At 66.1% G+C, this 53,258-nt stretch carries 51 protein-coding genes; 32 read left to right on the top strand and 19 right to left on the bottom strand.

Annotated elements, in window-relative coordinates; translation table 11 throughout:
- The 3 genes from HMPREF2581_RS14190 to HMPREF2581_RS14180 form a co-directional block, all read left to right on the top strand.
- Nucleotides 1-473 (top strand): cbb3-type cytochrome c oxidase subunit I (locus tag HMPREF2581_RS14190; RefSeq protein WP_177343807.1); only part of this gene is annotated, 473 nt, incomplete at its 5' end.
- A 2-nt stretch (nt 474-475) separates the two neighbouring features.
- A complete protein-coding gene (locus HMPREF2581_RS14185) occupies nt 476-697 on the top strand; it encodes a hypothetical protein (RefSeq protein ID WP_003108719.1) in 222 nt (73 codons plus the stop codon).
- A 91-nt stretch (nt 698-788) separates the two neighbouring features.
- Entirely contained in the window at nt 789-1,946 is a 1,158-nt protein-coding gene (locus tag HMPREF2581_RS14180) for a CBS domain-containing protein (RefSeq protein WP_003139903.1), read from the top strand.
- Here HMPREF2581_RS14180 and HMPREF2581_RS14175 read toward each other — a convergent pair.
- Complete coding sequence (locus HMPREF2581_RS14175; RefSeq protein ID WP_003139905.1) at nt 1,934-2,797, bottom strand: LysR family transcriptional regulator; 864 nt, start codon at nt 2,795-2,797, stop codon at nt 1,934-1,936. The genes HMPREF2581_RS14180 and HMPREF2581_RS14175 overlap by 13 nt on opposite strands.
- 284 nt (nt 2,798-3,081) lie before the next feature.
- On the opposite strand from HMPREF2581_RS14175, the gene HMPREF2581_RS14170 reads away from it, so the two are divergent.
- Complete coding sequence (locus HMPREF2581_RS14170; RefSeq protein WP_003098204.1) at nt 3,082-3,357, top strand: hypothetical protein; 276 nt, start codon at nt 3,082-3,084, stop codon at nt 3,355-3,357.
- 48 nt (nt 3,358-3,405) lie between these two features.
- On the opposite strand, the gene HMPREF2581_RS14165 is transcribed toward HMPREF2581_RS14170, so the two are convergent.
- Nucleotides 3,406-4,611: a GGDEF domain-containing protein gene (locus tag HMPREF2581_RS14165; protein ID WP_003132751.1), complete on the bottom strand. Its 1,206-nt coding sequence runs from the start codon at nt 4,609-4,611 to the stop codon at nt 3,406-3,408.
- A 248-nt stretch (nt 4,612-4,859) separates the two neighbouring features.
- Between HMPREF2581_RS14165 and HMPREF2581_RS14160 the strand changes: the two genes are divergently transcribed.
- The 3 genes from HMPREF2581_RS14160 to HMPREF2581_RS14150 are packed head-to-tail and all read left to right on the top strand — an operon-like array spanning nt 4,860 to nt 7,303.
- Nucleotides 4,860-5,864 (top strand): GlxA family transcriptional regulator, encoded by a 1,005-nt coding sequence (locus HMPREF2581_RS14160; protein WP_003088040.1) that lies wholly within the window; start codon nt 4,860-4,862, stop codon nt 5,862-5,864.
- A 22-nt stretch (nt 5,865-5,886) separates the two neighbouring features.
- Complete coding sequence (locus HMPREF2581_RS14155) at nt 5,887-6,129, top strand: DUF1272 domain-containing protein (RefSeq protein WP_003088038.1); 243 nt, start codon at nt 5,887-5,889, stop codon at nt 6,127-6,129.
- A 4-nt stretch (nt 6,130-6,133) separates the two neighbouring features.
- Nucleotides 6,134-7,303, top strand: coding sequence for an MFS transporter (locus HMPREF2581_RS14150; protein WP_003139908.1), 1,170 nt, complete (start codon nt 6,134-6,136; stop codon nt 7,301-7,303).
- A 58-nt stretch (nt 7,304-7,361) separates the two neighbouring features.
- On the opposite strand, the gene nfuA is transcribed toward HMPREF2581_RS14150, so the two are convergent.
- Both nfuA and HMPREF2581_RS14140 read right to left on the bottom strand, forming a co-directional pair.
- Nucleotides 7,362-7,946, bottom strand: coding sequence for a Fe-S biogenesis protein NfuA (gene nfuA / locus HMPREF2581_RS14145; protein WP_003088034.1), 585 nt, complete (start codon nt 7,944-7,946; stop codon nt 7,362-7,364).
- Nucleotides 7,947-8,068: 122 nt separating this feature from the next.
- Nucleotides 8,069-10,357, bottom strand: a complete 2,289-nt coding sequence (locus HMPREF2581_RS14140) for a fatty acid cis/trans isomerase (RefSeq protein ID WP_003139911.1) — start codon at nt 10,355-10,357, stop codon at nt 8,069-8,071.
- Between the two features lie 361 nt (nt 10,358-10,718).
- On the opposite strand from HMPREF2581_RS14140, the gene tsi1 reads away from it, so the two are divergent.
- From tsi1 to HMPREF2581_RS14120, 4 genes are all read left to right on the top strand, one after another.
- Nucleotides 10,719-11,237 carry a type IV secretion system immunity protein Tsi1 gene (gene tsi1 / locus HMPREF2581_RS14135; protein WP_003139919.1) on the top strand — a complete coding sequence of 173 codons (519 nt, stop codon included), beginning with the start codon at nt 10,719-10,721 and terminating at the stop codon, nt 11,235-11,237.
- 41 nt (nt 11,238-11,278) lie between these two features.
- A complete protein-coding gene (gene tse1, locus HMPREF2581_RS14130; protein WP_003088027.1) occupies nt 11,279-11,743 on the top strand; it encodes a type VI secretion system effector peptidoglycanhydrolase Tse1 in 465 nt (154 codons plus the stop codon).
- Between the two features lie 274 nt (nt 11,744-12,017).
- Nucleotides 12,018-15,722, top strand: coding sequence for a methionine synthase (metH, locus tag HMPREF2581_RS14125; protein WP_003139920.1), 3,705 nt, complete (start codon nt 12,018-12,020; stop codon nt 15,720-15,722).
- 14 nt (nt 15,723-15,736) lie between these two features.
- Entirely contained in the window at nt 15,737-16,099 is a 363-nt protein-coding gene (locus HMPREF2581_RS14120; protein WP_003098191.1) for a YggL 50S ribosome-binding family protein, read from the top strand.
- Between the two features lie 51 nt (nt 16,100-16,150).
- Here HMPREF2581_RS14120 and HMPREF2581_RS14115 read toward each other — a convergent pair whose 3' ends face one another.
- Entirely contained in the window at nt 16,151-16,648 is a 498-nt protein-coding gene (locus tag HMPREF2581_RS14115) for a prolyl-tRNA synthetase associated domain-containing protein (protein ID WP_003122823.1), read from the bottom strand.
- Between the two features lie 13 nt (nt 16,649-16,661).
- Entirely contained in the window at nt 16,662-17,024 is a 363-nt protein-coding gene (locus HMPREF2581_RS14110) for a DUF1883 domain-containing protein (RefSeq protein WP_003122824.1), read from the bottom strand.
- Nucleotides 17,025-17,061: 37 nt separating this feature from the next.
- Between HMPREF2581_RS14110 and HMPREF2581_RS14105 the strand changes: the two genes are divergently transcribed.
- The 4 genes from HMPREF2581_RS14105 to HMPREF2581_RS14085 all read left to right on the top strand — a co-directional run bounded on the left by HMPREF2581_RS14105 (nt 17,062) and on the right by HMPREF2581_RS14085 (nt 20,944).
- The gene (locus HMPREF2581_RS14105; protein ID WP_003139921.1) at nt 17,062-18,102 is read left to right on the top strand and encodes an RNA methyltransferase; all 1,041 of its coding nucleotides are present in this window, start codon (nt 17,062-17,064) and stop codon (nt 18,100-18,102) included.
- 64 nt (nt 18,103-18,166) lie between these two features.
- Complete coding sequence (locus tag HMPREF2581_RS14100; RefSeq protein WP_003088007.1) at nt 18,167-18,394, top strand: DUF2970 domain-containing protein; 228 nt, start codon at nt 18,167-18,169, stop codon at nt 18,392-18,394.
- 410 nt (nt 18,395-18,804) lie between these two features.
- Complete coding sequence (locus tag HMPREF2581_RS14090) at nt 18,805-20,463, top strand: nitrite/sulfite reductase (RefSeq protein ID WP_003098180.1); 1,659 nt, start codon at nt 18,805-18,807, stop codon at nt 20,461-20,463.
- Nucleotides 20,447-20,944, top strand: coding sequence for a DUF934 domain-containing protein (locus tag HMPREF2581_RS14085; protein ID WP_003088003.1), 498 nt, complete (start codon nt 20,447-20,449; stop codon nt 20,942-20,944). The genes HMPREF2581_RS14090 and HMPREF2581_RS14085 overlap by 17 nt, the downstream gene beginning before the upstream one ends.
- 64 nt (nt 20,945-21,008) lie before the next feature.
- Here the strand turns inward: HMPREF2581_RS14085 and HMPREF2581_RS14080 are convergent, their stop codons facing one another.
- The gene (locus HMPREF2581_RS14080; RefSeq protein ID WP_003098179.1) at nt 21,009-21,590 is read right to left on the bottom strand and encodes a TetR/AcrR family transcriptional regulator; all 582 of its coding nucleotides are present in this window, start codon (nt 21,588-21,590) and stop codon (nt 21,009-21,011) included.
- 122 nt (nt 21,591-21,712) lie between these two features.
- Here HMPREF2581_RS14080 and HMPREF2581_RS14075 point away from each other — a divergent pair, with 122 nt between their 5' ends.
- Together HMPREF2581_RS14075 and HMPREF2581_RS14070 are read left to right on the top strand one after the other, a co-directional pair.
- Entirely contained in the window at nt 21,713-22,150 is a 438-nt protein-coding gene (locus tag HMPREF2581_RS14075; protein WP_003098177.1) for a hotdog fold domain-containing protein, read from the top strand.
- 94 nt (nt 22,151-22,244) lie between these two features.
- Nucleotides 22,245-23,120, top strand: coding sequence for an alpha/beta hydrolase family protein (locus tag HMPREF2581_RS14070; protein ID WP_003087999.1), 876 nt, complete (start codon nt 22,245-22,247; stop codon nt 23,118-23,120).
- On the opposite strand, the gene HMPREF2581_RS14065 is transcribed toward HMPREF2581_RS14070, so the two are convergent.
- Together HMPREF2581_RS14065 and sohB are read right to left on the bottom strand one after the other, a co-directional pair.
- On the bottom strand, nt 23,107-24,099 hold the full coding sequence (locus HMPREF2581_RS14065) for a YhdH/YhfP family quinone oxidoreductase (RefSeq protein ID WP_003087998.1): 993 nt from the start codon (nt 24,097-24,099) through the stop codon (nt 23,107-23,109). The genes HMPREF2581_RS14070 and HMPREF2581_RS14065 overlap by 14 nt on opposite strands.
- Nucleotides 24,100-24,157: 58 nt before the next feature.
- Nucleotides 24,158-25,183, bottom strand: coding sequence for a protease SohB (gene sohB / locus HMPREF2581_RS14060; protein WP_003087997.1), 1,026 nt, complete (start codon nt 25,181-25,183; stop codon nt 24,158-24,160).
- A gap of 233 nt (nt 25,184-25,416) precedes the next feature.
- On the opposite strand from sohB, the gene HMPREF2581_RS14055 reads away from it, so the two are divergent.
- The 4 genes from HMPREF2581_RS14055 (at nt 25,417) to HMPREF2581_RS14040 (ending at nt 28,622) form a co-directional block, all read left to right on the top strand.
- Entirely contained in the window at nt 25,417-26,127 is a 711-nt protein-coding gene (locus tag HMPREF2581_RS14055) for a histidine phosphatase family protein (protein WP_003087996.1), read from the top strand.
- Between the two features lie 60 nt (nt 26,128-26,187).
- Nucleotides 26,188-26,502 carry an SCP2 sterol-binding domain-containing protein gene (locus HMPREF2581_RS14050; RefSeq protein WP_003087993.1) on the top strand — a complete coding sequence of 105 codons (315 nt, stop codon included), beginning with the start codon at nt 26,188-26,190 and terminating at the stop codon, nt 26,500-26,502.
- A 257-nt stretch (nt 26,503-26,759) separates the two neighbouring features.
- Entirely contained in the window at nt 26,760-27,830 is a 1,071-nt protein-coding gene (locus HMPREF2581_RS14045) for a phosphotransferase family protein (RefSeq protein ID WP_003087989.1), read from the top strand.
- 24 nt (nt 27,831-27,854) lie between these two features.
- A complete protein-coding gene (locus HMPREF2581_RS14040) occupies nt 27,855-28,622 on the top strand; it encodes an SDR family oxidoreductase (protein ID WP_003087987.1) in 768 nt (255 codons plus the stop codon).
- Between the two features lie 160 nt (nt 28,623-28,782).
- Here HMPREF2581_RS14040 and HMPREF2581_RS14035 read toward each other — a convergent pair whose 3' ends face one another.
- The gene (locus HMPREF2581_RS14035) at nt 28,783-29,544 is read right to left on the bottom strand and encodes an SDR family NAD(P)-dependent oxidoreductase (protein ID WP_003139925.1); all 762 of its coding nucleotides are present in this window, start codon (nt 29,542-29,544) and stop codon (nt 28,783-28,785) included.
- A 131-nt stretch (nt 29,545-29,675) separates the two neighbouring features.
- Here HMPREF2581_RS14035 and HMPREF2581_RS14030 point away from each other — a divergent pair, with 131 nt between their 5' ends.
- Entirely contained in the window at nt 29,676-30,581 is a 906-nt protein-coding gene (locus HMPREF2581_RS14030; protein ID WP_003098166.1) for a LysR family transcriptional regulator, read from the top strand.
- On the opposite strand, the gene HMPREF2581_RS14025 is transcribed toward HMPREF2581_RS14030, so the two are convergent.
- Complete coding sequence (locus HMPREF2581_RS14025; RefSeq protein WP_003139926.1) at nt 30,578-31,222, bottom strand: hypothetical protein; 645 nt, start codon at nt 31,220-31,222, stop codon at nt 30,578-30,580. The two genes, HMPREF2581_RS14030 and HMPREF2581_RS14025, sit on opposite strands and share 4 nt — an antisense overlap.
- A 100-nt stretch (nt 31,223-31,322) precedes the next feature.
- On the opposite strand from HMPREF2581_RS14025, the gene HMPREF2581_RS14020 reads away from it, so the two are divergent.
- On the top strand, nt 31,323-32,102 hold the full coding sequence (locus HMPREF2581_RS14020; RefSeq protein WP_003139927.1) for a TSUP family transporter: 780 nt from the start codon (nt 31,323-31,325) through the stop codon (nt 32,100-32,102).
- Here HMPREF2581_RS14020 and nudC read toward each other — a convergent pair.
- Genes nudC through HMPREF2581_RS14005 form a run of 3 tightly spaced genes read right to left on the bottom strand, consistent with a single transcriptional unit; the run spans nt 32,070 to nt 35,446 of the window.
- The gene (gene nudC, locus HMPREF2581_RS14015) at nt 32,070-32,906 is read right to left on the bottom strand and encodes an NAD(+) diphosphatase (RefSeq protein ID WP_003139928.1); all 837 of its coding nucleotides are present in this window, start codon (nt 32,904-32,906) and stop codon (nt 32,070-32,072) included. The two genes, HMPREF2581_RS14020 and nudC, sit on opposite strands and share 33 nt — an antisense overlap.
- Nucleotides 32,906-34,594, bottom strand: coding sequence for a type IV pilus/biofilm regulator FimL (gene fimL, locus HMPREF2581_RS14010; protein ID WP_003098159.1), 1,689 nt, complete (start codon nt 34,592-34,594; stop codon nt 32,906-32,908). The genes nudC and fimL overlap by 1 nt, the downstream gene beginning before the upstream one ends.
- A 39-nt stretch (nt 34,595-34,633) precedes the next feature.
- On the bottom strand, nt 34,634-35,446 hold the full coding sequence (locus HMPREF2581_RS14005) for a crotonase/enoyl-CoA hydratase family protein (protein ID WP_003087972.1): 813 nt from the start codon (nt 35,444-35,446) through the stop codon (nt 34,634-34,636).
- A 223-nt stretch (nt 35,447-35,669) separates the two neighbouring features.
- Here HMPREF2581_RS14005 and nhaB point away from each other — a divergent pair, with 223 nt between their 5' ends.
- The gene (nhaB, locus tag HMPREF2581_RS14000) at nt 35,670-37,172 is read left to right on the top strand and encodes a sodium/proton antiporter NhaB (protein WP_003087967.1); all 1,503 of its coding nucleotides are present in this window, start codon (nt 35,670-35,672) and stop codon (nt 37,170-37,172) included.
- Here nhaB and HMPREF2581_RS13995 read toward each other — a convergent pair.
- Both HMPREF2581_RS13995 and ldcA read right to left on the bottom strand, forming a co-directional pair.
- Nucleotides 37,156-38,511 carry an amino acid permease gene (locus HMPREF2581_RS13995; protein WP_003087965.1) on the bottom strand — a complete coding sequence of 452 codons (1,356 nt, stop codon included), beginning with the start codon at nt 38,509-38,511 and terminating at the stop codon, nt 37,156-37,158. The genes nhaB and HMPREF2581_RS13995 overlap by 17 nt on opposite strands.
- Nucleotides 38,512-38,534: 23 nt before the next feature.
- The gene (gene ldcA, locus HMPREF2581_RS13990) at nt 38,535-40,790 is read right to left on the bottom strand and encodes a lysine-specific pyridoxal 5'-phosphate-dependent carboxylase LdcA (protein ID WP_003087961.1); all 2,256 of its coding nucleotides are present in this window, start codon (nt 40,788-40,790) and stop codon (nt 38,535-38,537) included.
- 193 nt (nt 40,791-40,983) lie between these two features.
- Between ldcA and HMPREF2581_RS13985 the strand changes: the two genes are divergently transcribed.
- Nucleotides 40,984-41,373, top strand: a complete 390-nt coding sequence (locus HMPREF2581_RS13985; protein WP_003132809.1) for a nuclear transport factor 2 family protein — start codon at nt 40,984-40,986, stop codon at nt 41,371-41,373.
- A 27-nt stretch (nt 41,374-41,400) separates the two neighbouring features.
- Here the strand turns inward: HMPREF2581_RS13985 and dnaQ are convergent, their stop codons facing one another.
- The 3 genes from dnaQ to HMPREF2581_RS13970 form a co-directional block, all read right to left on the bottom strand.
- Nucleotides 41,401-42,141 carry a DNA polymerase III subunit epsilon gene (gene dnaQ, locus HMPREF2581_RS13980; protein WP_003139929.1) on the bottom strand — a complete coding sequence of 247 codons (741 nt, stop codon included), beginning with the start codon at nt 42,139-42,141 and terminating at the stop codon, nt 41,401-41,403.
- Nucleotides 42,142-42,205: 64 nt separating this feature from the next.
- Entirely contained in the window at nt 42,206-42,652 is a 447-nt protein-coding gene (gene rnhA / locus HMPREF2581_RS13975; RefSeq protein WP_003087954.1) for a ribonuclease HI, read from the bottom strand.
- A 2-nt stretch (nt 42,653-42,654) separates the two neighbouring features.
- Nucleotides 42,655-43,416, bottom strand: coding sequence for a methyltransferase domain-containing protein (locus HMPREF2581_RS13970; protein ID WP_003087952.1), 762 nt, complete (start codon nt 43,414-43,416; stop codon nt 42,655-42,657).
- A 101-nt stretch (nt 43,417-43,517) separates the two neighbouring features.
- On the opposite strand from HMPREF2581_RS13970, the gene gloB reads away from it, so the two are divergent.
- The 7 genes from gloB to HMPREF2581_RS13935 form a co-directional block, all read left to right on the top strand.
- A complete protein-coding gene (gloB, locus tag HMPREF2581_RS13965) occupies nt 43,518-44,294 on the top strand; it encodes a hydroxyacylglutathione hydrolase (protein WP_003087949.1) in 777 nt (258 codons plus the stop codon).
- 77 nt (nt 44,295-44,371) lie between these two features.
- Nucleotides 44,372-45,976: a lytic transglycosylase domain-containing protein gene (locus HMPREF2581_RS13960; RefSeq protein ID WP_003120244.1), complete on the top strand. Its 1,605-nt coding sequence runs from the start codon at nt 44,372-44,374 to the stop codon at nt 45,974-45,976.
- 190 nt (nt 45,977-46,166) lie between these two features.
- On the top strand, nt 46,167-47,996 hold the full coding sequence (locus HMPREF2581_RS13955) for an extracellular solute-binding protein (RefSeq protein ID WP_003098137.1): 1,830 nt from the start codon (nt 46,167-46,169) through the stop codon (nt 47,994-47,996).
- A complete protein-coding gene (locus tag HMPREF2581_RS13950) occupies nt 47,993-49,840 on the top strand; it encodes an extracellular solute-binding protein (protein WP_003087944.1) in 1,848 nt (615 codons plus the stop codon). The genes HMPREF2581_RS13955 and HMPREF2581_RS13950 overlap by 4 nt, the downstream gene beginning before the upstream one ends.
- Before the next feature lie 6 nt (nt 49,841-49,846).
- On the top strand, nt 49,847-50,929 hold the full coding sequence (locus HMPREF2581_RS13945; RefSeq protein ID WP_003098134.1) for a microcin C ABC transporter permease YejB: 1,083 nt from the start codon (nt 49,847-49,849) through the stop codon (nt 50,927-50,929).
- Between the two features lie 4 nt (nt 50,930-50,933).
- Nucleotides 50,934-51,953, top strand: a complete 1,020-nt coding sequence (locus HMPREF2581_RS13940; RefSeq protein ID WP_003087942.1) for an ABC transporter permease — start codon at nt 50,934-50,936, stop codon at nt 51,951-51,953.
- Nucleotide 51,954: 1 nt separating this feature from the next.
- The coding region (locus HMPREF2581_RS13935) for an ABC transporter ATP-binding protein (RefSeq protein WP_256565204.1) at nt 51,955-53,258 on the top strand (1,304 nt) is incomplete at its 3' end.

Here is a 53,258-nt window from a genome sequence, read left to right as displayed (position 1 = left end):
CCACCTTCGAAGGCCCGATGATGGCGATCAAGACGGTCAACTCGCTGTCCCACTACACCGACTGGACCATCGGCCATGTCCACGCCGGCGCCCTCGGCTGGGTGGCGATGATCTCCATCGGCACGCTCTACCACATGATCCCGAAGCTCTGGGGCCGCGAGCGGATGCACAGCGTCGGCCTGATCAACGCGCACTTCTGGCTGGCCACCATCGGCACCGTGCTGTACATCGCCTCGATGTGGGTCAATGGCATCACCCAGGGCCTGATGTGGCGGGCGATCAACGAGGACGGCACGCTCACCTACTCGTTCGTCGAGGCGCTGGTGGCCAGCCATCCGGGCTACGTGGTGCGCCTGCTCGGCGGCGCCACCTTCGCCAGCGGCATGCTGCTGATGGCCTACAACACCTGGCGGACCCTGCGCAGCGCGCAGGAGCAGCGGCAGCCGGTCCTGGCGGCCGGCCAGGGGGCCTGAACATGCTGTTGTCCCTGCTGTGCCTCTCCACCCTGGTGCTCGGCCTCGCCCTCAGCCTCGCCGGCAGTACCCGCGAGGAACGCGAGCAGGCCGCCCTGCTGCCGTTCGCCGACGATCCCGAGGCCGCCCGCCGGGTCGCCCGGGATACCGGCAAGATCTGCCGGCAGGTGGTCCGCCCCCTCGAGGAATCCCGCGAGGCCGCCGGCCCGCCGTTCCTCGCCTGAACCGACTCCATCATCCAGGGATGGATGCCTCCAGCACGAAAGTGCCTTGCGGGGCCGGCAACGGCCCCTTTCTTTCGCTTCGAAGAGTTCCATGAACGACTCCCCCAGCACCGCCGTACGCACCTGGCTGAAAGGCTTCCGCCCCCTGACCCTGAACGCTCGACCGCGCGACTGCCTGCGCGCCGGACTCGGTGCCTGCATCGGCGCGCTCGCCGCGGTATTCGCCTGCCAGGCGTTGTTCGGCAGCGAACTGGCGCTGCGCCTGGCAGCGCCGCTCGGCGCATCCGCCGTACTACTGTTCGCCCTCGCCTCCAGCCCCCTGGCGCAACCCTGGTCGATGCTCGGCGGCAACCTGGTCGCCGCCCTGGCCGGCGGCCTCAGCGCCTACTGGTTCGGGCACGAACTGGCCCCGGCCCTGGTCGGCATGGCCCTCGGCATGCTGCTGATGTTCGCCCTGCGCTGCCTGCATCCGCCGAGCTGCGCGCTGGCCCTGAGCGTGGCCCTCAACCCGTCCCTGAGCGAACTCGGCATCGACGTGGTCTGGCCGATCCTGCTCTCCACCCTGGTGCTGATCGGCTGCGCGCTGCTCTACAACAACCTGATGCGCTCTCCCTACCCGCGCCCCTACCAGCCGCCGCGGGCCAATCTCCATGGCACCCGCGACCTGGCGCCGAGCGCGCGAACGGACTTCTCCGCCCGGGACCTGGACCAGGCGCTGCAAGACTTCGGCGAATACGTCGACATCACCCGCGACGACCTCGAGCGACTGATCCACCACACCGAGCGCTACGCCTTGCGCCGGCGCATGGGCGAGCTGACCGCGGCACGGATCATGTCCCGCGACGTGCAGACCGCCAGCACCGAGACCTTCATCGACGACGCCTGGAAGCAGTTGCAGGACCACCGCCTGAAGGCCCTGCCGGTGCTCGACGAGCATCGGCGGCTGGCCGGCATCGTCACCCAGAGCGACCTGCTCAAGCACTTCCGCCCCGACGGCAGCCCGTTCAAGCGCCTGCGCTTCCTGCGCGGGACCAAGCTGAAGACGATCATGACCACCCCGGTGGTCTGCGTACAGGCCGACACCCACGCCGTCGAGCTGGTCTCGCTGCTATCCGACGAAGGCCTGCACTGCCTGCCGGTGCTCAACGAAGCTGGCTACCTGGTCGGCATCGTCAGCCAGACCGACCTGATCGCCGCGCTCTACCGCAACTGGCTGCAGCACCTGGGCCAGGCCGATCAGATCACGTAGTCCCAGCGCTGCGACCAGTCGCTGTCCTCGCGGACCACTTCGCGCAGCAACTGGAACGCATGGCGCAGGGTCGGCGACAGGCGCTCGCGGGAGTACACCAGGTAGGTGGGGTAGGCGAACTCCGGCGCCTGCTCGACCCGTTGCAGGGTGCCGCCATCCAGGTAGCTGCTCACCACCCGGGTACGGAAATAGCCGCTACCGCCGTTCTGCATGATGTACTGCAGGGCCAGCGGCCCGAGGTTGCAGGCCAGCGCGGCCTTGGCCCGGTCCGGCAGCGCGGCATCGTGCTGGCTGCGGAAATCCGGGCCCCAGTCGACATAGAGATAAGGCTCCGCGGATACCACGGAACGCACCATCACCAGCTTCTCCTCCAGCAACTGCTCGACCTGCAGCCCTGGCCAGTATTCCGGCTGGTAGACCAGCGCGGCGTCCAGCGCGCCCTGCTCCAGTTGCTTGAGCAGTTCGGCGCCCTGGCCGATCTCGACCCGCACGGCGTGGCCGGGAATCGCCTCGCGCAGGCGCCGCATCCAGTTCAGCAGCAACGGATTGCACAGGCTGACCTCGCCACCGAGGTTGAGCAGGTTGCGGAAGCCGTCCGGCAGCGGCAGGTCGCGTCGCGCCGCATCCCAGGTCTGCACCAGTTGGCTGGCGTAGCCGAGGAAGTGTTCGCCGTCGGCGGTCAGGCGCGCGCCCGCGCGGTTGCGCACGAACAGCCGGCAGCCGAGTTGCCCTTCGAGGTTCTGGATGCGCGCGGTGACGGCCGTCTGGGTCAGGTGCAGGCGTTCCGCGGCAGCGACGAAACTACCGCTGCGGGCGATCTCCAGGAAGGTACGGGCGAGGTCGATATCCATGCGAAGCGGTCCGCTGCCACAGGTGGGCCGCCATTCTAGGCTGTGCAGGCGCGGGCGGCGAGCGCAAGGCGGCCTGGCCGCGCTCCTGGAAATCTGCGACAAAACACCGCGCCTAACCGCTTCGGCACGCCTAAACCCTTCGAAAAAGCGACAACCTGTTGCACAAACGCGCCACGCCGTGACTTTTTCGCTTTCGAAAGCATCAGTTAGCGTGACCGAACACGGTGGAGCCGGGAAGCGCCACCCATGTTCCACACAGACATGAACGAGAGAGACCGACTCCCATGAACGCTACGCTCCGTTTCAACGAGGCTTTGCTGATCACCGGGCGCGCCTTCCAGCCATACCAGTGCGTTGCCTGGTCCGAGCTAGGCAGTGACGGCGGCCTGAGCCTGTCCGTAGTCGATCGCACCGGCACCCGCCTGCTGGGCCGTGCACGCATTCCGAGCTCCGCCTACTCCGATCCGGAGCAGCTTGCCGGCCTGCTGCAACAGGCACGCGAAGAACTCAGCCACAACGGCTACAACCTGCAGGACTGGAGTATGCCCAGCCAAGGCTGAGCCGCTCCATACGACGAAAGGCGCCCACGGGCGCCTTTTTCGTTTCCTCTATTCGAGGCGGTCGTGCTGACGGAACGCCACGCGCACCGCGTTGCGCCCTGCATCCTTGGCCTCGTAGAGCGCGCGATCGGCCTCGCGATAGAGCGCGTCCAGGCCCATGCCGGAGGTCGAATAGGCCACCCCCAGGCTGATGGTCAGGCAGGGGCCGGCGCTGGAGCCCAGGTGCTCGATGCCCAGCGCCTCCACCGCCTGCCGCAGGCGCTCGGCGATGGCCAGGGTGTTGCCCTCCTCGCTGTCGTAGAGCAACACGGCGAACTCCTCCCCGCCCAGGCGCGCGGCGATATCCAACGGCCGCCGCGCGCCCTGCCGGAGCACGACGCCAAGCTGGCGCAGGGCGGCATCGCCGGCCGGATGCCCGTAGTGGTCGTTGTAGGCCTTGAAGTCGTCGACATCCACCAGGATCAGCGCCACCCCCTTTTCTTCGCGGGCGCCCTGCTCCAGGGCCCGCTGGGCGAGCAGCTCGTAGTAGCGTCGGTTGACCAGGCCGGTGAGGCTGTCCTGTTCGGCCATCATGCCCAGCAGCCGCCGGCCGAGGAACTGCTCGCGCTGGGCGTAGTCCTGCAGGTACAGGGCGAACGAACAGATCAGCACCACCAGGCCGTTGTAGAGCGTATTCAGCAGGTTGGTGCGCAGGTTCTCTTCGCCGCCGAAGAGCAGGAATACCGCCAGGTTCAGGGCCAGGCACAGCAACGCCAGGCGCACGCAGGCCCAGAACGCCAGGCCGAGTGGGAAGAACACCGCGAGGATGCCCAGGGTCGCGCCCAGTTGGGTGAAGCGCGGCACCCCATGCCACTCGAACAGCACGTCGCAGGCCAGCACCGCCAGGTTGATCAGCAGCAGGCAGTAGGGCGCGATGGCATCGCCGACCTTGCGCAGGCTGGGCAGGAAGGCCGCCGGCCAGACCACCAGCAGCAGGCCGATCATTCCCAGGCGCACGCCCAGCAGTTGCTCGAACAGGTTGGGATGCAGGCGGATGTCCACCATCAACCAGTCGGCCACGATGAACAGCGTCCAGATCAGGAACGCTACCCCGATGGCAGCACGCCGCTGCATCAGCGAGTTCCAACTGAGAAACTCGCGAAACTCGTTTTCCAGCTCCTTTTCGAACCGCAACCAACGAAAACCGTTGCGCAACTGGCGCGCATACGGATTATCCGGCAGACCAGCCTGTACCAGGCCGTCGCGTGCAAGCATGCTGACTCCCCTACCTCGGACCGAACGCTGGAACAGGCCTGGACGACAATACCCTGGCGCCTCTACAGCGATGAGTCAAAAAGCCATCACCCGTTACCAGACAATAGGGCATGCGGCGTGCCGAGGCGATACCAGCCATCGGCGCAGCGGGACGCCCCGGCGAGCGAATGGCAAGATCCGTGGGCCAACTGGCATTGCGGCCAGGTCCGAAGGACGCCAGACTGCCGCCATCGCCATGAGGTCATGCCATGCCCGAACCACGCCTGATTGCCTGCCTGATCTATCCCGACGTGATGAGCCTGGACGTGACCGGACCGCTGCAGGTATTCGCCTCGGCCAACGTCGAACGCCAGCGCCAGGGTCTGCCGCCTTTCTACCGGATACAGGTGCTCGGCGAGCGTAGCGAAGCGGTGCCCAGTTCCGCGGGCATCCGCATCTGCGCCGACCTCGCCTGGCGCGACTGTCCGCCGGAAAGCCTGGACACCCTGTTGGTGCCCGGCGGCCTCGGTGTCGAGGCGCAGACCCGCAACGCCGACCTGCTCGCCTGGCTGAAAGCCGCCGAACCGCGCATACGGCGGCTCGGCTCGGTGTGTTCGGGAGCGCTGATCCTGGCCGCCGCCGGGGTTCTCGACGGGCACCCAGCGACCACCCACTGGGCCGACGTGGCGACGCTGCGCCAGGGGTTTCCCGGCGTCCATGTGCAAGGCGACCGCCTGCACACCTACGACCCGCAGTGCCGCGACGGCGACGCCCACATCTTCACCTCGGCCGGCGTCACGGCGGGAATCGACCTGGCCCTGGCGCTGGTCGAGGCCGACCTCGGCCGCAGCCTGGCGCTCAGCGTCGCGCGACGCCTGGTGATGTTCCTCAAGCGTCCTGGCGGCCAGGCCCAGTTCAGCGCCTGGCTGACCCCGGAACCGAGCCGCACCCCGCGCCTGGCCGCGCTGCTGGAGTGGATTCCCGCCAACCTCGCCGGCGACCTGTCCCTGGAAGCCCTCGCCGACCGGGCCTGCATGAGCCCGCGTACGTTGTCCCGGGTATTTCTCCAGGAACTGGGCGTGGCGCCCGGTCGCTACGTCGAGCGGGTTCGCCTGGAGGCCGCGCGCGCCCTGCTGCAGGACGCCCAGGCATCGATCGCTACGGTGTCCCGGCTGTGCGGCTTCGGCCATCCGGAAAACCTCCGGCGGACGTTCCACAAGCATCTTTCGGTCAGCCCCCAGGAATACGCCGAACGCTTCGGCATGCTGGCCTGACGCTCCTACCGAGGACCTTCCCATGCTGGAACTGCGCCCCAACTGCGAGTGCTGCGACCGCGACCTGCCCGGCGACAGCGGCGACGCGCTGATCTGCACCTTCGAGTGCACCTTCTGCCGCGATTGCGCGACGACCCGCCTGGGCGGCCAATGCCCGAACTGCGGCGGCGAACTGCTGGCCCGGCCAAGGCGTCCGCGGGATGCGCTGGTCCGTCAGCCCGCCTCCAGCCGGCGCGTCGTCAGGCCCGGCGGTTGTCCGGAGTGACGCCATGCTGCTACGCAACCCGACCCTGCTCCTGCTGTTCTGCGGCCAGGCCCTGTACTGGTCCTGTTCGCTGATCGGCATAACACTGACCTCGCTGGTCGGCGTCCAGCTGGCGCCGTTGAACAGCCTGGCCACCCTGCCCCTGGCCCTGCTGGTGCTGGGCAACCTGCTGGCGGTGCAGCCGTTGTCGCACTTCATGCAGCGCCACGGCCGACGTCCCGGGCTGATGCTCGGCGCCGGCGGCGGCGTGCTCGGCGGTCTGGTCTGCGCCGCCGGTGTCTGGACTGGCGATTTCCTCTGGTTCTGTCTCGGCGCGCTGGGCATCGGGGTCTACCAGGCCTCGGCCATGTACTACCGGTTCGCCGCGCTGGAGGCGGTGGATGCCGGGCGGAAAGGCCGCGCCAGCGCCTACGTGCTCGCCGGCGGGGTACTCGCCGCGCTGCTGGCGCCGAGCCTGGCGCTGTGGTCGCGCAACGCGCTGGCCCAGCCCTTCGTCGGCGCCTATCTGCTGATCGCCGTGCTGGCCCTCGCCGGCCTGCTGCTGATGGCCCTGCTCCGCGAAGGCCAGGCGCCGCGCCCGGCACGACTCGCCTGGCGCGACATAGGCGGCCTGTTGCGGCGGCCGGTGGTCCGCGCGGCCATCGCCTGCACCGCGGCGGGACACGGGTTGATGATCCTGATCATGAACGCCACGCCGCTGGCCATGAGCTTCTGCGGCCTGCCGCTGGAACAGTCGAGTCGGGTCATCCAGTGGCACGTGCTGGGAATGTTCCTTCCGGCGTTCTTCGCCGGAGCGCTGGTCGACCGCATCGGCAACCGTCGCGTCGCCCTGCTCGGCGCGTTCCTGCTCGCCGCAAGTGCCGGCATCGCCCTGGGTGGACAGTCGGTCATGCATTTTCTGCTCAGTTCGCTGGCCCTGGGCAGCGGCTGGAACCTGATGCTCATCGCCGGCACCACCCTGCTCGGCGAGGGCCACGCCGAAAGCGAGCGCGGCGCCGCGCAAGGATTGATGGAGCAAGGCAACAGCCTGGTGGCGGCGCTGATGTCGTTCGGCTCCGGCGCCCTGATCACCAGCCTTGGCTGGAACGCGGTTAACCTGCTGGTCTGGCCGGCGCTGCTGGTGGCGCTGGCACTGCTCTGGCCGGTACGGCGAACGCGGACGCTGTCGCGCTGAAACGCCGGCAACGAAAAAGGCGACCTTGCGGTCGCCTCTTCTGCTTTACGGAAACGCCTCAGTAGTAGGCGTTCTCCTTGTTGCTGTGGTCGGTCACGTCGCGCACGCCCTTCAGTTCGGGAATACGCTCGATCAGGGTCTTCTCGACGCCATCCTTGAGGGTCATGTCGACCATCCCGCAGCCCTGGCAACCACCGCCGAAACGCAACACGGCGATGTTGTCCTCGACCACGTCGACCAGGCTCACCTGTCCGCCGTGGCTGGCCAGGCCGGGATTGATCTCGGTCTGCAGGTAGTAGTTGATGCGTTCGGTGATCGGGCTGTCCTCGTTGACCATCGGCACCTTGGCGTTCGGCGCCTTGATGGTCAGCTGGCCGCCCATGCGGTCGGTGGCGTAGTCCACCACCGCGTCTTCGAGGAAGGGCTCGCTGACCGCATCGATCCAGGCAGTGAAGTCCTTCAGGGCGATGGCGGTGTCCTCGACCTTTTCCTCGCCCGGCTTGCAGTAGGCGATGCAGGTTTCCGCGTACTGGGTACCCGGCTGGGTGATGAAGATACGAATGCCGATACCCGGGGTGCTCTGCTTCTCCAGCAACTCGGCCAGATACGCTTGGGCAGCTTCGGTAATGGTGATGGCGCTCATGGCAACTCCTCGCAAATATGACGACAGTTTACGCCAATCGGTACTTGCGGATAAAGCCCTAGTAAATTAGTAGGAATAATTCGCGATAACCGACCCACCCCTTGCGGAGCGGGTCGCGACACTCAGAGGTTCTCGTAGCGATTCATGTCCAGCGCGCCCGCCTCGACCGGTTCGGTTTCGCGGATGTACGCCTCCAGATCGTGGAAGTAGCTCCAGAACTGCGGATTGCTGCGGCGCACGCCCCAGCGTTCGACCACCTTGTCGAAGTCCTCGCTACTCTTCGCCGCCTCCAGGGCGCCGACGAAGGCCTCGGCATCCGTCGCCGGCAGATCGAACATGAAGTTCGGATAGCTGGACAGCACGCCGGGGTAGATCGTCAGGGTGTCCAGGCCCGGCTGGTAGCGCAGCGACTCGCCGAGCATGAAGGCGACATTGCTGTGCGCGCGGTTGCGCAGCACGGTATAGATCTCGCGCTTGCCGCTGGACGTACGTATCCGCAGCATGGTCGCCTCGGGGAAGCGCTCTATGACCTTGAGGCCGGCCGCCGGCCGGCTGACCAGGCGACTGAAGGCCTGCTCGGCGTCCTGCAGTTCGCGGTCGATGCCCGGTCGATAGCAGTTGCCGTCCAGGCAGCGGTTGATCGGGTCGGGGCGCGCATTGAGGTCGCCGTAGCGACGCAGCAGTTCTTCGGCGAAGGCCTTCTTCGGCTGCTTCTCCGGCAATCCCAGCGCGCTCGGCGTGTCATCGTCGAAGGCCTGGTAGTCCATCCACATCTTCAGCTTGCCGCTGTTCTGGTACCAGTCGTCAAGCAACGGCTGGCGCGCGTCGACCGGCATCAAGCGGAGGAAGTTCTGCTCGGCGCCGTTGCGGATCAGGTCGAAGTACAGGCGCGTCTGCGCCTGGTGCGAGACGTTGCCGAAGACATCGAAGTTCACCACCAGCCCGTAGTAGGTTCGCTCGAACAGCGGGTAGTCCATCAGCCACAGGGTCTGCGGTACCTCGCCAAGCAGGCCCTTGCGCACCGAGGCGCTGTCGAACTGGCGGAAGATGCTCAGCAGGGCGTTGTCGTTGCCGTGCCAGATCGTGTTCCAGGTCGGCGGCGGCGCGTCGGCGTAGACGTCCTGGCGCAGGTCTTCGTACTCGTTGCGCTTGTCCCGGTAGGCGCTCCACAGGCCGAGCAGGTTCTTCAGCTCGTCGATCTGCCCCGGCAAGGCCAGCAGCGGCTCGCTCTGCGCGCGGAAGTTGGCGTCGGTGACGAACAGGTCCTGCTCGGGGTCCTGGAATACCACCCAGAAGTTGTCGCGGATCACGTCGGTGGCGATCTGTCCACGGCACACCGGCCCGCGGATGAAGGTACGGGTGAAGTACTCGGCGTTGTCCAGCATGAACTGGTAGCGCGCCCGTGGCGGGATCGCGGCGAAGGTGACGAACGGGTTGGCGCGGCTCTGCACGCCGTAGCCGGGAACCTTGTCGGTGTTCCACTGGGTGCCGAAGAACAGCTCCTGGACGCGTTCCAGCTTCTTCGCCGTCAGCGGATAGGTGATGTGCGTCTTGTGGACGATCACGCCCTGGATCGGCCAGAGGCGGTAATAGAAGCTGTTGCCCGGATCGTCGTTGGGACGCCGGGTCGGGATCGGGTCGATCGGCTGGCCGCTGGGCGTGCGTGAACGCACCAGCTGGAAGAAGTGGCCGGGCGCGCCCTGTTCCGGGAAATACAGGTGCGCCAGGAACAGGTGCTCGTAGAGCCAGCGCGAGACCAGGCTCTGCTTGGCCCCAGGCTGGTTGAGGAAACGCTCCCAGCTGGCCACCTGGCGCGCCTCGGCGGCGGTCGGCCGCAACGGCTGCTGGTCGACCGGGGCGCCCGCGGCCAGCCACTTCTGCAAGGTGGCGTATTCGTCGTCGCTCAGCCCGGCCACCGCGAAAGGCATGCCGGAACCCGGGTTCTTGCGGATGAACGCATCGATGCTGGCCGGCGTCGGGCACTGGTTGGCGCGGTTGATCGAAATGTCCAGGCCTTCGGGGATCTTCGCATTCGGCTGCAACGGCTGGCTGTGGCCAAGCTCGAGCATCCGCGCCATCAGTGCGGCCTGGCCATCCTGCGATTCGAGCACCGACCAGAAGTCCTTGCGCCGCCAGGCGTCGGCACCGTGCGCATCGAGGTACAGGCGGGTGGTTTCCTGCGCCTTGGTCCGCGTGCCGTCGTAGACCGGCAGTTGGTTGGCGCCGCGCTGCGCGCCCTCGGCGCTGCTCAGGTTGAGCTGGCAGGGCGAATCGTAGCAGGCGTGGCAGGCGACGCATTTGGCGGTAAAGATCGGCTGGACGTCACGGCTATAGGAAATTTCAGCAGCGGAAACAGACTGGATAAAAGACGACAAAACGAAGGCCAACCCAACCAACGGTCTTGGCAACATGAACCACTCCTCACTCGGGGACGGGCGATTCTAGCAAACCCGCCTCTCTACGCCGCACTTTCACAACGGCGGGCGAACGCGCCCCGGACATGAGCCGCCATTTCGCCAGCATTCCACCGGCTTCGGCCGCCACGTATGCTAGCCGGGCTCCCAGGCCCGCCCTGGCGATCAAGGACGATGACTTCGAGGAAACAGGGATATGTTTCGACTCGCCGCGCCCCATCCGCGCCGGTTCGCGTGCGCCCCACGTCCCCTCTTCGCCGCTTTCCGCCTGCTGTCGTCAGGCGGCGCTTCCGTTCGCGCCCGGCGCGGCCTGGTCCATCCTTTCGCCGCCCTGGCGGCCCAACGGAGAACCCGCCCCATGAAACTGCTCGCCGGCAGCTTCGCCGCTCTCTTCCTGAGCCTTTCGGCCCAGGCGTCGGACTGTACTTTCACCCAGCTGGAAATCGTGCCCCAGTTCGGCTCGCCGAACATGTTCGGCGGCGAGGACGAGCACGTCCGCGTGATGTTCAGCAACGAGGATCCCAACGACGACAACCCCGATGCCTTTCCCGAACCGCCGGTCTACCTGGCTGACCGCGACAGCGGCAACGATTGCCGCATAGAGGACGGCGGCATCTGGTCGCGCGGCGGCGTGTTCCTGAGCCAGGACGGCCGGCGCGTGCTGATGCATGAATTCAGCGGCTCCAGCGCCGAGCTGGTGTCCTACGACAGCGCTACCTGCAAGGTGGTGCACCGCGAGGACATCTCCGGCCAGCGCTGGGCGGTGGACAAGGACGGGCTGCGCCTGGGTCAGAAATGCTCGGGCGAATCCGTCGACAGCTGCGCGAAGGTCGTGACGCGTTCCCTCGCGCCGTTCTGCCAGACCGCAAAGAAATGATCCGGGCCGGAGCGCCCCTTATCGACACGCATAGGTGACACATGGACAGTCTCGATCAATGCATCGTCAACGCCTGCAAGAACAGCTGGGACAAGAGCTACCTGGCCGGCACCCCGAACAAGGACAACTGTTCCGGCTTCGTCCAGTCGGTGGCCGCCGAGCTGGGCGTACCGATGCCCCGCGGCAACGCCAACGCCATGGTCGACGGCCTGGAGCAGAGCTGGACCAAGCTCGCCTCCGGCGCCGAGGCCGCGCAGAAGGCGGCCCAGGGCTTCCTGGTGATCGCCGGCCTGAAGGGCCGCACCTACGGGCACGTCGCGGTGGTCATCAGCGGTCCGCTGTATCGGCAGAAGTACCCGATGTGCTGGTGCGGCAGCATCGCCGGCGCGGTCGGCCAGAGCCAGGGCCTGAAGTCGGTCGGCCAGGTGTGGAATCGCACCGACCGCGACCGCCTCAACTACTACGTCTACTCCCTGGCCAGTTGCAGCCTGCCCAGGGCCAGTTGATTCAGGCCGTGCTGCGAATGAGCCAGACTCATTCGCAGCACGATTCCCCACGAGCATCCCGACTCCACTCGCCCGTCCCTTCTCCGCCCGCCTGCGCACTCCGACCTCCGCATTCCGCCCGTATGCTGCGACAAAACGGCGCCAGGGGCTTTTCCGGCCCGCGGATGAACATCTTTCAACTTGAATGAAATTCATGGTCCAGCCACCCCCGGTCGGAAAGCCCCTGCCTTTGTTATGCTTTTCACCTTTCCGCCCACTGACGCCAGGTCCATCCATGTCCAGCCCGCTCACCGATCGCAGCGCCCGCCTGCAAGCCCTCCAGCACGCCCTCAGGGAACGTATCCTGATCCTCGATGGCGGCATGGGCACCATGATCCAGAGCTACAAGCTGGAAGAAGCCGACTACCGCGGCGAGCGCTTCGCCGACTGGCCGAGCGACGTGAAAGGCAACAACGACCTCTTGCTGCTCAGCCGCCCGGACGTGATCCAGGCCATCGAGAATGCCTACCTCGACGCCGGCGCCGACATCCTCGAGACCAATACCTTCAACGCCACCCAGGTGTCCCAGGCCGACTACGGCATGCAGTCGCTGGCCTACGAACTCAACGTCGAAGGGGCGCGCCTGGCTCGCCAGGTGGCGGACGCGAAGACCGCCGAGACCCCGGACAAGCCGCGCTTCGTCGCCGGCGTGCTCGGCCCGACCAGCCGCACCTGCTCGATTTCCCCGGACGTGAACAACCCCGGCTACCGCAACGTCACCTTCGACGAGCTGGTGGAGAACTACGTCGAGGCGACCCGCGGCCTGATCGAGGGCGGCGCCGACCTGATCCTGATCGAGACCATCTTCGACACCCTCAATGCCAAGGCGGCGATATTCGCCGTCCAGGGCGTGTTCGAGGAACTCGGCGTGGAGCTGCCGATCATGATCTCCGGGACCATCACCGACGCCTCCGGCCGCACCCTGTCGGGCCAGACCACCGAGGCCTTCTGGAACTCGGTGCGGCATGCCCGGCCGATCTCGGTAGGCCTGAACTGCGCCCTCGGCGCCAAGGAATTGCGGCCGTACATCGAGGAACTGTCGACCAAGGCCGACACTCATGTCTCGGCCCACCCCAACGCCGGCCTGCCGAACGCCTTCGGCGAATACGACGAATCGCCGGCGGAAATGGCCGTGGTGGTCGAGGAATTCGCCGCCGCCGGCTTCCTCAATATCGTCGGCGGCTGCTGCGGCACCACCCCGGCGCACATCGAGGCGATCGCCAAGGCAGTGGCCAAGTACCCGCCGCGGGCCATCCCGGAGATTCCCCGGGCCTGTCGCCTGTCCGGCCTGGAGCCGTTCACCATCGACCGCAGCTCGCTGTTCGTCAACGTCGGCGAGCGCACCAACATCACCGGTTCGGCCAAGTTCGCCCGGCTGATCCGCGAGGAAAACTACGCGGAAGCTCTCGAGGTCGCCCAGCAGCAGGTGGAAGCCGGCGCCCAGGTGATCGACATCAACATGGACGAAGGCATGCTGGACTCGAAGGCGGCCATGGTCACCTTCCTCAACCTGATCGCCTCCGAGCCCGACATCTCGCGCGTGCCGATCATGATCGACTCCTCCAAGTGGGAAGTGATCGAGGCCGGCCTGAAGTGCATCCAGGGCAAGGGCATCGTCAACTCGATCTCGATGAAGGAAGGCGTCGAGGCCTTCAAGCACCATGCCCGCCTGTGCAAGCGCTACGGCGCCGCGGTGGTGGTGATGGCCTTCGACGAGGACGGCCAGGCCGACACCCAGGCGCGCAAGGAAGAAATCTGCAAGCGCTCCTACGACATCCTGGTCGACGAAGTCGGCTTCCCACCGGAAGACATCATCTTCGATGCGAACATCTTCGCCATCGCCACCGGCATCGAGGAACACAACAACTACGCGGTCGATTTCATCAACGCCTGCGCCTACATCCGCGACAACCTCCCCTACGCCCTGAGTTCGGGCGGGGTGTCCAACGTGTCCTTCTCGTTCCGCGGCAACAACCCGGTACGCGAGGCGATCCACTCGGTGTTCCTCTACTACGCGATCCGCAACGGCCTGACCATGGGCATCGTCAACGCCGGCCAGCTGGAAATCTACGACGAGATTCCGAAAGCGCTGCGCGACCGGGTCGAGGACGTGGTGCTCAACCGCACGCCCGAGGCCACCGAGGCCCTGCTGGCGATCGCCGACGACTACAAGGGCGGCGGCGCGGTCAAGGAGGCCGAGGACGAGGAATGGCGCAGCTACAGTGTCGAGAAGCGCCTCGAGCATGCGCTGGTCAAGGGCATCACCACCTGGATCGTCGAGGACACCGAGGAATGCCGCCAGCAGTGTGCGCGTCCCATCGAGGTCATCGAAGGTCCGCTGATGTCCGGGATGAACGTGGTCGGCGACCTGTTCGGCGCCGGCAAGATGTTCCTCCCGCAGGTGGTCAAGTCCGCGCGAGTGATGAAGCAGGCGGTGGCCCACCTGATTCCCTTCATCGAGGCGGAGAAAGGCGACAAGCCGGAAGCCAAGGGCAAGATCCTGATGGCCACGGTGAAGGGCGACGTGCACGACATCGGCAAGAACATCGTCGGCGTGGTGCTCGGCTGCAACGGCTATGACGTGGTCGACCTCGGCGTGATGGTGCCGGCGGAGAAGATCCTGCAGACCGCCATCGCCGAGAAATGCGACATCATCGGCCTGTCTGGCCTGATCACGCCGTCGCTGGACGAGATGGTCCACGTCGCCAAGGAAATGCAGCGGCAGAATTTCCAGTTGCCGCTGATGATCGGCGGCGCCACTACCTCGAAGGCGCATACCGCGGTGAAGATCGATCCGCAGTACAGCAACGACGCGGTGGTCTACGTCACCGACGCCTCGCGCGCGGTAGGCGTGGCCACCAGCCTGCTGTCCAAGGAGCTGAAGGCCGACTACGTGGCCCGCACCCGCGCCGACTACGCGGTGGTCCGCGAACGCACGGCCAACCGCAGCGCCCGCACCGAGCGGCTGAGCTACGAACAGGCGATCGCCAACAAGCCGGCGTTCGACTGGGCCGGCTACCAGGCGCCGACGCCTTCCTTCACCGGCGTCAGGGTGCTCGACGAGATCGACCTCGCGGTGCTCGCCGAGTACATCGACTGGACGCCGTTCTTCATTTCCTGGGACCTGGCCGGCAAGTACCCGCGCATCCTCACCGACGAGGTGGTCGGCGAGGCCGCCACCTCGTTGTTCAATGACGCCCAGGCGATGCTGAAGAAGCTGATCGACGAGAAGCTGATCAAGGCCCGTGCGGTGTTCGGCTTCTGGCCGGCCAACCAGGTCGAGCACGACGACCTGGAGGTCTACGGCGCCGATGGCGAGACCCTCGCCACCCTGCACCACCTGCGGCAGCAGACGATCAAGCCGGACGGCAAGCCGAACCTGTCGCTGGCCGATTTCGTCGCGCCGAAGGAAAGCGGCGTGCGCGACTACATCGGCGGCTTCATCACCACCGCCGGGATCGGCGCCGAGGAAGTGGCCAAGGCGTACGAAGCCAAGGGCGACGACTACAACAGCATCATGGTCAAGGCGCTCGCCGACCGCCTCGCCGAAGCCTGCGCCGAGTGGCTGCACGAGCGGGTGCGCAAGGAGTACTGGGGCTACGCCCGCGACGAACACCTCGACAACGAGGCCTTGATCAAGGAGCAATACGTCGGCATCCGCCCGGCACCGGGCTACCCGGCCTGCCCCGACCATACCGAGAAAGGCACTCTGTTCGAACTGCTCGATCCGCAGGGCCTGTCCGGCGTCAGCCTGACCGAGCACTACGCGATGTTCCCGGCCGCGGCGGTCAGCGGTTGGTATTTCGCCCACCCGCAGGCGCAGTACTTCGCGGTCGGCAAGATCGACAAGGACCAGGTGGAACGCTACAGCCAGCGCAAGGGCCAGGAAGCCAGCGTCAGCGAGCGCTGGCTGGCGCCGAACCTTGGCTACGATGACTGACCAGGAAGGCGACGATGAAATTCCTCACTCCCGAGCAGATGGAAAAGCCGCGCAAGCGCCGCCTGCGCAAGAAACTGCGCCTGGGCGAGTTCCAGGAGTTCGGCTTCAGCTTCGAACTGACCTACGACCGCAACGCTCTCTCCCACGACGATGCGCTGGACCATCTGATCGACTTCGTCGAGGCCCAGGGCTGGGTGTTCGGCGGTGGCGGCTCGCCGGAACAGGCGGAGATCAGCGGCTACCTGTGCCTGGCGCGGGTCGGCAGCCTAGACGAGGCGGACCGGGAAAGCGCCCGCCTGTGGCTGGAAGCCCAACCCTGGTGCAAGACCTTCGAGGTCGGCCCGTTGAGCGACTGCTGGCACAACTTCTTCGAGTGAAACCGGCGCCGGCATGACCTGGCCTGGCGCCGGCAGGCGCGAAGCTGCGACCTACACCCGGATCAGGCGCGGTTCATGCCCCGTGTGGGCGAGGAAAGCCAGCAGGTCTGCGTAGCGGATGCACTCGGTGGCGGTATTCACCAACGGGTGGAAACCGAGCAACTGGTCCTGGCGAATGGCATCGTCGAGCAGCACCTCGACCCTGTGCTGCGGATCGTTGACCAGCGCGAAAGGCGTCACGCAGCCCAGTTCGACGCCGAGGTATTCGCGCAGGCGCTCGACCGAGGCGAACGACAGGCGGCTTTCGCCGATCTGTTCGGCGATGCCCGGCAGGTCGGCCTCCTTGCGCTCGTCGAGCAGCACCAGGTAGTGGCGAGTACCCTTGCGGTTGCGCAGGAACAGGTTCTTGATGCCCTGGTCGGGCAATTCGATGCCCTGCGCGTAATATTCCTCGATGGAGGCGATGGCCGGATGCTCGACCCGCTGGCTGTCGATGGCCAGCTCGCGGAGCAACGCCAGAAGCGCCTGCTCGTCCATTTTCGCACTCATGGGACGCGCGCCCTCAGGTGAACTGCGAACCGGAACGGCGCACGAACTTGATCGACCACTTGAAGTTCGGCTTGCGCGTCACGCTGATCGGGCGCCGGGTCACGGTATCGATGGTGATGTTCCAGAACCCGGTGCTGGGCACCTTGATCTTCGCCGGGAAGCGGTCGAAGGCGCCGCCATGGTAGCTATGCCGCCCGCCATTCTTGAAACTGCGGAAATTGGCGTCGTTCATCAGGCGGATATTGCATTGCTGCGAACACTCGATGACCACGATGTCGTCTTCGTTGAGGTGTTCGCGCTGGTGGACGAATTTCATGGAACGGTTCCGTTGCTGCGGTGGAGCGGAGCGCAACGATAGCACGTCGGCGCCGGCCATACCGCCTCATGACGGGCAATGGTAGGATGCGCGCCCCATGCGTAGCCAAGACCTCCACCAGCGCCTCGCCGATCTCGGCGCCAAGCCCCTGCATTGCGGGAGGATCGTCCGCGCCTGGCTGCAGGGCCGCGCCCTCGATGCCTGCACCGCCCGCCAGCCGGCCGAGGACTTCCTGCCGCTGGGCGTACGCCACGGTCTGCCCCAGGTAGCCGCGGAACTGGAAGGCATCGCCCGCCTGCACAGCGAGCATCCGGCGAGCGACGGCTCGTCGCGCCTGCTGGTGGAACTGGCCGACCGGCAGATGGTGGAAAGCGTGCTGCTGCCGCGCGGTGGGCTGTGCGTCTCGACCCAGGTCGGCTGCGCGGTCGGCTGCGTGTTCTGCATGACCGGCCGCAGCGGCCTGCTGCGCCAGGTCGGCAGCCTGGAGATGGTCGCCCAGGTGGTCCTGGCGCGGCGTCGGCGAGCGGTGAAGAAAGTGGTGTTCATGGGCATGGGCGAGCCGGCGCACAACCTCGACAACGTCCTCGAAGCCATCGACCTGCTCGGCACCGATGGCGGCATCGGCCACAAGAACCTGGTGTTCTCCACCGTCGGCGATCCCCGCGTGTTCGAGCGCCTGCCCCTGCAACGGGTGAAGCCCGCCCTCGCCCTGTCCCTGCACAGCACCCGCGCCGAACTGCGCCGGCAACTGTTGCCCAAGGCGCCGCCGCTGAGCCCGGAAGAACTGGTGGAAGCCGGCGAGGCCTACGCCCGCCGGGTCGACTATCCGATCCAGTACCAATGGACCCTGCTCGAAGGGATCAACGACAGCCTGGAGGAAATGGACGGCATCCTGCGCCTGCTCAAGGGCCGCTTCGCGGTGATGAACCTGATCCCCTACAACAGCATGGACGGCGACGCCTACCGGCGCCCGAGCGGGGAGCGGATCGTCGAGCTGGTGCGCTACCTGCACAGCCGCGGCGTGCTGACCAAGGTGCGCAACTCGGCCGGCCAGGACATCGACGGCGGCTGCGGGCAACTGCGCGCCAGGGCCACGCAGGGCACGGCGGAACGGCGCATCCCCGCCCGCCAGGCCTGAAGCCACCCTCCTCCCGCCAAGGGTGTAGACTCTCAGGGCAGGTATGGAAAAGGGAGGACCACCGATGGGTATCGAGACGGAAGAACCGAACCAGAAGCCGCCGACCTTCTGGCAGATGCTGCACAGCGTGATGGCTGCCGCCTTCGGCGTACAGAGCGGGCGAAACCGCGCCCGCGACTTCAGCCACGGCAAGCCCGTGCACTTCATCATGCTGGGCCTGCTCTTCACCCTGGTGTTCGTGCTGTTGCTGGCCGGGATCGTGAAACTGGTGCTGAGCCTCAGCGGCCTGTGACCTCTGCGCCGCCGAGGCGGGCTTTCACTGGTGGCTGACCCAGAACACCGCGGTAGCCACCACCAGCAGGATCAGGACGAAGGCCGCGCGGGCGTCGACCACGCTGTCGCGGTTTTCCTGGGTTTTGCTCGGCTCGCTCATGACTCCCCCTGTTTCTTGTGGGTATCGGGACGAAGACATCGAAAGGCACTCTCCAGTTAAGACCAGCGCCGCCCATCGCTCAAGAAAGGCGCCGTTGCGAAGCGGTTATGCTTGCCTGGCGACTTAGTCTTTTTGGTTCTTACCATATACTCAAACATCACTTTTACGCATAAATATGAACTGGTATCGTGCGCCCACTCCGCGTGGAGCGCGTAGCCGTGCGCGCTGGTTAACGCAGTAAGCCGCATAGCCTGACAGCAGGAATATTCATGTACGTATACGACGAGTACGACCAACGGATCGTCGAGGACCGCGTCAAGCAGTTCCGCGACCAGACCCGCCGTTACCTGGCGGGTGAATTGACCGGTGAGGAGTTCCGCCCGCTGCGCCTGCAGAACGGTCTCTATATCCAGCGCTATGCCCCGATGCTGCGCATCGCCGTTCCCTATGGCCTGCTCTCCTCGCGCCAACTGCGCAAGCTGGCGCAGATCGCCCGCGACTACGACAAGGGCTACGCCCACATCAGCACCCGGCAGAACGTGCAGTTCAACTGGCCGGAGCTGGAAGACGTGCCGGAAATCCTCGCCGAGCTGGCCACCGTGCAGATGCACGCGATTCAGACCAGCGGCAACTGCATCCGCAACACCACCACCGACCAGTTCGCCGGCGTCGCCCGCGACGAGCTGGTGGACCCGCGCCCCTGGTGCGAGATCATCCGCCAATGGTCGACCTTCCACCCCGAGTTCGCCCACCTGCCGCGCAAGTTCAAGATCGCGGTAAACGGCGCGGTGAGCGACCGTGCCGCCATCGAAGTGCACGACATCGGCCTGGAGGCGGTGAAGAACGAGGCCGGCGAGCTCGGCTTCCGCGTCTCGGTCGGCGGCGGCCTGGGCCGAACCCCCATCGTCGGCAGCTTCATCAATGAATTCCTGCCCTGGCAGCACCTGCTCGGCTACCTGGATGCCATCCTGCGCGTCTACAACCGCTATGGCCGGCGCGACAACAAGTACAAGGCGCGGATCAAGATCCTGGTCAAGGCGCTGACCCCGGAAGTCTTCGCCGAGCGCGTCGAGGCCGAATGGGCCAACCTCAAGGACGGACCGAGCACCCTCACCGAGGCGGAAGTCCAGCGCGTCGCCGCGCATTTCGTCGATCCGGCCTACAAGGCCCTCGACGACCTCGATGAATCCCTCGCCCGGCTCGACGCGGAGCACCCCGGCTTCGCCCGCTGGCGCGCACGCAACACCTTCGCCCACAAGAAGCCCGGCTACGTCGCCGTGACGCTCTCGCTGAAGCCCACCGGCACCGCGCCGGGAGACGTCACCGACAAACAGCTGGAGGCCATCGCCGATCTCGCCGACCGCTACAGCTTCGGCGAGGTGCGCAACAGCCATAACCAGAACATCATTCTCGCCGACGTCGAGCAGGGCGAACTCTTCGCCCTCTGGGGCGAACTGCGCGAACTGGGCTTCGCCACCCCCAACGTCGGCCTGCTGACCGACATCATCTGCTGCCCGGGCGGTGACTTCTGCTCCCTGGCCAACGCCAAGTCGATCCCGATCGCCGAGGCCATCCAGCGCCGCTTCGACAACCTCGACTACCTGTTCGACATCGGCGACATCGACCTGAACATCTCCGGCTGCATGAACGCCTGCGGCCATCATCATGTCGGCCACATCGGCATCCTCGGGGTCGACAAGAAAGGCGCGGAGTTCTACCAGGTCTCCCTCGGCGGCAGCTCGGCGCGCGACGCCAGCCTCGGGCAGATCCTCGGCCCGTCCTTCGCCCAGGAGCAGATGGCCGACGTGATCGACAAGATCATCCAGGTCTACGTGGAACGCCGGACCGAGGAAGAACCCTTCATCGACACCTTCCGCCGTATCGGTATCGACCCGTTCAAGGAGCGCGTATATGCAGCGAATCATTAAGGACCGCCAGGTGGTCGACGACCGCTGGCACTTGCTGCCCAAGGACGCGACCCTGGAAAGCGTGCCCAACAGCGACGACGTGATCATCCCGCTGGCCCTGTGGCTCGAGCACGGCCCGGCCCTGCGCGGCCGCGACGGTGGCCTGGGGGTCTGGCTGGACGCGGACGAGGAGCCGGAAAGCATCGCCGGTGACCTCGACAGGTTCCAGGTGATCGCGGTGAACTTCCCCGCCTTTACCGATGGCCGCGGCTTCAGCAGCGCGCGCCTGCTGCGCGAGCGCTACGGCTACAAGGGCGAGATCCGCGCGATCGGCGACGTGCTGCGCGACCAGCTGTTCTTCATGCGCCGCTGCGGCTTCGACGCCTACGCCATCCGTGCCGACCGCAGCCCGGAAGACGCCCTGGCCAGCCTGGACGACTTCAGCGAGGTCTACCAGACCTCGGTGGAGCAGCCGCTGCCGCTGTTCCGCCGCCGCGGCTGAACCCGGCCCTGACGAAAAAGCCCCGCAGCCGCGGGGCTTTTTCGTTCCCGAGGCCACGGACGCCTCAGGCCGCGCGCACGCTGTCCCAGGCCACCTGCGCCAGCAGTTCGCGACAGTCGGCCAACGCCACCCGGGTTCGCCCGGCCAGCCACTGGCGGGCAAGGTCGTGGGCCGGGCCGATCACCACCGAAGCAAAGCAGTCGTCCGGCATCTCGCGGAACAGGCCCTCGGCCCGATATCCCGCCAGCGCCGCATGGATCCGCGCGAAGTGGGCCTGGTTGTCGGCCCGCAGGCGCTCGCCCAACTCCCCCGCCTCTACCCGCCCGCGGCTGTGCAGGATGAAGCGTGCCCAGTCAGGATTCGCCACGACCCAGTCGATATAGCTGGTGACCAGCAACCTGACCGTTTCCTCGGCGCTGCGCGCCCTGGCGAAGCCGGCTTCGAGCAACGCCGCGTACTGGCCGATCCCGGCCAGGTACAGTTCGCCATGGATGCGTTCCTTGTTGCCGAAATGGTGGTAGAGGCTACCGATGCTCGCTCCGGAACGGTCGCGGATCATCTCGATGGTGGTGGCGTCTACGCCATGCTCGCTGAAGCAGGCCAGGGCGGCCTGGAGAATCTCGTCTTTGCGGGAAGAACGGCCCATGTCGGTCCTTGTCGTTAATCGTCGAAACGCTGACTAGAATATTTTTCTAGAATAAATTTCTAACCTTCGTATACTGCCCCGGTGCGCACACATCTTCAATCCTGAAACGCCCGGAGTTTTCCATGAGTCAGATGATGCAGATGTACCAGCAGGTCGGCCCGGCCCAGTTCAGCGCCATGATCGGCCAGTTCGCACCCTATTTCGCCAGCATCGCCCCGCAGTTCGTCGAACTGCGTCCCGGCTATGCCGAAGTCACCTTCCCCAAGCGCCGCGAGGTGCTGAACCATATCGGCACGGTGCATGCCATCGCCCTGTGCAATGCCGCCGAACTGGCCGCCGGGACCATGACCGACGCCTCGATTCCCGCCGGCCATCGCTGGATTCCGCGCGGCATGACCGTCGAGTACCTGGCCAAGGCCACTGGCGACGTGCGCGCGGTGGCCGACGGCAGCCAGATCGACTGGCAAGCCACCGGCAACCTGGTGGTGCCGGTGGTCGCCTATGTCGACGACAAGCCGGTATTCCGCGCCGAGATCACCATGTACGTCAGCCAGGCCTGACCGCCAGGGCGCCCCGGCCGTGCTTTCGGCCGGCTGGAGGCGCCCTGGCGGCCAGCCCTATTCTCGAAGCCGCGAACAGACCACGGAGACCGGCATGAACCCTCCGCAACCACGCCTCATCGATAACGGCAACGGCCATCCGCTGGCCAGCCATTGGTACCGGCCTGCCGGGGAGCCGCGCGGCTATCTCCTGATCGTCCCGGCGATGGGAGTGGAACAGCGGTTCTACGCGCCCTTCGCCGCCTGGCTGGCAGAGCGCGGCTACCTGGCCATCACCTTCGACTACCTGGGCATGGGGCAATCGCGCAACGGCTCGCTGCGCGGTCTCGAGGTCGATGTGCTGGGTTGGGCCCGTCATGACTGCAGCGCCATGCTCGCCGCCGCGCTCGCCGAGAGCGGGAGCAAGCCCCTGTACTGGATCGGCCATAGCCTGGGCGGCCAGATCCTGCCCTTCGTCGAAGGGCGCGAGCGTATCGAGAGGGTCTTCAGCATCGCCAGCGGCAGTGGCTACTGGAAGGAAAACAGCCCGCGGTTGCGCAACAAGGTCTGGTTGTTCTGGTACCTCGTCGCGCCCCTGCTGACGCCGCTGCTCGGCTATTTTCCCGGGCGCCGCCTGGGCATGGTCGGCGACCTGCCGCGCGGGGTGATCGAACAATGGCGACGCTGGTGCCTGCATCCGCAGTACGCCCTCGCGGATGGCGAGGCTATCCGCCGCGCCTTCTCCGCCGTACGCACGCCCATCGTGTCGCTGTCGTTCACCGACGATGAAATGATGTCCCGACGCAGCATCGAGTCGCTGCTGGGCTTCTACCGCGAAGCGCCGAAAACCGCCTGGCGCATCGCTCCCGAGGAAATCGGCGCCCGCCACATCGGCCATTTCGGCTTCTTCCGGCCGCAGTTCGCCGAATCGCTCTGGGCGGGCTACCTGTTGCCGGAGCTGGGCTCCGGCAACGCCCTCAGCCGAGGTTGACCAGCACCCGGCCGACCAGCTTGCCGGCGAGGATCTGGTTGATCGCCCCCGGCAGCTCTTCGAGGGCGATCTCGCGCGCCACCTCTTCGAGGTTGTCGAGCTTCCATTGCAGCGACAGCTTGTCCCACATGGATGCCTTGACCACCAGCGGCAGCTCCACCGAGTCCACCCCGAGCAGGTTGACCCCGCGCAGGATGAACGGCAGCACCGAGGCCTTGAAGCCGGCGCCGGCGGTCAGGCCGCAGCAGGCGACGCTGCCGCCGTACTGCAACGACTTGACCACGTTGAAGAGGATGTCGCCGCCGACGGTGTCCACCGCGCCGGCCCACTGTTCCTTGAGCAACGGCTTGTCGACGCCATCGGCCACGGTGGCGCGATCGAGGATCTGCTTGGCCCCCAGGCGGTTGAGGAACTCGGCCTGCTCCAGCTTGCCGGTGGCGGCCGCCACGGTGTAGCCGAGCTTGGCCAGCAGTTCCACGGCGATACTGCCGACCCCGCCGCTGGCGCCGGTGACCAGCACCGAGCCATGGTCGGGGCGCAGGCCGCTGCGCTCCAGCTTTTCGACGCAGAGCGCCGCGGTCAGGCCGGCGGTGCCGAGGATCATCGCCTCGCGCAGGCTCAGGCCTTGCGGGCGCTTGATCACCCAGGCCGCGGGCACGCGGATGTACTGGCCGAAACCGCCGGCGGTGTTCATGCCCAGGTCGTAGCCGGTGACGATCACCTCGTCACCGGCCGCGAACTCGGCCACCGAGGACTCGGCGACCACACCGGCGGCATCGATGCCGGGGGTATGCGGGTACTTGCGGGTCACCCCGCGGTTGCCGCTGGCGGACAGCGCATCCTTGTAGTTCAGCGAGGAATACTGCACGCGGATCAGTACGTCGCCCGCCGGCAGGTCGCCGGTATCGCGCTCGACCACCTGCGTTTCGTAAACGCCGTGGGGCGCTTCCGTCACCCACAACGCCTTGAATACAGCCATTTCGACCTCCTCTCGTGAAAACCCTGAAGACAGCGTGTTCGTCCCTGTCGGCGCCGGCCTATTGCCAGAACTTCTGCTGGTTGAGCCGCCCCCACCAGGTCACCAGCACGCGGTCGATAACCACGCTGGCGGCCAGGCCGACGCGTTCCTGCAGGCTCTTGCGCTCGACGAATTGCACCTGGTAGACATCGCGCTCCCTGGCCTGCTCGGCCAGGTACTCGTCGCTGGTCTTGAGTTCGTCCACCAGCAGCTTGCCCAGTGCGGCCTGGCCCAGCCAGACCTCGCCGGTGGCGATCTCGTCCATGTTCAGTTGCGGCCGGTAGTGGGCCACGAAGTTCTTGAACAGTTCGTGGGTCACCTCCAGGTCCTCCTGGAACTTTTCCCGGCCCTTCTCGGTGTTCTCGCCGAATACCGTCAGCGTACGCTTGTATTCGCCAGCGGTAAGCACCTCGAAGTCAATATCGTGCTTCTTCAACAGCCGGTGGACGTTGGGCAACTGCGCCACCACGCCGATCGAGCCGAGGATGGCGAAGGGCGCGGAAAGGATCCGATCGCCGATGCAGGCCATCATGTAGCCGCCGCTGGCCGCCACCTTGTCGACGCACACGGTCAGCGGCACGCCGGCCTGGCGGATGCGCGCCAGTTGCGAGGCCGCCAGGCCGTAGCCATGGACCATGCCACCGCCGCTTTCCAGGCGCAGCACCACCTCGTCGTCCTTGCCCGCCATGCTCAGCACCGCAGTCACTTCGTGGCGCAGTTGCTCGGTAGCCGAGGCCTTGATGTCGCCGTCGAAATCGAGCACGTAGACCCGCGACTTCTGTTCAGGATGTTTCTTCGCCTGCTTCGCCGCCTTGCTCTCCTCCTTGCGCAAGGCCTTGAGGCTGGCCTTGTCGAGGACGCTGTGACGGACCCGCTCGCGCAGGTCCTTGTAGAAATCGTTGAGTTTCTGCACGTCGAGGTGCCCGCCTGCGCCGCGCCGGCCGCGGCCGCGCAGGGCGACGATCACCACCAGCACCACGATGATCGCCGCCAGCACGGTCACGGTCCTGGCCAGAAAGCCCGCATATTCGGCAATGAACTCCACACAACCCCCTCTCTACTGTTGACGCACCCGTCTACGGGCGACACGATTGCGCAAGCATACCCAGGCCACCGACGGGCGGCCAGCGATGCCACTGCCTGGAGAGCCTTTGCAGGGCACGCCCGGAGCAGCCGATAAAGGCAGCGAATGACATTCAAACAAGCGTATGTTTTTTCGTTGACAGCCCTGGGTGATCCTCATACCCTCGCGGAACTTTCACCCGCCGAGGTCCGCCCGTGGGCAGCATCTACCTGATTCGACATGGCCAGGCGTCGTTCGGTGCCGACGACTACGACGTGCTGTCGCCGACCGGCATCCGCCAGGCGGAAATCCTCGGCGACCACCTGCTAAACCTCGGCGTCCGTTTCGACCGCGTCCTCAGCGGCGGCTTGCGCCGCCAGCAGCACACCGCCCGCGCCGCCCTCGAACGCCTGGAGTCCTCCGGGCTGGCCACGCCGGAGCTGGAAGTCGATCCGGCGTTCAACGAATTCGAAGCCGACGCGGTGATCCGCGCGCACCTGCCGGACCTGCTCGAGGAGCAGCCGGAAGCCTTGCACATCCTTCGCCATGCGGCCGAGCATCGGGCCGAGTTCCAGCGCCTGTTCTCCACCATCATCGCGCGCTGGGTTTCCGGCAACCATGAGAAAGATGGGCTGGAAAGCTGGCAGGAATTCCTCGATAAGGTCCATGACGGTCTTCGTCGTCTGCTGGCGCAGGCCAGCGGCAAGGACAGGGTCGCCGTGTTCACCTCCGGCGGTACCATCACCGCCCTGCTCCAGCTGATCGTCGGCGTTCCGCCGCTCAAGGCCTTCGAGCTGAACTGGCAGATCGTCAATACCTCGCTGACTCGCCTGAAATTCCGCGGCGAGGAAGTGTCCCTGGCTTCCTTCAACAGTCACGTGCACCTGGAACTGTTGAAGGCGCCGGAACTCATCACCTATCGATGAGCCGGCCTACCGCGACCGTTCCGGTCGCCGAAAAAACCCTAGAAGAAAGGAATAGAACCCATGACCACCGTTGCTGACATCGTCTCCACCATGAAAAGCAAGTTCAACGCCAGCGCGGCCGCCGGCCTGGATCTGGTGTTCCAGTTCAACATCGAAGACGGCGACAACCACTACCTGGTCGTCAAGGACGGTACCTGCGAAGTGGTACAGGGCGACGCCGAGAACCCCAACGTCACCCTGATCATGGACAGCGAAACCCTGAAGGGCATCACCAGCGGCGAGACCGACGGCATGCAGGCCTTCATGGCCGGCAAGCTGCGCGCCGAAGGCGACATGATGCTGGCGATGAAGCTGGGCGAACTGTTCCCGGTCTGACCGTTTCCGGCGCCATGCCAGAAGGAAAACCGGAGTCCCTCGCGGCTCCGGTTTTTTTTTGTCCGGCATTCCTCCAGGCCGACGATCAGGGACCGTGATGGAGCGGCAACACGCTTGCCCATAACGCCCGGCGGCGGCTTGTGAGGGCCGGGACAGGGCATTAGATTAGCCAATTATCGCCGGCCACCATCATTGCGCAGCCTGATGCGCGCACCGGCTCCCGCGGCTCCGCCGTGGCACCACGAGAAGGGAACCCCATGTCGCTGACCGACCAATCCACTCGCATCCGCGCCGGCGAAGAACTTGACGCCGCCGTCATCGACCCGTACCTGAAAGCCCATATCCCCGGCCTCGAAGGCACCCCGAAGATCAGCCAGTTCCCCGGTGGCGCGTCCAACCTGACCTACCTGATCGAGTATCCGCGCCAGGAGTTCGTCCTGCGTCGCCCGCCATTCGGCCACAAGGCCAAGTCGGCCCACGACATGGGCCGCGAATACCGCATCCTGAACCAGTTGAACGCAGGCTTCCCCTACTGCCCGAAAGCCTACCTCTACTGCACCGACGAGTCGGTGATCGGCGCCGAGTTCTACGTCATGGAACGGGTCAAGGGCATCATCCTGCGCGCCGAACTGCCGCCTGAGCTGAATCTCGACGAACAACAGACCCGCAGCCTGTGCAAGAGCTTCATCGACAAGTTCGTCGAACTGCACAACGTCGACTACGCCGCCTGCGGACTGGCCGACCTGGGCCGCCCGGACGGCTACGTGCAGCGCCAGATCGCCGGCTGGACCGACCGCTACGAGAAGGCCCTGACCCCCGACGCGCCGCTCTGGGAACCGGTCAAGGCCTGGCTCAAGGACAAGCAGCCGGCCGATCACCACAAGCCGGGCATCGTGCACAACGACTACCGCTTCGACAACGTGATCCTCGACCCGGACAACCCGATGCAGATCATCGGCGTGCTGGACTGGGAACTGGCCACCCTCGGCGATCCGCTGATGGACCTCGGCAACACCCTCGCCTACTGGGTGGAAGCCGGCGACCCGGCTCCGGTGCAACTGACCCGCCGCCAGCCCAGCCACCTGCCGGGCATGCTGACCCGCCGGGAGTTCGCCGACTACTACGCCGAGCGGGCCGGGATCCCGCCGATCGACAACCTGGACTTCTACTACACCTATGGCCTGTTCCGTCTTGCCGGCATCGTCCAGCAGATCTACTACCGCTACTACCACGGGCAGACCCAGGACAAGCGTTTCGCCCAGTTCGTGCAGATGAACAAGCTGCTGGAGCAGATGAGCCTGCAGGCCATCGAGCGCTCCCGCCTGTAACCGACCACTACAAGGGGATAGCCCATGTCCAAGACCCACCTGTTCGACCTCGACGGCAAGATCGCCTTCGTTTCCGGCGCCAGCCGCGGCATCGGCGAGGCGATAGCCAAGCTGCTGGCCCAGCAAGGCGCCCACGTGATCGTCTCGAGCCGCAAGATCGATGGCTGCCAGGCGGTCGCCGACGCGATCACCGCGGAGGGCGGCAAGGCCACCGCGATCGCCTGCCACATCGGCGAGATGGAGCAGATCCAGAACGTCTTCGCACAGATCCGCGAGCAGTTCGGCCGCCTCGACATCCTGGTCAACAACGCCGCCACGAACCCGCAGTTCTGCAACGTACTGGAAACCGACCTCGGCGCCTTCCAGAAGACCGTCGACGTCAACATCCGCGGCTACTACTTCATGTCCATCGAGGGCGGCAAGCTGATGAAGGAACACGGCGGCGGCAGCATCATCAACGTGGCCTCGATCAACGGCGTATCGCCCGGCGAGTTCCAGGGCATCTACTCGGTGACCAAGGCCGCCGTGATCAGCATGACCAAGGTCTTCGCCAAGGAATGCGCGCAGTTCGGCATCCGCTGCAACGCCCTCCTGCCAGGGTTGACCGACACCAAGTTCGCTTCGGCGCTGGTGAAGAACGACGCGATCCGCAACCTCGCCCTGCAGCGCATCCCGCTCAAGCGCGTGGCCGAGCCGAGCGAAATGGCAGGCGCCGTGCTCTACCTGGCTAGCGAAGCGTCCAGCTACACCACCGGCGTGGCGCTGAACGTCGACGGCGGCTTCCTTTCCTGACGGAACGGCGAACGCGCGAAGAGGGAGCCAGGGCTCCCTCTTTTCATTTCAGGATTGCCAATGCCTCGCACCAGCGCGGGACAGGCGCCCCACGGCTATTCACCTGCGTTCTCGGGTAGCCGGACGAGTACCCCCATAGGTGTTACCCGCCGCCTCCACTTCAGTTGCCGACCCGCCAGCCACCGTTCACCGACACCACCGTTCCGGTGACGAACCCCGCCTCGGGCGAGGCCAGCCAGGCCACCGCCGCGGCGATGTCCTCGACCCGGCCGGTCCTGCCCAGCGGGGTCTCGCCGACGATGGCGGCGACCCGTTGCGGATCGAGGCCGCCGGGAAAGAACCGGGTGTCGGCGATGTAACCCGGTGCCACGCTGTTCACCGTGATCCCGCGCGAACCGAGTTCCCGCGCCAGGGCCACGCCGAAGCCATGCAGGCCGGCCTTGGCTGCCGCATAGCCCAGCGCACCGGGACTGCCGCTACCGGTCTGCGCAGCGATCGATCCGATATGGATGATCCGCCCGCCCTCTTCCGCGAAATGCGGCAACACCGCCAGCGACATGAGGAACGCGCTTTTCAGGTTGCCGTCCAGCAGCGCATCCCATTCCCGCTCGGCCTCAGCCAGCGGAGTGGTGGCGGCGATCTTTCGGGTGAACCCGGCGTTGTTCACCAGCACGTCGAGCCCCTGGAAGGTGTCGCCAAACCAGGCGGCCACCGCCTCGACAGCTTCGCGGCGGGAAAGATCGGCGGCCATCCAGGGCACACCGCCCAACTCGGCGGCAGCGCGTTGCAGGCGCTGGGAATCACGGGCCACCAGGGCGATCCGATAACCCTGTTGCCGAAGGCGCCGGGCGATGGCCAGGCCGATGCCCGACGAGCCGCCGGTGACCAGGGCGGTACGGGGGATTGGAGAATGAGTGTGCATGACGGGCTTCCTCTGTGATGGATGGAACGCCTCGTCTGGCCAGAGCGAGCGTACGGATGGATTCTCGACGGATTCGCCGCGATATATCCAATACTGTCTTTCTTAACTCACCATATCCGGGAGATATCGCAATGGCCGACTTGCGCCAGTTCCGCCAGTTCGTCGCGGTTGCCGAGGAGCTGAGCTTCCGCCGCGCCGCTGAGCGCCTGCACATGGCCCAGCCACCGCTGACCACCGCGATCCGGCGGCTGGAAGAAGAAGTCGGCGCCAGCCTGCTGGAGCGTGACAACCGTATCCATCGCCTGACGCCGGCGGGCCGCGCGTTCCTCGACGAAGCCCGGCGCACCCTGGCCCAGGCCGAACGCACCCTGGCGGCCGCGCGCAGCGCCGCCAGCGGACGCAGAACGTTGCGCCTGGCGTTCGTCGACAGCACCATCAATATTCTGCTACCGCGCATACTCCAGGCGTTCCGCCAACAGCATGGCGCGCTGGACTTCCAGCTCCAGGAAGACACCACCGCGGGGCAACTGGAGGCGCTGCGCGAAGACCGCATCGATGCCGGCCTGATCGTCCTGCCGGTCGACCGCCAGCCCGGCCTGTACACGCATCTACTGGTGGACGGCGACATGCGCGTGGCATTGCCCGAAGGCCATCGGCTGGCACGCCATGCGCGCCTGCGCCTGGAACAACTGGCCGGAGAACCCTGGCTGCTGTTCCCAAGGCACTATGGGCCGGGCATGCACGACCTGATCGTCGCCGCCTGCGCGGCAGCCGGCTTCGTCCCGGAGGTGGTGCAGGAGGCGCGGCAGATGCAGACCATCGCCGGGCTGGTGGCCGGCGGCATCGGCGTCGCGCTAGTGCCTTCGCTGCTACAACCGTTGCGCCCGCCGGGGGTCACCTTTCGTCCCCTGCAAGGGCGGCGGGCGCGAATTCCCTATCGGCTGGCGTTGGCCTACCGCACGCCGTCGGAACTCATCGAACGCTTTCGCGAAACCGCCCAGGCGATCGCCGCCGCCCCGGCTTTTCGCATGGCCTAGCGCCAGTCCCTGAGCGCCTCCTCGGCCGCCAGGTTCATCGGCTCGGCAAGCAGCCCGGCGACGCCGTAGTTCACCGCGAACACCGCCTTGTCCGCCATCGGCAGGAAAGTCACCCGCCCCGCCAGCGGCTCGAACAGGAACAGGTCGTGCTCGCCGGCCCGCAGCCAGCGCCAGAGATCGACCCCCAGCGGACTCTGCGACAAGCCCAGGCGGCGGCCCCGGGACTGCTGCTCGAGGGCCAGGAAGCGGCCGCTGAGCGCGTCGAGGCGATAGCCCGGCGCCAGACCGATCAACGCGGCCAGCCCCTTCCAGCGGAAAATCCGCGCGTCCAGTTGCCAGAGTTCGCCGTCCAGCACCACGCTGCGCTCGTTGGCGCCCTCCTGGATCAGCACCCGGTAGCGCTGCGGCCCTTCGGCCTGGAAGCTCAGGGTGGCCATCGGCTGCTCGGGCTTGAGCAGCGAATAGCTGCGCAGGTCCCAGGCGAGCACCAGCAGCAGCGTCGCCACGGCGACGAAGGCCAAGCCGCAGGTGCCGCGCAGCCAGCCGAGGAACCAGGTGCGTTCGAAGAGGATGCGCACCGCAACCAGGGCGGCCAGCAAGGCCAGTAACGCGAATGCCCAGGCCAGACCGTCGTACTGCATGCAAGCGATTCCTTCTGCGTGAAATTGCGGGCATTATGCGCACCCCTCCTCCCGACGGCCAGCGAGGCCGTTTCCCGATTGGAAGCAGGTCCGGTTTTTCATGCCTTTCGAACTCGCGATAGACCCCAGCACCCTGATCATCCTGGCCGTGGTGGCCTTTCTCGCCGGCTTCATCGACGCCATCGCCGGCGGCGGCGGCCTGTTGACCATCCCTGCGCTGCTCACCGCCGGGGTCCCGCCGCACCTGGCGCTGGGTACCAACAAGCTGAGCTCGACCTTCGGTGCGGCGACCGCCAGCTACACCTTCTACCGGCGCAAGCTGTTCCATCCCGGGAAGTGGCGCAACGCTCTGCTCGCCACCGCGATCGGCGCCGCCATAGGCGCCTGGGCGGCTCACCTGCTGCCCGCCGAGTGGCTGAACCGGATGCTCCCGGTGGTGGTATTCACCTGCGGCCTCTACATGCTCTTCGGCGGCACGCCGAAGGCGCCGCTGGACGCCGATACGCCGGTCGGACGCAAGCGCCAGTGGCCGCAGGGCCTCGCCCTGGGCTTCTACGACGGCGTGGCGGGACCGGGCACCGGAGCGTTCTGGACCGTCAGCTCGCTGCTCATGTACCCGCTGGACCTGGTCCGCGCCAGCGGTGTGGCGCGGAGCATGAACTTCGTCAGCAACATAGTGGCGCTGGCGGTGTTCGTCGCCTCCGGCCAGGTGATCTGGTTGCTCGGCCTGTGCATGGGTGCGTCGCTGATGGTCGGCGCCTATTTCGGCGCGCGCACCGCCATCGGCGGTGGGGCGAAGTTCATTCGCCCGGTGTTCATCCTGGTGGTCCTGGCGCTGACCGCGCGGCTAGCCTGGCAGCACTGGTTCAGCGGCGCCTGAGCGGCGCGCCAGGTACAGGTCGATCAGGTGCCGGGCGATCGAGCGCTGCGCCGGTAGCGGCGGCAAGGCATCGAGGGAGAACCACTGGGCGTCCTCGATCTCGTCTTCCTGCGGGACGATCTCGCCGGACACGTACTCGGCGTGGAAACCGAGCATCAGCGAATGCGGGAACGGCCAGTTCTGGCTGCCGATGTATTCGAGATTGGCGACCTCCACCCCGACCTCTTCGCGCACCTCGCGGACCACGCACTGCTCCACCGACTCGCCGGCCTCGACGAAGCCGGCCAGGGTACTGTAGACCCCCGGCACGAAGCGCGGCGAACGCGCCAGCAACACCTCGTCGCCCCGGGTCACCAGGACGATCATGCTCGGCGACAGGCGCGGGTACTGGTGCAGCCCGCACTGCGGACACTGCATCACCCGCTCGTGGTCCTGCGCCTGCATGCGTGTGCCGCAGTTGCCGCAGAACCGGTTGTGACGTGCCCAGATGCCGATCTGGCTGGCATAGCCGAGCATGCAGAACTGATCGAAATCGCCGTGCAGCATGAACTGCCGCAACGGCGCCCAGGCCATGCCCGGCAGCTCGATCGGCTCGTCCAGTTCCAGCACGTAGACCGGCTCGCCCTGCCAATGGCCGACCCCATGCTCGGCGAGCAGCGGGAGTTCCTGGCGCTTCAGCCATTCGCGGGGGAACAGCAGGCCGTTGTCGTCCTGGAGGAAGCGCTGCTGACAGTGCGCGAGCACCCAGCCGCCGACCTGGGCGGTAGTCGGCCGACCTGCCTGCCAGCGGGACTCGCCGGCCATCAGGCGGCCACCGGCAGCCCGAGCGCCTTGACGCTGGCGCTGGCCAGGTCGAGGACATCCGGCTGGCCCTGCGGACGCAGCACGGCACCGCCCTCGAGATAGTATTCGAGACTGGTCAGGGCGTCGGCGAGGGTTTCCAGCATCTGTTCCGAAGGCATCTGCGCGGTCTCGATCATGCGCTGCTGGATGTAGTCGGCGCAGCCGCCGACCAGCAGCGCGGCGCGCTCCTGACCGAGGAACCAGAGGCCGCCCCGGACCGCCTGCAGGCTGGCCGGGACGTTGGCCAGGTTGAGCTTGTCGCCATTGGATTCCAGGTACGCGGTGATCGCACGCTTGGCCAGGGCCAGGCCGGCCTTGGCCTCCTCGATCACCACGATGCGCGCCTCGGCCAACTGGTGCACGGCGAACGCATCGGCTTCTTGCCCGGGCTCCGCCGGAGTCGGCCGGATGATGCGGCGCTCGCCGCGCTCGAGGTTGCCGACCATGCTTTCCACGTAGAGCACCGCATCGGCCAGGCGCAGCAACGCCGGCGGCGAATCGGCGACGCCGCTGGCAGCCCAGGCGGCCACGGTGGGTAGCTGGGTCTGCAGGGCGGTGCCGGCCGAGTTCAGGCCGACCATGCCGAGGGTCTTGCTCAGCTTGCCCAGTTGCGCATGCAGGTTGGTCAGGCTGTCCGGCTGGGCCACGCCGCGCTCGATCAGGTCGAGCATGTCCTTGACCCCGGCGAGTTCCTCGCGGATCGCCGTGGACAGCGAACGCATCACCGACTGGCCGGGGCCGGACAGGCGCTGCGATTCCTCTTCCAGCAGGTGGTCGGTGAACGGCAGCGGCGCCAGCCCATGCAGTTCGCGGACCTCGCGCGAACGCGGGCCCTGGCCGTCGGACAGCGCCACCAGGTAGAGCAGTTCCTTGAGCAGATGGCGCGGCGCCTCGTAGGCCGGGCCGATCAGCAATTGCTTGAGCTCGCGGTCGATGCGCGAGAACAGTTGCTTGCGCGACTTGCGCGGCAACAGTTGGCCATCGACGATCGACTCGATCGCCGCGGCGCCGATCCAGCACAGCCGCGAACGGGCCACCCCGCCGTGCAGGCTGTCGAGGCGCGCCAGCGCGCGGCCCATCAGCTTGAGGCTGGGATAGAGGTTCTGTTCGCGGATCAGGCCGAGCAGGCCGATCTGGTACATGTGGCGCATCCGCCGGCTTTCCTCGCCCAGTTCGGCTTCGGAAGGCAGGTGGTCGATGGCGGTGCTCGGCGGCCGCGGGATATCCAGGCGGGCGCTGAAGAAGAAGCTTTCCGGCAGCGCCGGCTGCCCTGCGGCACAGCGCACTTCGTTGATCGCCGGCAAGAGCAGCTCGGGGATCTCCTGGCGATTGGCCTCGACGTTCTCCAGGTAGCGGCGCAGCACGTACAGGGCGTTGCCCAGGGCTGCCAGCTGGCCGTCGCGCTCCTCGCTGACGCCGGTGGGAATGTCGGTCGCCAGCTGCAGGGCTTCCTGGGCCAGCAGCTCGGCGCCGGCCAGCTCGATCAGGTTGAGGGTGCCGCGGATCTGTTGCAGGCATTCGACGGCGTGCTGCAGCAGGCTGCCGTTCTGCCGCTCGGCAATGAACTGCTCAAGACCCTGTTCGGCCTGTTCCATGGTGGCGAACAACTCGTCGCGCACCAGACTGAGGGACGTGGCTCCTGTGACCATCGGCCTAGTGCGCCTCCCGCGCAAGAATATACAACGGCATCAATCAGCGAATTCCGGCTTCTGCTTGGCCATATGCGCGGCCATCGCCACCCGCAGGTCGGCGGACTGGAGCATGGCGGCGTTCCAGGTAGCGACGTACTCGAGGCCGTCGTCGACCCGGTGGTCGCGCATATAGCGGATCATTTCCTTGGTACCACGGATGGCGATCGGCGACTTCGCGGCGATCTGCCGCGCCAGTTCGAAGACCCCATCCATCAATGCGGCCTGGTCCGCGTAGGTACGATTGACCAGGCCGATGCTCCGTGCCTCTTCGCCGTCGACCATGCGCCCGGTGTAGGCCAGCTCGCGCATCATGCCATCGCCGATGATCCGCGGCAGGCGCTGCAGGGTGCCGACGTCGGCGGCCATGCCGATGTCGATCTCCTTGATCGAGAACTGCGCGTCGGCGGTCGAGTAGCGCATGTCGCAGGCCGAGACCAGGTCGATGGCGCCGCCCAGGCAGTAGCCCTGGATCGCCGCGAGCACCGGCTTGCGGCAGTTGTCGACCGCGTTGAACGAGGCCTGCAGCTCGAGGATCTTGCGACGCAGGGCGTCGGCGTTGCGGCCGACGTCCTTGCCCAGTTGGCTGCCGACCTGGGCCAGCAGCATCAGGTCGATCCCCGAGGAAAAATGCTTGCCCGCCCCGGACAGCACGACCACCCGCACTTCGTCGGTATCGTCGACCCAGCGGAAGATCTCGATGATCTCGCGCCAGAAGTCCTGGTTCATGGCATTGATCTTGTCCGGACGGTTGATCTGGACGTGGGCGATCTTGTCTGCCAGCTCCACACGGAATGCGTTGTACTCGGTCACGGCGATAGTCCTCGGCAGAGCAACTGCGCTGTCAGAACGCAGAGATTTTTGTTGTGCGGAAAATCCCGCAACTATAACAAGGGCGAGCCAAATGTCGATGCTGCACTATGTGATGCACGGCACGCCCATTGATACCGCAATCTCTTCGATGATTGCGCTAAACGCTTGATCCAACGAAAGTCCTGCTGGCATTTTCAGTCTTTTCCTTGCCGTGGAGTCCATCGTGAGCAGTCCCCTGAGCCAGGCTTTCGCACAGAACTTCCTCGGGCATTCGCCGCGCTGGTACAAGCTGACGGTGCTCGCCTTCCTCTTGCTCAATCCCCTGCTGCTATGGCTGGCCGGGCCGGTGACAAGCGCCTGGGTGCTGGTCGGCGAGTTCATCTTCACCCTGGCCATGGCGCTGAAATGCTATCCGCTGCAGCCGGGCGGCCTGCTGGTGCTGGAGGCGCTGTTGCTCGGCCTGGCTACCCCCGAGGCGCTCTATGCGGAGTTGCAGCACAACTTCCCGGTGCTCCTGCTGCTGATGTTCATGGTCGCCGGCATCTACTTCATGAAGGACCTGCTGCTCCTGCTGTTTTCCCGCCTGCTGCTCGGCGTGCGCTCGAAGGCCCTGCTATCGCTCCTGTTCTGCCTGCTGGCCGCCCTCCTCTCGGCCTTCCTCGACGCCCTCACCGTGACCGCCGTGGTGATCAGCGTGGCGGTGGCATTCTTCGCCGTGTACCACCGGGTCGCTTCGGGGCAGCGCGCCAGCGAGGACTACGATCCCGCCACCGACCGCCAGGTCCCGGAGCTGCACCGGGCCCATCTCGAAGAATTCCGCGCCTTCCTCCGCAGCCTGCTCATGCACGCGGCGGTCGGCACCGCACTGGGCGGCGTCTGCACCCTGGTGGGAGAACCGCAGAACCTGCTGATCGGCCACGAGGCCGGCTGGCATTTCGTCGAGTTCTTCCGCCAGGTCGCGCCGGTATCCATGCCGGTACTGGCGGCCGGCCTGCTGACCTGCGTGCTGCTGGAGAAGAGCCGCCGCTTCGGCTATGGCGCCCAGTTGCCGGCGGCGGTGCGCCAGGTGCTCGCCGAGTACGCCGCCAGCGAAAGCCGCAAACGCGGAGCGCAGCAGAAGGCCGCGCTGCTGGTGCAGGCCCTGGCGGCGCTGGTACTGATCGTCGGGCTGGCCCTGCATGTCGCCGAGGTCGGCCTGATCGGCCTGTTGGTGATCGTGCTGATCACTGCCTTCACCGGCGTCACCGACGAACACCAGATCGGCCGCGCCTTCCAGGAAGCCCTGCCGTTCACTGCGCTGCTGGTGGTGTTCTTCGCGGTGGTCGCGGTGATCCACCAGCAGCACCTGTTCACCCCGATCATCCAGGCGGTGCTGGCGCTGCCGGCGGAACGCCAGCCGGGCATGCTGTTCATCGCCAACGGCCTGCTCTCGGCGATCAGCGACAACGTATTCGTCGCCACCATCTACATCACCGAGGTGAAACAGGCGCTGGATGCCGGCCACATGAGCCGCGAGCATTTCGATACCCTGGCGGTGGCGATCAATACCGGCACCAACCTGCCCAGCGTAGCGACGCCCAACGGCCAGGCGGCGTTCCTCTTCCTGCTGACCTCCTCCATCGCCCCGCTGGTGCGCCTGTCGTACGGCCGCATGGTCTGGATGGCGCTACCCTACACCCTGGTGATGGGCGGCCTGGGCTGGTGGGCGGTCAGTCATTGGCTTTGAGCGTCGGCACTCCGTTGACCTGGTTGCGCCATTGCCGCCAGGTGTACATCGGGATACCGGCCATCAGCACCAGGAAGCCCCAGAAGATCGCCTGCTGGCCGGTGCCATACAGCGCCCATAGCGAGTAGGCGAAGCCCAGCGAGCCGATCACCAGCAATTGCCGGCGTGAACGCGGCGAGAACTCGTCCGGTCGCACCGCCAGCAGCTGCAACAGCGCGGCGGTGCAGAACGCGTAGGGGACCACCCCGGTCATGGTGCCGAGCAGGATGATCACGTTGAACACATCGACCAGGTCGCCATGCCCGTCGACCATCACCAGCGCCGTCACCAGCAGCCCCGAGGCCAGCAGGCCGTGGGCCGGCGCGCCGTTCTTGTTGAGCTGGCCGAGCGACTCCGGGAACAGCCCGTCGCGCGCCGGAGCCACCGGGATCTGGCCCTGCAACAGGACCCAGCCATTGAGCGCGCCCAGGCAGGCGATCACCGCCCCGGCAGCCACCAGGTAGTAGCCCCAGTCGCCCATCAGGATCCGCGCCGCGTCGGCGAACGGCGAGGTGGAGCGGGCCAGCACCTCCGGCGGCATCAGGCCCTGCACCGCAGTGATAGAGAGGATGTAGAGGGCCGCCGCGGCCAGCGTGCCGAACAGGGTCGCGCGGGGAATGGTGCGGCGCGGGTCCTCGACGTCGTCGGCCGGCACGGTGGCCGACTCCAGGCCGATGAACGACCAAAGGGTCAGCGCCGCGGTGGTGGCGATCGCCTGGGCATAGCCCATGTTCGGCAGCTCGCTGCGCGCCGGGATCGCCAGGTGCTCGGGATTGAAGTGGAACCAGCCGAGGATACCGACCAGCAACAACGGCAGCAGCTTGAGGATGGTCAGCAGGTTCTGCACCACGCTGAAGGTGCCGATGCCTCGCAGGTTGATCAGGGTGCACAGCCAGATCGCGGCGATGGCCACGCAGACCATCAGCAGCGGATCCGCCAGCGCCGGGATGAACACCCGCAGGTAGCCGACCAGGGTCACGGCGATCGCCGCGTTGCCGATCCAGGCGGCTTTCCAGTAGGTCCAGGCGCACAGGTAGCCGGCGAAGCTGCCGAAACCGTCGCGGGTATAGGCGTAGGGGCCGCCGGCGCCGGGGTTGACCCGCGCCAGGCGGGCGAAGGTCAGCGCCAGCAGCACCGCGCCGGTGCTCGACACCAGCCAGCCGAACAGGCTGAGCCCGCCGAACGCCGCCAGGCTGGAGGGAAGCAGGAAGACTCCCGAACCGACCATGTTGCCGATCACCAGCGCGCTGCAGGTCCAGAACCCCATGCCGCGCTTGCCGGCCTTCTCTCCCCCCGCCATCGACACCCCTTAGCCTGTCGGCCTCATTCTTTTATGCATTCAACGGTATAGCAGCGCCCGGACGGTCCGTCCTGATGCTGCAGGCCGTGCACATCGGAGTCGAAACCAGGGAAGGCGCGCTCGAAGGTCCGCGCGAACTCGAGATAGTCGAGGATCGAGCGGGTCGCCTCGGTGAAGCGCTCACCCGGCATGATCAGCGGGATACCCGGCGGATAGGGTACCAGCATGACGGCAGCGATGCGCCCTTCCAACCGAGCGATCGGTACCGCCTCGACCTCGCCGCGCACCAGCTTGTCGTAGGCCTCGGACGGCCGCATCGCGACCTCCGGCAGCACCGTGTACATGCGCTTCATGGCCTTCGCCGTGGCGTTGTCGCGGTAGCTGGCGTGCATGGCGTCGCTGAGGTCGCGCAGGCCCACGCCGTTGTAGCGCTTGCCGCCGGCCTGGGCCACGGAGGGCAAGACGTCGAGCAGCGGCAGGTTGGCGTCGTAACAGCGCTTGAATTCGAGCAGTTCGGTGACCAGGGTGCTCCACTTGCCCTTGGTGATGCCCATCGAGAACAGCACCAGGAAGGAGTAGAGACCGGTTTTCTCCACCACCAGCCCGCGCTCCCAGAGGAAGCGGCTGACGATGGCAGCCGGAATCCCCTGCTCGCTGAGCTTGCCGCCGGCGCTCAAGCCCGGGGTGGTCAGGGTGACCTTGATCGGATCGAGCAGCACGTAGTCTTCGGCGATATCGCCGAAGCCGTGCCAGTCGGCGCTCGGCTCCAGCACCCAGTCATGGGTGCCGACCTGATCGGTGCCCTCCACCTGCTCCGGCTGCCAGACGCCGAACCACCAGTCGTTCCGGTCCAGGTTCTGCCGTACGTTGGCCAGGGCCCGGCGGAAGCTGAGGGCCTCGTCGAAGGTCTCCTGGATCAGCGAACGCCCGGCGGGCCCTTCCATCATCGCCGAAGCCACGTCCAGCGAAGCGATGATGCCGTACTGCGGCGAGGTCGAGATGTGCATCATGAAGGCTTCGTTGAAGCGCGCCACGTCCAGCTTCCGGGTCCCGCCATCCTGCACGTGGATCATCGAGGCCTGGCTGAAGGCGGCGAGCATCTTGTGCGTGGAGTGGGTGGCGAACACCAGGGGGCCCTCCTCGCTGCGCGAGGTGCCCATGCCATAGCGTCCGTCGTAGAACTCGTGGAACGCGGCATAGGCGTACCAAGCCTCGTCGAAGTGCAACACCTCGACGCTGTCGCCGAGGGTCTGCTTGATCAGCTCGGCGTTGTAGCACAGGCCGTCGTAGGTGGAGTTGGTCACCACCGCCAGCTTCACCTTCGGCTCGCGGCCGCGCGCCAGCGGGCTGGCGGCGATCTTCGCGGCGATCGACTCCTTGCTGAATTCGCTCAGCGGGATCGGCCCGATGATCCCCAGTTCGTTGCGTTCCGGAGTCAGGTAGAGCGGTATCGCCCCGGTCATGATGATCGAGTGGAGGATCGACTTGTGGCAGTTGCGGTCCACCAGCACCAGGTCTTCGCGACCGACCATGGAGTGCCAGACGATCTTGTTCGCGGTGGAAGTGCCATTGATCACGAAGAAGGTATGGTCGGCGCCGAAATTGCGCGCGGCACGGTCCTCGGCCTCGGCCAGGGGGCCGGTATGGTCGAGCAGCGAGCCCAGCTCGGGGACCGAGACCGACAGGTCGGAACGCAGCGTGTTCTCCCCGAAGAACTGGTGGAACGCCTGTCCCACCGGACTCTTGCGATAGGCGACACCGCCGCCGTGGCCCGGCGTATGCCAGGAATAGTTGGACTGCGCGGTGTGCTCGACCAGCGCACGGAAGAATGGCGGCAGCAGCCCGGCCAGGTAGTTGCGCGCCGCCCGGGCGACCTGGCGGGCGAGGAACGGCACGGTGTCTTCGAACAGGTAGAGGATGCCGCGCAACTGGTGCAGGTCGGCCATGGACTCGGCCGGCGCGTTCTCGATGGTCACCTGCTCGCCGAGGGCGAAGATCGGCAATTGCGGCGCCCGCACGCGGGCCACGCGGATCAGTTCGACCACATCCTGCAGCAGGCGCTGGTTTTCCCCGGCACCTTCGGCGGCGACCAGGATGCAGGCCAGGCCGTGGTGGGTGGAAGCGACGATGCGCCCCTCGGCGGAGCTGGCGGTGGAGAGAATGCTGAAGCCGTCCTGCTCCAGTTCGTGGGCGATGCCCCGCACGCGTTCGCCGGCAACGGTGTCGGCCTTGATGTCGCGATGGACGATGAGGACGGGAAATTTGAGGTCTTTATACATTGTTGATCCCGAGCAGCAGGCGGGCGAACCCCGCCGGTCGGCTCAGGGTAGAGACTTGCCGGCACGCGCGTAACCCCCGGCGGCTTGCCCTTGTAAGAAAAGGTCGCGGCAACACAAGTCGGCGCGCCGCGCTTGCCTCCGCTCCCGCCAGCGAGGAGCATGGACCTCTCTGCCCTGCTACGGAGCGACAACGATGCGCAGCGCTTATCGGATCGTCAGCGATCACTATGCGGCCTCCAGCCGTGGGGACCTCGCCGGAATGCTGGCGGACATGGACGAACGCACCGAATGGACGGAAATGGCCGGTTTCCCGCTGGCCGGCACCTATGTCGGCGCGGCCGCCATCGGCGCCGGTGTGTTCCAGGCCTTGCAGCGGGACTGGGAGGGCTTCAGGGTCGAGATCGAGCGCCTGATCGACGGCGGCGACAGCGTGGTCGCCGTCGGTCGATATGCAGCGACCCACCGTCGCAGCGGCAAGTCGTTCGAAGCGCGCGTGGCACACGTATGGACGGTGGAGGACGGCAGGATCCGCCGTTTCGAGCAGTTCTGCGACACCTTGCTGGTGGAGCGGGCGACGCGCTGAACGCGGCGCCCGTGGTGCATGGGCAGGCTATTCGCCGACCGGCGCTTCCAGTTGCGCCCAGAGCGACGGACCACCTGCCGACTTCTCGATCACCGCCAGCCGCGCCGCATGCGCAGCCAGCTCTTCGGCGTTGGCGCGCAGCACCGGGGTGGCGACCCGCGCCGGATCGAGCCGACGGATCGGGCTGACCATCGGCCGGCCGCTGCCGTCGCCTTCCGCGCCGCTGCCGGCCAGCGACAGGCTGGTCTGGCCACCGGTCATCGCCAGGTAGACGTCGGCGAGGATCTCGGCGTCGAGCAACGCGCCGTGCAGGTCGCGGCCGGAGTTGTCCACGCCGTAGCGCTTGCACAACGCATCGAGGTTGTTGCGCTGACCCGGATGGCGCTCGCGGGCCATCAGCAGGGTATCCAGCACCGAGCAGTACTCGCTCACGTCCGAGCGGTCCTGCTGGCCCAGCAGGGCGAACTCGTTGTTGATGAAGCCGATATCGAACGCCGCGTTATGGATGATCAGTTGGGCGCCGCGGATGAACTCGAAGAAATCGTTGGCGACCTCGCGGAAGCGCGGCTTGTCCTTCAGGTATTCGTTGGTGATGCCGTGGACGGCGATCGCCCCTTCGTCGACCTCGCGATCGGGTTGCAGGTAGACGTGGAAGTGGCGACCGGTCAGGCGGCGCCCCTCCAGCTCGACACAGCCGATCTCGATGATCCGGTGACCATCGGTCACCGGCATGCCGGTGGTTTCGGTATCCAGTACGACGCTACGCATCTATAGAGCCTTTCTCTGTTTCGCTGCAGCCGTGGCTGCTGAACGCTTGTTTCGGTGTGGCCGCTCAGCGCGGCAATTCGGCGACGCCACGGTTGGCCAACTGGTCGGCCCGCTCGTTGCCGGGGTCGCCGGTATGCCCGCGGACCCACTGCCACTCCACCTGGTGCCGGGCGACCTGTTCATCCAGGGCCTGCCAGAGGTCGGCATTCTTGACAGGCTGCTTGCTGGCGGTCTTCCAGCCGCGCTTCTTCCAGTTCGGCAACCATTCGGTGATGCCGCGCATCACGTATTCCGAGTCGGTGATCAGACGGATCGGACAGGAACGCTTGAGTGCCGCCAGCGCCTGGATCGCCGCCATCAGCTCCATGCGGTTGTTGGTGGTGTCCGGCTCGCCGCCCCAAAGCTCTCGCTCGGCGCCCTTGTAGAGGAGCAACGCCCCCCAGCCGCCGCGCCCAGGGTTGCCCTTGCAGGCGCCGTCGGTATAGATCACTACCTGTTCTTTATCTGTCATGCCTAAATTTCGGAATCTCGCCGGCTGACTTTCGCCACCGGCATGGGCACCAGCTGACCGCGCGGTTCGCGCTTGCTCTGGCGCAACGGGCGCAACCCCACGACCAGCTTGCGTGCCACCAATAGATAGAAGCCGGCGCCCGAAGACTGCCAGGCGTCGCCCCAGCGCTCCAGGCGAGCCAGGCGCGATTGCCAGGCTGCCGACGCAAGCGGCGGACGATAGCACCCGAAGCGCCGTTTCTCCAGCGCGAAGCCCAGCAGGTTGAGCCAATCGCAGGCCCGCGACGGAGGAATGCAGCGGGCCTGGCGCAAGGCATCCCCGGCGAAATAATGACGGATGCCCCACAGGCTCCATGGGTTGATGCCGATCAGCAGCAGGTGGCCGCCCGGACGAACGGTACGCGCGGCTTCGCGCAGGAGACGGTGAGGCGACAGGCAGAAATCCAGGCCGTGTTGCAGCAGGACCACGTCCGCGGCATGTTCGCTGAGCGGCCAGGCGCCCTCTTCGCAGGCGATGTCCACGCCCGGCAGCGGCGGCCCCAGGCGCACGCCGCGCTGAATCTGCCCGGTGCTCGGCGGCAGTTCGGCATGCGGCCCGTAGTGCACCAGGTAGCCACCGAAGTAACGGGTCAGCTCGTCGCACAACAGGCGTCGCTCCTCGGCCAGCATCAGGCTGCCCAGCGGGCCCTGGAACCAGTCGCGCGCCCGGTTGATCGATGCCAGCCACTCGGCATCGGTCTGGGCGAAGGCTTGCGGTTCGTTCATGCGTACCTCCAGCGTCTTCCCCTTCGCGGCGACGGACGCCGGCACGACGGGAAAATAAGCAATACTATGCGCCAATGACTTCTGCTTAGCGACATCGACCCATGATACAGATCGACGCCCTGCCCGCCTTCAACGACAACTACATCTGGCTGTTGCAAGATGCGACAAGCCGTCGCTGCGCGGTGGTCGACCCCGGCGATGCCAAGCCGGTGGAAGCCTGGCTGGCCGCCCATCCCGACTGGCGGTTGAGCGATATCCTGGTGACCCACCACCATCACGACCACGTCGGCGGCGTCGCGGCCCTGAAGGAACTGACCGGCGCGCGGGTTCTCGGCCCGGCCAACGAGAAGATCCCGGCCCGCGACCTGGCGCTGGAAGACGGCGAACGGGTCGAGGTGCTCGGCCTGGTCTTCGAGATCTTCCACGTGCCCGGCCATACCCTCGGCCATATCGCCTACTACCACCCGGCGGAGACGCCGCTGCTGTTCTGCGGCGACACCCTGTTCGCCGCCGGCTGCGGCCGTCTCTTCGAAGGCACCCCGGCGCAGATGCACCATTCCCTGGCGCGACTGGCCGCGCTGCCGGCCAACACCCGGGTCTACTGCACCCACGAGTACACGCTGAGCAACCTGCGCTTCGCGCTGGCGGTGGAGCCCGACAACGCGGCGCTGCGGGAACGCTTCGAGGAAGCGACCCGGTTGCGCGAACGGGATCGCATCACCCTGCCGTCGGAAATCTCGCTGGAATTGTCGACCAATCCATTTCTTCGCGTTTCGGAAAATTCTGTTAAGAAAAAAGCCGACCAGCGGAGCGGCCAGCAAAACCGCACCCCGGAGGAGGTTTTCGCCGTCCTGAGGGCCTGGAAGGACCAGTTCTGAAGGTTGGCGAAATCTTGACCACTCTTGAGGTCATTTCTAGAATCGGCTGAATTTTTGCCCGGAACAGCACTCAGCCGATGCCGCCACAGACACGTAAAACCCCCGATCTAGACGCCCTGGCTCGCGCCGTCCGGGTGTCCATCCTGCTCATCGCCGGTGCGCTCGCCGGCTGCCAGGGCAGCGGCCAGATCAAGGGGGAGGCCCAGGCCAAAGCAGCACGTCCCGGCGCCCGAGCCGTCGACGTCCAGTTCAATCCCTCCTGGCTGCATACCCAGCCCGGCCAGAACGCCGCCTACAACGACATCTGGGACCGCATGCGCGACGGTTTCCAGCTCCAGGATGCGATCAGCACCAACCCGCGCATCGAACGCCAGCGCCTCTGGTTCCTCAGCAACCAGTCGTTCCTCGAACAATCGAGCGCGCGCGGCAGCCTCTACATGCACTACGTGGTCGAGCGCCTGGAAGAACGCAACATGCCGCTCGAACTGGCGCTGCTGCCGGTCATCGAAAGCGCCTACAACCCCTTCGCCCTGTCGCGCAGCAACGCCGCCGGCCTCTGGCAGTTCATTCCCGCCACCGGCCAGCATTTCAACCTGCGCCAGACCAATTTCTACGACGGTCGCCGCGACATCACCGCCTCGACCAACGCCGCCCTGACCTATCTCGAGCGCCTGCACGACATGTTCAACGGCGACTGGATGCTCGCCCTGGCGGCCTACAACGCCGGCGAAGGCACTGTCAGCCGTGCCATCGAACGCAACGAGAAACTGGGCCTGCCGACCGACTACTGGAACCTGCCGCTGCCGCAGGAAACCCAGGACTACGTACCCAAGCTGCTCGCCCTCTCGCAGATCGTCATGGCGCCGGATTCCTACGGCATCAGCCTGAACCCGATCAACAACGAGCCCTACTTCCAGGCCGTCCGGGTCAAGCGCGGGATCGACCTGTCCAGCGTCGCCGCGCTGGCGAACCTGGACGAGGACGAGCTGTACCAGCTGAACCCGGCCTACAAGCGCCGCGTGACCATGGACGGCCCCCAGCAACTGTTGGTGCCGATGGAGAAAGCGGCGTTCCTGACCGCCTCGCTGGACACCCTCAAGCCGAAGGAAGTCACCGCCTGGCAGCAATACCGGGTGCGTAGCGGCGACAGCCTGCACAGCATCGCCAACCGCTATCGGATCACCGTAGCGGAGCTCAAGAGCGCCAACCGCCTGTCCAGCAACCACCTGCGCAAGGGCCAGCAACTGAGCATCCCCGGGCAGATCGCCGGCGGCGCCGTCAAGCCGGTCTACCAGCAACTCGCCCGACAGGCTTCCACCCCGGCCAGAACCCGCTCCTACAAGGTCAAGAACGGCGACAGCCTGTGGCAGATCGCCCGCAACAACGGCGTCGACGTCAACGACCTGAAGCGCTGGAACGGCCTGGACAAGCACGCCCTGAAGGTCGGCCAGACCCTCAAGCTGCAAGGCGGCACCCAGGCCCTGGCGGCCCGCAAGGGAAATGCCGCCGGCAAGCGCGACAGCGCCACCTACTACAAGGTCAAGCAAGGCGACTCGATGTACCTGATCGCCAAGCGCTTCAATGTCGAGATGAAGCACCTGCAGCGCTGGAACCCGCGCAGCAAGCAGGCGCTCAAGCCCGGCCAGACCCTGACCCTGTACCTGGACACCGCGAGCCGCTGACAGCCCATTGCAGGCCGTCCCGAAACGCCACGCCCGCTCCTGCCGGCGTGGCGTTTTCGCAAGCGCGGCCAGAACCCCGGACCCTAGGCCGGACAGGCCCGCGCTCCCTCTTTTTTCCTGTGCGGGCAAGGTGTTACTGTTGCCTGACGATTCGTTGTCAAAAATAGCCAAGGACCCGGACACACGCCTGATGCGTCGCCTCTCCTTCCTGATCCTCGGCCTGGCCGTGAGCCTGCCCAGCTTCGCCGCGATTACCCAGAGCCATGGTTATGCCCAATTCGGCACGCTCAAGTATCCGGCCAATTTCCAGCACTTCGACTGGACCAATCCCGACGCCCCCAAAGGCGGCACCTTGCGCCTGATGGCCTCGGGCAGCTTCGACACGCTCAACCCCTACACCCTGAAAGGCACCAGCCCGATCGGCACCGGCGATTTCCTCCAGTACGGCGTCAATGAGCTGAACGAACCATTGATGGTGGGCACCGGCCTGTACGACCCGTCCGGCGACGAACCAGCCTCCAGCTATGGCCTGATCGCGAAGAGCGTGGAATACGCGGAAAACCGCAGCTGGGTGGTATTCAACCTGCGGCCGGAAGCACGCTTCCACGACGGCAGGCCGATCACCGCCAGCGACGTGGCCTTTTCCTATCGCACCCTGGTCAAGCAGGGGCACCCGATGTACCGCACCTACCTGCAGGAGGTGAAGCGGGTCGATATCCTCACCTCCCACCGGGTGCGTTTCGTCCTGCGGCGCTCCGGCAACCCGCTGCTGATCCTGCGCCTGGGCGAGCTTCCGGTGCTGCCGCAGCATTACTGGAAGGATCGCGACTTCCGCGCCACCACCTTCACCGCGCCGCTGGGCAGCGGTCCCTATCGCATCGTCGAGGTCGATCCCGGGCGCCGCCTGGTGTTCGAACGCGTGAAGGGCTGGTGGGGCGAAAAACTGCCGGTGAACCGCGGCAAATACAATTTCGACCGGGTCGTGGTGGACTTCTACCGGGACAACGGCGTCGCCTTCGAAGCCTTCAAGGCCGGCGAGTTCGACTTCTACATCGAGCACCAGGCGAAGAACTGGCTGAACAACTATCGCTTCCCCGCGGTTCTGCGCGGCGATGTGATCCGCACGGAAATCCCGCACCAGATCCCCAGCCAGACCCAGGCGTTGTTCATGAACACCCGTCGCGCCGTGTTCAAGGAGCGCGCGCTACGCCAGGCGCTGGGCGAGATGTTCGACTTCGAATGGACCAATCGCGCCCTCTTCAGCAATTCCTACCTGCGCTCGCGCAGCTACTACCCGAACAGCGAATTCGCCGCCAGCGGCGTCCCGGAGGGCCAGGAATGGCTGTACCTGTCGCCGTACCGCAAGCAATTGCCGGCGCAGTTGTTCAAACAGCCATTCAGCCTGCCGACCACCGAGGGGCGCGGCATTCCCCGTGAAACCCTCAGGCATGCACTCGGTCTACTGGCCGATGCCGGCTGGAAGCTGTCCGGCGACCGACTGCTGAATAAAAAGGGCGAACCGCTGCGCTTCGAAATCCTGCTGGTCAATCCGAGCCTGGAGCGTATTCTCCAGCCCTATCGCGAAAACCTCGCCAGCATCGGCATCGACGCGCGCCTGCGCACCGTCGACCGCGCCCAATACAAGCAGCGCCTGGACCAGTTCGACTACGACATGATCCTCATGACCCTGCCGCAGACCCTCAGTCCCGGCCTGGAACAGTGGCAGTACTTCCACTCCAGCCAGGTGAAGGTCAAGGGCAGCAAGAATTACGCGGGAATCGCCAACCCGGTGGTCGACGCCATGCTCAACCGCCTGCTCGGCGCCCACAGCCGCGACGAACAGGTCGCCGCCGCGCGCGCCCTGGACCGGACCTTGCTCTGGCAGTACTACAGCATTCCCAACTGGTACCTCAATTCGCACCGTCTGGCGTACCGCAACCGCTTCGCCTTCGTCGCCACCCCGCCCTACACCCTGGGCCTGCGCGCGTGGTGGCAGAAAAACCTGGAGACGTCCCGATGATCCGTCCCCGCTTCACCCCTCTGCTGGCAGCCCTGCTGCTCGGCTGCTGCGGCCCGCTCCTCGCCGCCCCGAAACATGCACTGACGCTCTACGATGAGCCTCCGAAGTATCCCGCCGATTTCAAGCATTTCGACTACGTGAATCCGGATGCGCCGAAAGGCGGCATCCTCCGCCAGGCCGACTTCGGCGGCTTCGACAGCCTTAACCCGTTCATCGGCAAGGGCGTCTCGGCCCCTTCGCTGGGCCTGATCTACGACACCCTGGCCTTCCAGTCGCAGGACGAGCCGTTCACCGAATACGGCCTGCTCGCGGAGAAGATCGAGAAGGCACCGGACAACAGCTACGTGCGCTTCTACCTGCGCCCCCAGGCCCGTTTCAGCGATGGCACGCCGGTCACCGCCGAAGACGTGGTGTTCACCTTCGAGACGCTGGTGAGCAAGGGCGACCCGATGTACCGCAACTACTATGCGGACGTCGACAAGGTGGTCGCCGAGGACAAGCTTCGCGTGCGCTTCGACTTCAAGCACGCCGGCAACCGCGAACTGCCGCTGATCCTCGGCCAGATCGCGATCCTGCCGAAACACTGGTGGGCCGACCGCGACTTTTCCAAGACCGGCATGGAAATCCCGGTAGGCAGCGGTCCCTACCGCATCGCCAAGGTCGATCCGGGACGCTCCATCAGCTACGAGCGAGTCAAGGACTGGTGGGCCAAGGACCTTCCGGTCTCCCGCGGACTCTATAACTTCGACACCATCACCATCGACTCCTATCGCGACATGTCGGTCGCCCTGGAAGCCTTCAAGGCCGGCCAGTACGACGTCAACCTCGAATATTCGGCGAAGGACTGGGCCACCGGCTACGAGTCGCCGGCATTGCGCGACGGGCGCTTCATCAAGGCCAGCATCCACAACCACAACCCGGTGGGGATGCAGGGCTTCGCCTTCAATATCCGCCGCCCGGTGTTCCAGGACCGCCGGGTACGCCAGGCGATCAGCCTGCTGTTCGACTTCGAATGGTCGAACAAGCAGCTGTTCTTCAGCTCCTACAAGCGCACCAACAGCTATTTCGAGAACTCGGAGATGGCCGCCCACCAGTTGCCCAGCGAAGCCGAGCTGAAGATCCTCGAACCGCTGCGCGGCAAGATTCCCGACGAGGCCTTCGACCAGGTCTTCCAGAATCCGGTCAACGACGGCAGTGGGGTGATCCGCGAGCAGCGACGCAAGGCCTACCAGTTGCTCACCGAGGCCGGCTACAGGATCGAGAACAACCGCATGGTAGGTCCCGACGGCCAGCCACTGAGCTTCGAGTTCATGCTGTTCCAGGCCAACATGGAACGGGTCATCCTGCCGTTCAAGCGCAACCTGGCCGAACTTGGCATCGATATGCAGATCCGTCGCGTCGACGTCTCGCAGTTCGTCAACCGCCTGCGCTCGCGGGATTTCGACATGACCTCGGCGACCTGGCCGCAATCCAACTCGCCAGGCAACGAACAGCGAGAGTTCTGGCATTCCAGCAGCGCCGACAAGGCCGGCAGCCGCAACTTCATCGGCCTCAAGGACCCGGCCATCGACAGCCTGGTGGAAAGCCTGATCCAGTCCGACTCGCGGCAAAGCCTGATCGACCATACCCGCGCCCTCGACCGCGTACTGTCGTGGGGCTACTACGTGGTTCCCAACTACTACGTCGATACCTGGCGGGTCGCCTACTGGAACCGTTTCGGCCGGCCGAAGGTGACGCCACTCTACGACTGGGGCCTGATGACCTGGTGGCAGACCAGCGACAAGGCGCTGCCGAGCAAGGCGCAAGCCGAAGCCGCGCAAGACGCCGAGCCGGAACGGGAGTAACGCCGCATGCTCTCCTATATCCTGCGGCGCCTGCTGCTGATCGTCCCTACCCTGTTCGGCATCCTGCTGATCAACTTCATCATCATCCAGGCCGCTCCCGGCGGTCCGGTGGAGCAGATGATCGCCAAGCTGGAAGGCTTCGACGCCGCTTCCGGCGGCGCCACCGGACGCATCTCCGGCGGCGGCGGCGAAGTCGCCGTGGCCGGCTCGCAATACCGCGGCGCGCAAGGCCTGGACCCGGAGCTGGTGAAAGAGATCGAGCGCATGTACGGCTTCGACAAGTCGGCCCCCGAGCGCTTCATGATCATGCTGAAGAACTACCTGCACCTGGACTTTGGGCAGAGTTTCTTCCGCGACGCCAAGGTCACCGACCTGATCATCGAGAAATTGCCGGTGTCGATCTCGCTCGGACTCTGGAGCACGCTGATCATGTACCTGGTGTCGATCCCGCTGGGGATCGCCAAGGCGGTCCGCCATGGCAGCGTCTTCGACATCTGGACCAGCTCGGCGATCATCGTCGGCTACGCCATTCCCGCCTTCCTCTTCGCCATCCTGCTGGTGGTGCTGTTCGCCGGCGGCAGCTACTGGGACTGGTTCCCCCTGCGCGGCCTGACCTCGAACAACTTCGACCAGCTCAGCCTCGGCGGCAAGGTACTCGACTATTTCTGGCACCTGGCCTTGCCGGTAACCGCCCTGGTGATCGGCAACTTCGCCACCATCACGCTGCTGACCAAGAACAGCTTCCTCGACGAGATCGGCAAGCAATACGTGGTCACCGCCCGCGCCAAGGGCCTGACCGAACGCCGCGTGCTCTACGGGCACGTATTCCGCAACGCCATGCTGCTGGTGATTGCCGGCCTGCCGGCTGCGCTGCTGGGGATCTTCTTCACCGGTTCGCTGTTGATCGAGGTGATCTTCTCCCTCGACGGCCTCGGCCTGCTCAGCTTCGAAGCGGCGATGAACCGCGACTACCCGGTGGTCTTCGGCACGCTGTTCATCTTCACCCTGTTCGGGCTGGTCATGAAGCTGATCAGCGATATCGTCTACACCCTGGTCGATCCGCGCATCGACTTCGAGAACCGGGAGTAATCCGATGCGCCTGTCTCCCATCAACCAGCGCCGCTGGGCCCGCTTCAAGAGCAACAAGCGTGGCTGGTGGTCGCTCTGGCTGTTCCTCATCCTGTTCGTCGGCAGCCTCGGCGCCGAACTGATCGCCAACGACAAACCGCTGGTCGTGCATTACGACGGCGGCTGGTATTTCCCGGTCTTCAAACGCTACCCGGAAACCACCTTCGGCGGCGAATTCCCCCTGGAAGCCAACTACAAGAGCCCCTACATCAGCCAACTGATCGCCGAGAAGGACGGCTGGGTGCTTTGGCCGCCGATCCCCTACAGCTACGACACCATCAACTACGAGCTGAAGGTTCCCGCCCCCGCCCCGCCGTCGGCGGAAAACTGGCTGGGCACCGACGACCAGGCCCGCGACGTGCTCGCCCGGGTGATTTACGGCTTCCGCGTGTCGATCCTCTTCGCCCTGACCCTGACCGTGCTCAGTTCTCTGATCGGCGTCACCGTCGGCGCCCTGCAAGGCTACTACGGCGGCTGGGTCGACCTGCTCGGCCAGCGTTTCCTGGAAGTCTGGTCGGGGCTGCCGGTGCTCTACCTGCTGATCATCCTGGCCAGCTTCGTCCAGCCGAACTTCTGGTGGCTGCTGGGCATCATGCTGCTGTTTTCCTGGATGAGCCTGGTGGACGTGGTCCGCGCCGAGTTCCTCCGCGGGCGTAACCTGGAATACGTCCGCGCCGCCCGGGCCCTCGGCATGCGCAACAGCGCCATCATGTTCCGTCACATCCTGCCGAACGCGATGATCTCGACCCTGACCTTCATGCCGTTCATCCTCACCGGCGCCATCGGCACCCTCACCTCCCTGGACTTCCTCGGCTTCGGCCTGCCGCCCGGCGCGCCGTCGCTGGGCGAGCTGGTCGCCCAGGGCAAGTCCAACCTCCAGGCGCCCTGGCTGGGCATTTCCGCCTTCGTGGTGCTGGCGGTCATGCTGAGCCTGCTGGTGTTCATCGGCGAAGCCGCCCGCGACGCTTTCGACCCGAGGAAATGAGATGAGCGAGAACATTCTGGAAATCCGCGACCTCGCCGTCGAATTCCTCTCCGGCGAGCAACGCCAGCGGGTGGTCGAAGGCGTCAGCTTCGACATCCGCCAGGGCGAGACCCTGGCCCTGGTCGGCGAAAGCGGCTCGGGCAAGTCGGTGACCGCCCACTCGATCCTGCGCCTGCTGCCCTACTCCGTCGCCAGCCACCCAGCAGGCAGCATCCACTACCAGGGCGAGGATCTGCTCAAGCTCCCGGAACGGCGCCTGCGCGGGATCCGCGGCAACCGCATCGCCATGGTCTTCCAGGAACCCATGACCTCGCTCAATCCGCTGCATACCATCGAGAAGCAGCTCGCCGAGGTCCTCGCCCTGCACAAGGGCCTGGGTGGCGCCAAGGCCAGCGCGAGAATTCTCGAACTGCTCGAGCTGGTCGGCATCCCCGAGCCAGCCAAGCGCCTGAAAGCCTATCCACACGAACTCTCCGGCGGCCAGCGGCAGCGGGTGATGATCGCCATGGCCCTGGCCTGCGAGCCGCAACTGCTGATCGCCGACGAACCGACCACCGCGCTCGACGTCACCGTCCAGTTGAAGATCCTCGATCTGCTCAAGGACCTGCAGGCACGCCTGGGCATGTCCCTGCTGCTGATCACCCACGACCTCAACCTGGTCCGGCGCATCGCCCACCGCGTCTGCGTCATGCAACAAGGGCGGATCGTCGAGCAGGCTTCCTGCCAGGAACTCTTCGCAGCCCCGCGACACCCCTATACCCGCGAGCTGCTCAACGCCGAGCCCAGCGGTGCGCCGGCAGGCAACCCGCCCGGTGAAACCCTGTTGGCGGTGGACGACCTGCGGGTCTGGTTCCCGATCCGCAAAGGCGTGTTCCGCCGCACCGTGGACCACGTCAAGGCGGTCGACGGGGTCAATTTCGAACTACCCCGCGGGCAGACGCTGGGCATCGTTGGCGAAAGCGGCTCGGGCAAGTCGACCCTTGGCCTGGCAATCCTGCGGCTGCTGGAAAGCCAGGGCGGCATCCGCTTCGAAGGCACCCGGCTGGACGGTCTCGCGCAACATGACGTGCGCCCGCTGCGCCGCGAGATGCAGGTGGTGTTCCAGGACCCGTATGGCAGCCTCAGCCCACGCATGTGTGTCGGCGAGATCGTCGGCGAAGGCCTGCGCATCCATAGGATCGGCAGCGAGGCCGAACAGGAGCAGGCGATCATCGACGCGCTGGTGGAGGTCGGGCTCGATCCGCAGACCCGCTACCGTTACCCCCACGAATTCTCCGGCGGCCAGCGCCAGCGCATCGCCATCGC

This window comes from Pseudomonas sp. HMSC057H01, from assembly GCF_001836405.1.
GTDB lineage: Bacteria > Pseudomonadota > Gammaproteobacteria > Pseudomonadales > Pseudomonadaceae > Pseudomonas > Pseudomonas aeruginosa.
Note: the sequence above shows the minus strand (reverse complement) of the source record. Positions and strands in the feature narration are given on the sequence as shown.

Bases quoted from the DNA above. Each gene is read 5' to 3' on its own strand.
- HMPREF2581_RS14185 (WP_003108719.1), top strand. From the start codon at position 476: ATGCTGTTGTCCCTGCTGTGCCTCTCCACCCTGGTGCTCGGCCTCGCC.
- HMPREF2581_RS14180 (WP_003139903.1), top strand. From the start codon at position 789: ATGAACGACTCCCCCAGCACCGCCGTACGCACCTGGCTGAAAGGCTTC.
- HMPREF2581_RS14175 (WP_003139905.1), bottom strand. From the start codon at position 2,797: ATGGATATCGACCTCGCCCGTACCTTCCTGGAGATCGCCCGCAGCGGT.
- HMPREF2581_RS14170 (WP_003098204.1), top strand. From the start codon at position 3,082: ATGAACGCTACGCTCCGTTTCAACGAGGCTTTGCTGATCACCGGGCGC.
- HMPREF2581_RS14165 (WP_003132751.1), bottom strand. From the start codon at position 4,611: ATGCTTGCACGCGACGGCCTGGTACAGGCTGGTCTGCCGGATAATCCG.
- HMPREF2581_RS14160 (WP_003088040.1), top strand. From the start codon at position 4,860: ATGCCCGAACCACGCCTGATTGCCTGCCTGATCTATCCCGACGTGATG.
- HMPREF2581_RS14155 (WP_003088038.1), top strand. From the start codon at position 5,887: ATGCTGGAACTGCGCCCCAACTGCGAGTGCTGCGACCGCGACCTGCCC.
- HMPREF2581_RS14150 (WP_003139908.1), top strand. From the start codon at position 6,134: ATGCTGCTACGCAACCCGACCCTGCTCCTGCTGTTCTGCGGCCAGGCC.
- nfuA (WP_003088034.1), bottom strand. From the start codon at position 7,946: ATGAGCGCCATCACCATTACCGAAGCTGCCCAAGCGTATCTGGCCGAG.
- HMPREF2581_RS14140 (WP_003139911.1), bottom strand. From the start codon at position 10,357: ATGTTGCCAAGACCGTTGGTTGGGTTGGCCTTCGTTTTGTCGTCTTTT.
- tsi1 (WP_003139919.1), top strand. From the start codon at position 10,719: ATGAAACTGCTCGCCGGCAGCTTCGCCGCTCTCTTCCTGAGCCTTTCG.
- tse1 (WP_003088027.1), top strand. From the start codon at position 11,279: ATGGACAGTCTCGATCAATGCATCGTCAACGCCTGCAAGAACAGCTGG.
- metH (WP_003139920.1), top strand. From the start codon at position 12,018: ATGTCCAGCCCGCTCACCGATCGCAGCGCCCGCCTGCAAGCCCTCCAG.
- HMPREF2581_RS14120 (WP_003098191.1), top strand. From the start codon at position 15,737: ATGAAATTCCTCACTCCCGAGCAGATGGAAAAGCCGCGCAAGCGCCGC.
- HMPREF2581_RS14115 (WP_003122823.1), bottom strand. From the start codon at position 16,648: ATGAGTGCGAAAATGGACGAGCAGGCGCTTCTGGCGTTGCTCCGCGAG.
- HMPREF2581_RS14110 (WP_003122824.1), bottom strand. From the start codon at position 17,024: ATGGCCGGCGCCGACGTGCTATCGTTGCGCTCCGCTCCACCGCAGCAA.
- HMPREF2581_RS14105 (WP_003139921.1), top strand. From the start codon at position 17,062: ATGCGTAGCCAAGACCTCCACCAGCGCCTCGCCGATCTCGGCGCCAAG.
- HMPREF2581_RS14100 (WP_003088007.1), top strand. From the start codon at position 18,167: ATGGGTATCGAGACGGAAGAACCGAACCAGAAGCCGCCGACCTTCTGG.
- HMPREF2581_RS14090 (WP_003098180.1), top strand. From the start codon at position 18,805: ATGTACGTATACGACGAGTACGACCAACGGATCGTCGAGGACCGCGTC.
- HMPREF2581_RS14085 (WP_003088003.1), top strand. From the start codon at position 20,447: ATGCAGCGAATCATTAAGGACCGCCAGGTGGTCGACGACCGCTGGCAC.
- HMPREF2581_RS14080 (WP_003098179.1), bottom strand. From the start codon at position 21,590: ATGGGCCGTTCTTCCCGCAAAGACGAGATTCTCCAGGCCGCCCTGGCC.
- HMPREF2581_RS14075 (WP_003098177.1), top strand. From the start codon at position 21,713: ATGAGTCAGATGATGCAGATGTACCAGCAGGTCGGCCCGGCCCAGTTC.
- HMPREF2581_RS14070 (WP_003087999.1), top strand. From the start codon at position 22,245: ATGAACCCTCCGCAACCACGCCTCATCGATAACGGCAACGGCCATCCG.
- HMPREF2581_RS14065 (WP_003087998.1), bottom strand. From the start codon at position 24,099: ATGGCTGTATTCAAGGCGTTGTGGGTGACGGAAGCGCCCCACGGCGTT.
- HMPREF2581_RS14050 (WP_003087993.1), top strand. From the start codon at position 26,188: ATGACCACCGTTGCTGACATCGTCTCCACCATGAAAAGCAAGTTCAAC.
- HMPREF2581_RS14045 (WP_003087989.1), top strand. From the start codon at position 26,760: ATGTCGCTGACCGACCAATCCACTCGCATCCGCGCCGGCGAAGAACTT.
- HMPREF2581_RS14040 (WP_003087987.1), top strand. From the start codon at position 27,855: ATGTCCAAGACCCACCTGTTCGACCTCGACGGCAAGATCGCCTTCGTT.
- HMPREF2581_RS14035 (WP_003139925.1), bottom strand. From the start codon at position 29,544: ATGCACACTCATTCTCCAATCCCCCGTACCGCCCTGGTCACCGGCGGC.
- HMPREF2581_RS14030 (WP_003098166.1), top strand. From the start codon at position 29,676: ATGGCCGACTTGCGCCAGTTCCGCCAGTTCGTCGCGGTTGCCGAGGAG.
- HMPREF2581_RS14025 (WP_003139926.1), bottom strand. From the start codon at position 31,222: ATGCAGTACGACGGTCTGGCCTGGGCATTCGCGTTACTGGCCTTGCTG.
- HMPREF2581_RS14020 (WP_003139927.1), top strand. From the start codon at position 31,323: ATGCCTTTCGAACTCGCGATAGACCCCAGCACCCTGATCATCCTGGCC.
- nudC (WP_003139928.1), bottom strand. From the start codon at position 32,906: ATGGCCGGCGAGTCCCGCTGGCAGGCAGGTCGGCCGACTACCGCCCAG.
- fimL (WP_003098159.1), bottom strand. From the start codon at position 34,594: ATGGTCACAGGAGCCACGTCCCTCAGTCTGGTGCGCGACGAGTTGTTC.
- HMPREF2581_RS13995 (WP_003087965.1), bottom strand. From the start codon at position 38,511: ATGGCGGGGGGAGAGAAGGCCGGCAAGCGCGGCATGGGGTTCTGGACC.
- ldcA (WP_003087961.1), bottom strand. From the start codon at position 40,790: ATGTATAAAGACCTCAAATTTCCCGTCCTCATCGTCCATCGCGACATC.
- HMPREF2581_RS13985 (WP_003132809.1), top strand. From the start codon at position 40,984: ATGCGCAGCGCTTATCGGATCGTCAGCGATCACTATGCGGCCTCCAGC.
- dnaQ (WP_003139929.1), bottom strand. From the start codon at position 42,141: ATGCGTAGCGTCGTACTGGATACCGAAACCACCGGCATGCCGGTGACC.
- rnhA (WP_003087954.1), bottom strand. From the start codon at position 42,652: ATGACAGATAAAGAACAGGTAGTGATCTATACCGACGGCGCCTGCAAG.
- HMPREF2581_RS13970 (WP_003087952.1), bottom strand. From the start codon at position 43,416: ATGAACGAACCGCAAGCCTTCGCCCAGACCGATGCCGAGTGGCTGGCA.
- gloB (WP_003087949.1), top strand. From the start codon at position 43,518: ATGATACAGATCGACGCCCTGCCCGCCTTCAACGACAACTACATCTGG.
- HMPREF2581_RS13960 (WP_003120244.1), top strand. From the start codon at position 44,372: ATGCCGCCACAGACACGTAAAACCCCCGATCTAGACGCCCTGGCTCGC.
- HMPREF2581_RS13955 (WP_003098137.1), top strand. From the start codon at position 46,167: ATGCGTCGCCTCTCCTTCCTGATCCTCGGCCTGGCCGTGAGCCTGCCC.
- HMPREF2581_RS13950 (WP_003087944.1), top strand. From the start codon at position 47,993: ATGATCCGTCCCCGCTTCACCCCTCTGCTGGCAGCCCTGCTGCTCGGC.
- HMPREF2581_RS13945 (WP_003098134.1), top strand. From the start codon at position 49,847: ATGCTCTCCTATATCCTGCGGCGCCTGCTGCTGATCGTCCCTACCCTG.
- HMPREF2581_RS13940 (WP_003087942.1), top strand. From the start codon at position 50,934: ATGCGCCTGTCTCCCATCAACCAGCGCCGCTGGGCCCGCTTCAAGAGC.